The 57671-nt window shown below is 71.4% G+C and carries 46 protein-coding genes (2 of these 46 running past the window's edge); 22 read left to right on the forward strand and 24 right to left on the reverse strand.

The annotated features are described in order from the left end of the window. Window positions 1–774, reverse strand: the 5' portion of a protein-coding gene (locus ACZ4WQ_RS31420) for a glycosyltransferase (RefSeq protein ID WP_311725479.1). Its footprint begins 201 nt before the window's first position; only the first 774 of its 975 coding nucleotides appear in the window; the start codon lies at window positions 772–774; its stop codon lies off the left edge, out of view. A 184-nt stretch (window positions 775–958) separates the two neighbouring features. Next, window positions 959–1420: a DUF2267 domain-containing protein gene (locus ACZ4WQ_RS31425; RefSeq protein WP_468022614.1), complete on the reverse strand. Its 462-nt coding sequence runs from the start codon at window positions 1418–1420 to the stop codon at window positions 959–961. 156 nt (window positions 1421–1576) lie between these two features. Here ACZ4WQ_RS31425 and ACZ4WQ_RS31430 point away from each other — a divergent pair, with 156 nt between their 5' ends. Continuing rightward, window positions 1577–2362: a class I SAM-dependent methyltransferase gene (locus tag ACZ4WQ_RS31430; RefSeq protein ID WP_311725481.1), complete on the forward strand. Its 786-nt coding sequence runs from the start codon at window positions 1577–1579 to the stop codon at window positions 2360–2362. A 46-nt stretch (window positions 2363–2408) separates the two neighbouring features. Next, window positions 2409–2906 (forward strand): NUDIX hydrolase, encoded by a 498-nt coding sequence (locus ACZ4WQ_RS31435; protein ID WP_311725482.1) that lies wholly within the window; start codon window positions 2409–2411, stop codon window positions 2904–2906. A gap of 273 nt (window positions 2907–3179) precedes the next feature. On the opposite strand, the gene ACZ4WQ_RS31440 is transcribed toward ACZ4WQ_RS31435, so the two are convergent. Beyond that, entirely contained in the window at window positions 3180–4037 is an 858-nt protein-coding gene (locus ACZ4WQ_RS31440) for a tetratricopeptide repeat protein (RefSeq protein WP_385336913.1), read from the reverse strand. Window positions 4038–4495: 458 nt separating this feature from the next. Next, entirely contained in the window at window positions 4496–9103 is a 4608-nt protein-coding gene (locus ACZ4WQ_RS31445; protein ID WP_468022615.1) for a glycoside hydrolase family 2 TIM barrel-domain containing protein, read from the reverse strand. A 165-nt stretch (window positions 9104–9268) separates the two neighbouring features. Here ACZ4WQ_RS31445 and ACZ4WQ_RS31450 point away from each other — a divergent pair, with 165 nt between their 5' ends. Then, window positions 9269–10984 (forward strand): sensor histidine kinase, encoded by a 1716-nt coding sequence (locus tag ACZ4WQ_RS31450; protein ID WP_385336919.1) that lies wholly within the window; start codon window positions 9269–9271, stop codon window positions 10982–10984. Window positions 10985–11119: 135 nt separating this feature from the next. Here the strand turns inward: ACZ4WQ_RS31450 and ACZ4WQ_RS31455 are convergent, their stop codons facing one another. Then, entirely contained in the window at window positions 11120–11962 is an 843-nt protein-coding gene (locus tag ACZ4WQ_RS31455; protein ID WP_385336921.1) for a nitroreductase family protein, read from the reverse strand. Window positions 11963–12073: 111 nt separating this feature from the next. Next, a complete protein-coding gene (locus ACZ4WQ_RS31460; protein WP_385336924.1) occupies window positions 12074–12808 on the reverse strand; it encodes a response regulator in 735 nt (244 codons plus the stop codon). A gap of 273 nt (window positions 12809–13081) precedes the next feature. Here ACZ4WQ_RS31460 and ACZ4WQ_RS31465 point away from each other — a divergent pair, with 273 nt between their 5' ends. Beyond that, a complete protein-coding gene (locus ACZ4WQ_RS31465; RefSeq protein WP_468022616.1) occupies window positions 13082–13663 on the forward strand; it encodes an Rv1733c family protein in 582 nt (193 codons plus the stop codon). 68 nt (window positions 13664–13731) lie between these two features. Here the strand turns inward: ACZ4WQ_RS31465 and ACZ4WQ_RS31470 are convergent, their stop codons facing one another. The 7 genes from ACZ4WQ_RS31470 to ACZ4WQ_RS31500 form a co-directional block, all read right to left on the reverse strand. Further along, window positions 13732–14400, reverse strand: a complete 669-nt coding sequence (locus tag ACZ4WQ_RS31470; RefSeq protein WP_311725490.1) for a CBS domain-containing protein — start codon at window positions 14398–14400, stop codon at window positions 13732–13734. Window positions 14401–14557: 157 nt separating this feature from the next. Then, window positions 14558–15241, reverse strand: coding sequence for a helix-turn-helix domain-containing protein (locus ACZ4WQ_RS31475; protein WP_468022617.1), 684 nt, complete (start codon window positions 15239–15241; stop codon window positions 14558–14560). Between the two features lie 47 nt (window positions 15242–15288). Next, a complete protein-coding gene (locus tag ACZ4WQ_RS31480; protein WP_311725492.1) occupies window positions 15289–16368 on the reverse strand; it encodes a zinc-binding dehydrogenase in 1080 nt (359 codons plus the stop codon). 87 nt (window positions 16369–16455) lie between these two features. Further along, window positions 16456–17367, reverse strand: a complete 912-nt coding sequence (locus ACZ4WQ_RS31485) for a universal stress protein (protein WP_468022618.1) — start codon at window positions 17365–17367, stop codon at window positions 16456–16458. Between the two features lie 18 nt (window positions 17368–17385). Next, window positions 17386–17721 carry an SHOCT domain-containing protein gene (locus ACZ4WQ_RS31490; RefSeq protein WP_311725494.1) on the reverse strand — a complete coding sequence of 112 codons (336 nt, stop codon included), beginning with the start codon at window positions 17719–17721 and terminating at the stop codon, window positions 17386–17388. Window positions 17722–17757: 36 nt separating this feature from the next. Beyond that, window positions 17758–18378, reverse strand: a complete 621-nt coding sequence (locus ACZ4WQ_RS31495) for a CBS domain-containing protein (protein ID WP_311725496.1) — start codon at window positions 18376–18378, stop codon at window positions 17758–17760. A gap of 96 nt (window positions 18379–18474) precedes the next feature. After that, entirely contained in the window at window positions 18475–19746 is a 1272-nt protein-coding gene (locus tag ACZ4WQ_RS31500) for an FAD-binding protein (RefSeq protein WP_398897987.1), read from the reverse strand. 218 nt (window positions 19747–19964) lie between these two features. Here ACZ4WQ_RS31500 and ACZ4WQ_RS31505 point away from each other — a divergent pair, with 218 nt between their 5' ends. From ACZ4WQ_RS31505 to ACZ4WQ_RS31520, 4 genes are all read left to right on the forward strand, one after another. Continuing rightward, complete coding sequence (locus tag ACZ4WQ_RS31505) at window positions 19965–20795, forward strand: MIP/aquaporin family protein (protein ID WP_398897989.1); 831 nt, start codon at window positions 19965–19967, stop codon at window positions 20793–20795. Between the two features lie 30 nt (window positions 20796–20825). Then, entirely contained in the window at window positions 20826–22343 is a 1518-nt protein-coding gene (gene glpK / locus ACZ4WQ_RS31510) for a glycerol kinase GlpK (protein WP_311725499.1), read from the forward strand. Window positions 22344–22559: 216 nt separating this feature from the next. Continuing rightward, the gene (locus ACZ4WQ_RS31515) at window positions 22560–24134 is read left to right on the forward strand and encodes an alkaline phosphatase D family protein (protein ID WP_468022619.1); all 1575 of its coding nucleotides are present in this window, start codon (window positions 22560–22562) and stop codon (window positions 24132–24134) included. An 88-nt stretch (window positions 24135–24222) separates the two neighbouring features. Beyond that, window positions 24223–25314, forward strand: coding sequence for a helix-turn-helix domain-containing protein (locus ACZ4WQ_RS31520; protein ID WP_311725501.1), 1092 nt, complete (start codon window positions 24223–24225; stop codon window positions 25312–25314). Window positions 25315–25330: 16 nt separating this feature from the next. Here the strand turns inward: ACZ4WQ_RS31520 and ACZ4WQ_RS31525 are convergent, their stop codons facing one another. The 6 genes from ACZ4WQ_RS31525 to ACZ4WQ_RS31550 form a co-directional block, all read right to left on the reverse strand. Then, complete coding sequence (locus tag ACZ4WQ_RS31525; protein WP_468022620.1) at window positions 25331–27247, reverse strand: CocE/NonD family hydrolase; 1917 nt, start codon at window positions 27245–27247, stop codon at window positions 25331–25333. A gap of 8 nt (window positions 27248–27255) precedes the next feature. Further along, window positions 27256–28203 (reverse strand): transporter substrate-binding domain-containing protein, encoded by a 948-nt coding sequence (locus ACZ4WQ_RS31530; protein ID WP_311725503.1) that lies wholly within the window; start codon window positions 28201–28203, stop codon window positions 27256–27258. Window positions 28204–28319: 116 nt separating this feature from the next. Beyond that, window positions 28320–29576, reverse strand: a complete 1257-nt coding sequence (locus ACZ4WQ_RS31535) for a dipeptidase (protein ID WP_361191903.1) — start codon at window positions 29574–29576, stop codon at window positions 28320–28322. Then, entirely contained in the window at window positions 29573–30361 is a 789-nt protein-coding gene (locus ACZ4WQ_RS31540; RefSeq protein WP_311725505.1) for an amino acid ABC transporter ATP-binding protein, read from the reverse strand. Before ACZ4WQ_RS31540 ends, ACZ4WQ_RS31535 begins: the two co-directional genes overlap by 4 nt. After that, complete coding sequence (locus ACZ4WQ_RS31545; RefSeq protein WP_468022621.1) at window positions 30358–31293, reverse strand: amino acid ABC transporter permease; 936 nt, start codon at window positions 31291–31293, stop codon at window positions 30358–30360. The genes ACZ4WQ_RS31540 and ACZ4WQ_RS31545 overlap by 4 nt, the downstream gene beginning before the upstream one ends. Window positions 31294–31364: 71 nt before the next feature. Then, the gene (locus tag ACZ4WQ_RS31550; RefSeq protein WP_398373457.1) at window positions 31365–32840 is read right to left on the reverse strand and encodes an MFS transporter; all 1476 of its coding nucleotides are present in this window, start codon (window positions 32838–32840) and stop codon (window positions 31365–31367) included. Between the two features lie 323 nt (window positions 32841–33163). Between ACZ4WQ_RS31550 and ACZ4WQ_RS31555 the strand changes: the two genes are divergently transcribed. Further along, on the forward strand, window positions 33164–33754 hold the full coding sequence (locus ACZ4WQ_RS31555; RefSeq protein WP_311725508.1) for a TetR/AcrR family transcriptional regulator: 591 nt from the start codon (window positions 33164–33166) through the stop codon (window positions 33752–33754). A gap of 10 nt (window positions 33755–33764) precedes the next feature. Here ACZ4WQ_RS31555 and ACZ4WQ_RS31560 read toward each other — a convergent pair whose 3' ends face one another. Beyond that, on the reverse strand, window positions 33765–34145 hold the full coding sequence (locus ACZ4WQ_RS31560) for an ArsR family transcriptional regulator (RefSeq protein WP_311725509.1): 381 nt from the start codon (window positions 34143–34145) through the stop codon (window positions 33765–33767). A 131-nt stretch (window positions 34146–34276) separates the two neighbouring features. On the opposite strand from ACZ4WQ_RS31560, the gene ACZ4WQ_RS31565 reads away from it, so the two are divergent. Beyond that, complete coding sequence (locus ACZ4WQ_RS31565) at window positions 34277–35530, forward strand: MFS transporter (protein ID WP_398373460.1); 1254 nt, start codon at window positions 34277–34279, stop codon at window positions 35528–35530. 30 nt (window positions 35531–35560) lie between these two features. On the opposite strand, the gene ACZ4WQ_RS31570 is transcribed toward ACZ4WQ_RS31565, so the two are convergent. Continuing rightward, window positions 35561–36328, reverse strand: a complete 768-nt coding sequence (locus ACZ4WQ_RS31570; RefSeq protein ID WP_311725512.1) for a sulfite exporter TauE/SafE family protein — start codon at window positions 36326–36328, stop codon at window positions 35561–35563. Between the two features lie 36 nt (window positions 36329–36364). Continuing rightward, window positions 36365–36985, reverse strand: a complete 621-nt coding sequence (locus tag ACZ4WQ_RS31575; protein ID WP_358847287.1) for a TetR/AcrR family transcriptional regulator — start codon at window positions 36983–36985, stop codon at window positions 36365–36367. Between the two features lie 134 nt (window positions 36986–37119). Between ACZ4WQ_RS31575 and ACZ4WQ_RS31580 the strand changes: the two genes are divergently transcribed. Both ACZ4WQ_RS31580 and ACZ4WQ_RS31585 read left to right on the forward strand, forming a co-directional pair. Then, window positions 37120–38322: a cytochrome P450 gene (locus ACZ4WQ_RS31580; RefSeq protein ID WP_398373463.1), complete on the forward strand. Its 1203-nt coding sequence runs from the start codon at window positions 37120–37122 to the stop codon at window positions 38320–38322. Window positions 38323–38328: 6 nt separating this feature from the next. Further along, window positions 38329–38544 (forward strand): ferredoxin, encoded by a 216-nt coding sequence (locus ACZ4WQ_RS31585; RefSeq protein WP_311725516.1) that lies wholly within the window; start codon window positions 38329–38331, stop codon window positions 38542–38544. Between the two features lie 61 nt (window positions 38545–38605). Here ACZ4WQ_RS31585 and ACZ4WQ_RS31590 read toward each other — a convergent pair whose 3' ends face one another. Next, window positions 38606–41917, reverse strand: coding sequence for a right-handed parallel beta-helix repeat-containing protein (locus ACZ4WQ_RS31590; RefSeq protein ID WP_398373465.1), 3312 nt, complete (start codon window positions 41915–41917; stop codon window positions 38606–38608). Between the two features lie 85 nt (window positions 41918–42002). On the opposite strand from ACZ4WQ_RS31590, the gene ACZ4WQ_RS31595 reads away from it, so the two are divergent. Beyond that, window positions 42003–43184 carry a S8 family serine peptidase gene (locus ACZ4WQ_RS31595; RefSeq protein WP_358847290.1) on the forward strand — a complete coding sequence of 394 codons (1182 nt, stop codon included), beginning with the start codon at window positions 42003–42005 and terminating at the stop codon, window positions 43182–43184. Between the two features lie 89 nt (window positions 43185–43273). Here the strand turns inward: ACZ4WQ_RS31595 and eccCa are convergent, their stop codons facing one another. Next, window positions 43274–47251 carry a type VII secretion protein EccCa gene (gene eccCa, locus ACZ4WQ_RS31600; protein ID WP_398373467.1) on the reverse strand — a complete coding sequence of 1326 codons (3978 nt, stop codon included), beginning with the start codon at window positions 47249–47251 and terminating at the stop codon, window positions 43274–43276. A 348-nt stretch (window positions 47252–47599) separates the two neighbouring features. Here eccCa and eccD point away from each other — a divergent pair, with 348 nt between their 5' ends. The 9 genes from eccD to ACZ4WQ_RS31645 all read left to right on the forward strand — a co-directional run. After that, entirely contained in the window at window positions 47600–49000 is a 1401-nt protein-coding gene (gene eccD / locus ACZ4WQ_RS31605) for a type VII secretion integral membrane protein EccD (RefSeq protein WP_311725520.1), read from the forward strand. A gap of 30 nt (window positions 49001–49030) precedes the next feature. Next, complete coding sequence (eccB, locus tag ACZ4WQ_RS31610; RefSeq protein ID WP_398373470.1) at window positions 49031–50560, forward strand: type VII secretion protein EccB; 1530 nt, start codon at window positions 49031–49033, stop codon at window positions 50558–50560. Between the two features lie 38 nt (window positions 50561–50598). Beyond that, window positions 50599–50940 carry a hypothetical protein gene (locus ACZ4WQ_RS31615; RefSeq protein WP_311725522.1) on the forward strand — a complete coding sequence of 114 codons (342 nt, stop codon included), beginning with the start codon at window positions 50599–50601 and terminating at the stop codon, window positions 50938–50940. A gap of 56 nt (window positions 50941–50996) precedes the next feature. Then, window positions 50997–51317: a WXG100 family type VII secretion target gene (locus tag ACZ4WQ_RS31620; RefSeq protein WP_311725523.1), complete on the forward strand. Its 321-nt coding sequence runs from the start codon at window positions 50997–50999 to the stop codon at window positions 51315–51317. A gap of 67 nt (window positions 51318–51384) precedes the next feature. Beyond that, window positions 51385–51879 (forward strand): type VII secretion system-associated protein, encoded by a 495-nt coding sequence (locus ACZ4WQ_RS31625; protein ID WP_311725524.1) that lies wholly within the window; start codon window positions 51385–51387, stop codon window positions 51877–51879. Between the two features lie 74 nt (window positions 51880–51953). After that, window positions 51954–55196, forward strand: coding sequence for an AAWKG family protein (locus tag ACZ4WQ_RS31630; protein WP_398373473.1), 3243 nt, complete (start codon window positions 51954–51956; stop codon window positions 55194–55196). 22 nt (window positions 55197–55218) lie between these two features. Continuing rightward, window positions 55219–55677, forward strand: coding sequence for a YbaB/EbfC family nucleoid-associated protein (locus ACZ4WQ_RS31635; protein ID WP_311725527.1), 459 nt, complete (start codon window positions 55219–55221; stop codon window positions 55675–55677). Between the two features lie 6 nt (window positions 55678–55683). Then, window positions 55684–56070 carry a hypothetical protein gene (locus ACZ4WQ_RS31640; RefSeq protein WP_311725528.1) on the forward strand — a complete coding sequence of 129 codons (387 nt, stop codon included), beginning with the start codon at window positions 55684–55686 and terminating at the stop codon, window positions 56068–56070. Continuing rightward, a protein-coding gene (locus ACZ4WQ_RS31645; RefSeq protein ID WP_468022622.1) for a lonely Cys domain-containing protein crosses the window boundary here: on the forward strand, window positions 56067–57671 show its start. 24225 nt of this gene lie beyond the right edge of the window; only the first 1605 of its 25830 coding nucleotides appear in the window; its start codon is at window positions 56067–56069; the stop codon falls past the right edge of the window. The genes ACZ4WQ_RS31640 and ACZ4WQ_RS31645 overlap by 4 nt, the downstream gene beginning before the upstream one ends.

The following is a 57671-nucleotide window of genomic DNA, read 5'->3' on the forward strand; positions in this document are numbered from 1 at the left end:
CTCGGTGGTGGCCAGGGCCACCACGGGCATGCCCAGGTGCATGGCCTCCAGGAGGGACATCCCGAGCGAGGTCCAGCGCGGCGGGTGCAGATACAGCCGGCGGCGGGCCATCTCGGCGTGCAGCCGGGCCTGCGGCAGCTCCGCGCGGCGCAGCCGGTCCTCGGTCAGCCCCAGGTACGCGGCGAGCCCTTCCGTGCGGCGGCCGAAGACGTCCAGCGGCGCCGCCCGGCTCAGCTCGGGCAGCAGATCCGTGCCGGTGGTGCGGCCGCGCGGGATCGGGTCGTTGACGACGACGGCGGCGCGCTCCAGCTCCCCGGTGTACAGATGGCCCGGGTCGACGACGCCGTGCTCGATCACCGTGGTGGGGGCGGTGCCGCTGTCCCAGAAGAGCCGGTTGAAGTGGGTGATGTGCACCAGGGGCACGCCCCGCAGATCGTCCCGGTCGGCGCAGGGGTGGCGGGTGCCGGGGACGCCTCCGCCCGGGGTGCCGTGCTCCACGTAGACCGCGGGCACATCGCGCCCGGGGCGGCGCCCGCCCAGCCAGCACTCGGCGAGCGCGGCCTCGTGCGGCCGCTGGAGGACCACCAGGTCGACCGGGGCGTCCCGCAGTCGTACGGGGCTCAGCTCGGTGACCGAGGCGGGCCAGGTGAACGTGCGCCCGCGGCCGAGGCCGTCGGGCCCGCGGTCGGGCAGTGCCGGCAGCAGATAGCGGTGCGGTCCTTGGACGAACGCCGTGGTCCATGAGCCGTGCACAGGCCAGATCAGGATGTTCATGCGCTCACCTCGCTCAAGCGCTCAACGGGTCCGGGGCAACGAGCCGACGGGCCGACGTGATCAACGCGCTCTGGCGAGTAGCCCACTGATACGCGACAAAACGTGACGCTACGCGGCCGTGCAGTGACGCCCGAAGGGCGGACCCAAGCCCCGCCCGGCCTTCCCTGTCCCTCGCCCCTGTTCCCTATCTCTCCCGGCCCCGTCGCTCCTGTTGGCCTTCGAAGGCCCGCGCTTCGGGCAGCAGCTCCCGGATGTCGCTCGGCAGCGCCTTGTACAGCCTGTCCATCAGCTCCGGGCTCACCGCGGAGTCCAGCACCTCGAAGAACACGCTCGCCTCCCGGATCGCCTCGTCCTCCGATGTCCGGGCGCGCCAGGCGATTCGCCCCGCGAAGCCCGTGAGGTCGAACCGTTCGCCGTGGTTGCGCCGGTAGGCCCGCTGCGCGGGTGAGGCCTCGTGGGACGCGGCCACCCGTCGCATGGAGTAGGCCGCCTCGGGTGGCAGCTGCGCCGCCATGTGGTCGGCCAGACCGTCCGGGATCCGCTCGGCGAGGGTCTCGAGCGTGGCGCGCACCGCCCGCTCCGCCGACCGCCGGTCGGGCAGCTGCGCCAGTGCCTGGACCTGGCTCGTCAGCTCTTCGTAACGCATGAACAGCACCCCCAGCGTCGCGCTGTCGGCATCGTCGGTCGAGTGCCCACGGCCGCCCCCGCGAACCGCCGGTGGCGGGCCGCCGTACGCCCCTTGTTAACGTCGGACGAGCCGCACACGAGGGCAGAACCGAAGAGGCAGAAGAGGGAGCAGAGCATGGCCCGAGCGCCGCGCGTCGAACTGGACTCACCGTTACCCGAAACGGTGGACGGCCGTCAGATCAGAGCCGTCGCCTTCCAGGCCAGCCGCCTGGAGTACGTGGACAAAACCCTGCGGAGCGTCGGCCTGACCGCGGCCGGGAGCCGGGCCCTGGTGGTGGGGAGCGGCCGCGGACTGCTGGCCCGCGGCCTGGCCGGGGTGGGATTCGACGTTGTCGCCATCGACCCGTCCGCGTCCGCGACGGCGATCGCGCGCGAGGCGGGCGAGCGGGAGGCGGGCGAGCGGGAGCGCTTTGCCGTCCGGTACGAAACCGCGCCACCCGAGGAACTGGGCGTCGCCGCCGCCGCGTTCGACCTCGTCTACTACGCGGACACCTTCGAGGTCACCCCGGCCCTCGACCCGGTCCTGGCGGAGGGGGCCCGGGCGCTCGCGCCGGACGGTGTGCTGGTCTACGACACCGTGAACCGCACCCTGGTGTCCCGGCTGATCTACCTCATCGCCTTCCAGCGCCTGCCCATGACCCGGATCATGCCACCCGGCCGCTACGCCGCGGAGCGGCTGCGTACCCCCGCCGAAATGACGGAGGCGCTGCGCCGCCATGAGCTGCGCAACCAGGACATCTGCGACTTCAAGCCCCGTGATCCGCGCAGCTTGGTCAAGGCCACGATGGACCGTCGCCGCGGGCGGATCACCGACGAGGAGATCCCGCCCATCGTCGACTTCGTCCTGGCCCCCGACACCCGGCCCCAGGTCACCTACCTCGGCTACGCCCGCAAGGCCTGATGGGCCACGGCGGCGGGCCGGGCGGGCGCGGGGCACACTGGGCACCGTGACGGCAAAACGAAGCGCCGGCATCCTGCTGTTCCGCGGGGCGGTGGCGAAGGGGGCGGCAGGGGCCGACCCGGTCTCCGCCGCGCAGGTCCTTCTCGGCCACATGGGCGGACCCTTCTGGGCGCGCAAGGACGAGCGCGCGTGGTCCATCCCCAAGGGCGAGTACGAACCGGACGAGGCCCCGGAGGCCGCGGCACGCAGGGAGTTCCAGGAGGAGCTGGGCCTGCCGCCGCCCCCGGGCGACCTCCTTCCGCTCGGCTCCGTCCAGCAGACCGGGGGCAAGGTTGTCACGGTCTGGGCGCTGGCGGCAGACCTCGATCCGCGGCGCGTCACCCCGGGCACTTTCGAGATGGAGTGGCCGAGGGGGTCCGGGCGGCTTCAGACCTTCCCCGAGATCGACCGGGTGGTGTGGCTGGATCTCGCGCAGGCGCGCATGAAGATCGTGGCCAAGCAGGAGATCTTCCTGGACCGCCTTGAGGAGCGGCTGCGCGGCTGAGCCCGCGGATGTGCGCCGCTGCGCGGCATTCCCGGTCGCCGGGAGCGGGCTTCGTCTCGCGCCTTCGGCGCAAAGACGGCGGGCAGCGGGAAGGAGGGGCGGTGGCTCCGGTCGCTCGCCGGCCGCGGGTTGGTGGGTGGAGCTCCGGTTCGGGGTCTCCCTCCACCCCCTTGGAAAAAAGTGCTTGATGTAGAGCAAGCAATACCCTGACGAATGCAGTCTCTTCTGTGTGCTGTGACCTGCGCGTTCACCCTGGAACGGCCTGGGACTGCTCTACGTCCCGAGCGCGGTCTGTGCTCCGGCGGCGATGTGGGTCACCTGCTCGCGGAACTCCTGGGAAAGGGACTCGCGCGGGTATCGCTGCTCTAGTTCGTCGGTGAGTTCCCCGGCAACCATGAGAAGGGAGGGCAGAGACTTCCGCGAGGTTTGAAGCGCGCGTCCCGCGACGGAGACGGCCTCTTCAAGCTCGCCGAAGCGGGCGGCGGCGACACCGAGTGTGAGCCTGGCCTCCGCCACGCGCATGGGCGAGACCTCGGTACCGTCCGGGGCGGTCCCCAGCCGTACGACTTCCTGAGCGTGAACGGTCGCGCGCTCGTCATCGCCGAGCATGCGGTAGGCGTCCATCTCGTAGAAGTCCCACTTGTCGGGGTCGATGACGAAATGGTGCTCGCGGTGCTCTGGTCGGGGCAGCCGTTCAAGCCGGGCTCGTCCGGCGTCGAGGGTGGCGCGGACCTGGTTTGCGTCGCCCATGCGGGCGTATGCCTTGGCGCTCTGCGCGTAGAGCTGCACGCCAATGCTGTGCGCGGAGTCGGACTGGTGCCCCGCGTTGACGCAGTCGATCACGTCGGCATATCGCCCCTGGGTGAGGGCGAACCATGCGCCGAGTTCCCACGACCATGCCGTGATCTCGCCGTGTCCGGTCTCCTGTCCAATGCGCAGAGCTGCGGCGCGGCTCAGTTCTGCGGCCTGGCGTTGCCCCATGTCGTATTCGAGGCAGCCGCCGAGTAGGAACAACCAGCCTGCGGATACGAGGAGTTCGCGGTGTTGGGCCAGTGTGGTGCGGCCCTGCAACATGTCGGTGACATGGCGAACACCCGCACGCGTCTGGTGGTGGAGTTGATCAGCGGCCATGTCCCGGCCGTCAGGCCGCAGCTCGCCCGAGCGTCCCGGCCGACCGGCGCGCCGCAGGCGCGCCCTTGAAGGAAGTACAGAGGATTTAGACGCAACAGCGCCTGGGCGCCGTCGGAGTGATGCAGTAAGCCAACGCCGGTGTCCGCGTTCACCCGCAACTCCTCCGACAGGAGCGCGCGGCCGTCCGCGTCCGAGTGCCGTAGGCGCCACGTCCGGGTCGGCAGATCGTCCGATGCCTGAGTTGTGGTGAGTATCGGACAGAGACACGCCGACACCACGGCGTGTCGCTGTCCGATACTCACCACAAAATCACTGGGCTGGTGCTGGATACGGGCCGCTGACTACGGGAAAGAAACCGCATCCGTCACTGTGCTGGAAGTACTCCATCAAGCAGTTCTTTTACCGGGGGTGGGAGGAGGGGCCCTTCCGGCCCATGGGGTGGGCCGGAAGGGCCCGCGTCAGTCCGAGCCGCAGCGCACCGTCGCCGCCCCCCAATCCGCGTGGTCGTGGGCGTTTCCGTCGCCTCCGTCGGTGACCCGCAGCCGTAGCACCTGCGCGCCCTCGACCGTGGCCTCGACCGGGACCGCGGGGTCCGCGCCGTCGACGACGCCGCCGCGGTAGACCCGCTCGCCGTCGGCGTAGACCTCGAAAGTGACGCTGCCGTCGCCGGCCACCTCGTCGTCCAGCCCTACCTCGGCGGTGAAGGTCGAGCAGTTGCCGCCCAGGAAGACCTCCACCGTGGAGTCGGCGTGCACGCCGAGGCCGTGCGCGTAGGTCTTGCCGCCGATGGTGAGCGTCTTGCCGTCGCCGGGGGCGGACTCGCCGTTGCTGCGGTCCCGTTCGACCGGGCCCCAGCCGTTGTCGGAGGTGATGAAGTCCAGCGTGGACACGGACACCTCGCCGCGCGGCGGGGGAGGCGTGCCGTCGAGGTCGACCGCCGCCGAGCCGCTCACCCGCGCCCCGCCGGCCGAGGTCGCACGGAGGGTGGCGACGGCGGGCCGGAGCCCGTCGGGGGTGTTCTCGCCGCGGGTGACCTTGGCGCGTACGGTCGTGGTCCTGCCCGGGGCGAGGTCGCCGAGGTCGAGGGAGCCCGGCTCGGCGGTCCACCCTTCGGCGAGGTCGAGGGCCGCGGTGACATCGCGCAGCGGGGTGTCGCAGGGGTTGGTGACGGACAGCTCGGCCGAGGTGGAGTCGCCCGCCGGCACGGTGGTCTCGGCGGCGGTGAGCTCGGCCTCGGGGGCGCAGACGACCGGGCCGCGCGGGGTGCCGGTGCGGGCCTCGGCGCCGGTCAGTGGGCGTATCCGCAGCGTGTAGGCGTACTCCCGGGCGGGCCGCACCTGGTACTGGGGCAGCACGGTGTGGAAGGTCTCGCTCACGCCGCTCACCGCGTGGTCCAGGTGCAGGGTGTTGCCTCCCGGGTCCTTCCGGAGGGCGAACGGGTACGCGGCGCGGTCGATGCCGGTGTACGGGGTGACCCCGGCCGAAAAACCCCCGGACCCGGATCCCGACCCGGAGACCAGCAGACCGCTCTTGCCGTCGGACAGCGACGCCCAGCGGACGTCTTCATGGTTTCCGTAGTCCTGGGGCCTGGTGTATCCGGCGAACTGCTTGTCCACATCGGTGGAGTACACCCCCACGGGGGCGCCGTCCTCGCGGTCGTTGTAGTTCTCCTGCGGCCCGCGCCCGTACCAGGTGAACGTGTCGTACCGCTCGGGCAGCCGCAGGGAGAGCCCGATGCGGGGCAGGTAGGGCACCGTGCGCGCCTTGCCGCGTGCCTCGACGCGGTGGTCCAGGCGCAGTTCCCCGGTGCCACTGACCGTGTACCGGAGGGTCTGCGCGAAGGAGGAGTCCTTGACGCCGGGCGCGGCGGCCGTGGCGGGCACGGTGACGGTGACCTCGCCGCCCCGCTCGGAGACCGTGACCTTCCCCGGCTCGGTGCGCAGCCGGTCCAGGCCCGCCTCGCGCCACGGCCCTTCCTCGGAGCCGATCTCATTGCTGACCGGTGAGCGCCAGGCGTCGAGCTCGGGGCCGGAGCCGAGCAGCTCCCGGCCGTCGGCCCGCATCGAGACCAGCTCACCGCTCGTGCGGTCGAACCCGTACGAGAAGTCCTTCCCGGTGACGGTGATCCGGCCGTCGGCCGTGGCGGTGGTCAGTTTGCCGGGTGCCTTGGCCGGCGTGGTGCCCGCGAGCTGCGCGCCGCCGATGTCGAACTGCTCGACCGCGACGATGTGCCCGGCCTTCGCCCAGGTGGTGTCCTTGGCGAGCACCGCCTCCACGGTGAGCTGTCGGTCGGCGTCCTTCGGGTTGGCGGGTGGCTTCGGCAGCCGGACGCGCTGTCGCTCGCCGGGGTCGAGGTCGAAGGAGCGGGTCCCGTGGGCCAGGGTCCTGGTCCCCTCGGTGATCCGCCACCGCAGTCTGAGGTCGCCGGTGCGGGTGAAGGAGCGCTCGTTGAGCACATCGATCCGCCCCGACGCGGCCTCGGCGCCGGAGATCCGGACCGGGGCGTGCACCGCCGCCATGGCACGGGCCTCGGGCTGTACGGTGCGGTCGGCGGAGACCACCCCGTCGACCCCGCCGGTCCCCGCGCCATAGGACAGGAACTCCCCCTTCCGGTCGAGCCGGTCGAAGTCGAGCGCGAGCACCGCGTCCGCGCTGGGGTCGGCGGCGAGCTGATCGGGGCCCAGCGCCTTGTGGTAGACGCGGACCTGGTCGACCGTGCCGTGTGCCATGCGGCTGCGGATGTTCTCCTGGTCGGTCTCGGGGTTGCGGCCGATGTTCACCGGCTGGGCGGAGTAGCCGACGGTTCCGCGCCAGCCGGTGGAGGCGGCTTGCTCGCCGTCGATGTAGAGCTTCAGGGCCGAGCCGTCGAAGGTGCCGGACACGCGGTGCCAGGAGCCGTACCAGTCGCCGGGGACGTCGGCCGCGACGGTGTGCCACTCCCCGTCGCCGTAGACGAAGAACTCCAGGGTGTCCTTGTCGCGCATCTTCAGGGCGTAGCTGTGGTCGCCCTTCGCGATCACGGTGAAGCTGCCTGTCCAGTCGGCGGGTTTCACCCAGGCGTCCAGGGTGAGCGCGTCCGCCACCGTGTCGAGCTTCGGGTCGCGGTAGACCTCCACGAAGTCGTCGAGCCCGGACAGCTCCAGCGCCCTGCCCCGGTGTCCCGCCACCAGACCGGGCTTCCCCGAGACATAGGACAGGATGTCGTTGCCGGAGGAGTCGGGCGTGGTCAGCAGCGGCTGGGTGATGTTCTGCTCCGCCCAGTCCCAGATGTAGCCGCCCTGGACCTGGGGGTACTTGCGGACGACGTCCCAGAACTCCCGGAAGTTGCCGAGCGAGTTGCCCATGGCGTGGGCGTACTCGCCCATGATGATCGGCTTGGTGGTGGCCTTCGCCTTCTCCTCCAGGCCCGCGGGGGAGGGGTAACGCGGCCCCCAGACATCGGCGAACGGGGCGTCGCCGTCGGGGTTGTTGGGCTGGTGGTAGACGGGGCGGGCCGGGTCCTCACGGTCCAGGAACTCGGCCATCGCGTAGTGGGCGCTGCCCAGGCCGGCCTCGTTGCCGGTGTCCCACATCAGGACGCTGGGGTGGTTCTTGTCCCGCTCGTACATCGCGGTGAGCCGGTCCAGGAACGCCCTCTGCCACTCGGGCCGCTCGGCCAGACAGTCGTCCGGGCAGCCGTCGTGATGGTGGGTCTCGATGTCGACCTCGTCGTCGATCCACAGCCCGCGCGCGTCGGCCAGCTCGTACAGATAGGGATCGGACGGGTAGTGCGAGGTGCGGATCGAGTTGATGTTGAGCTGCTTCATCAGGGAGACGTCGGATGCGGTGCGCTCTCTGGTGGCGTGACGGCCGGTGTTCGGATCGGTCTCGGCGCGGTTGACGCCCTTGACGAGGATGCGGCGGCCGTTGACGAGGAGCTGTTTGTCCTTGATCTCGATCTCGCGGAAGCCGACCGGCTGGGCGGTGGTGTGGGTGACCCGGCCGTCGGGGCCGTGGAGCTGGACGACGAGGGTGTAGAGGTTCGGTGTCTCGTCGGTCCACTTGTCGGGGTCGGCGATCTGGGCGCTCAGGGTGGCTGAGCCGGTGCCGCCGCCGGGATCGACCGTATCCGACATCGTTGTCACCTTGCGTCCGCGCCGGTCGTACAGCGTCCCGGTGACCTCGCGCTCACCCGCGCCGGCCACGCTCTGCCCGTCCGGGCCCGCGGCGGCGACATCCACCCGGGCGGTCAGCCGGGCGTCGCGGTAGGCGGCGTCCAGATCGGTTTTCACGGTCACATCGCGCAGCCGGGTCGCCGGGGTGGAGTAGAGGCCGACCGAGCGGAAGATGCCCGCGAAGCGCCACTGGTCGTAGTCCTCCAGATGGGCCCCGGAGCCCCAGCGGTGCACCTGCACGGCGACCGTGTTCCGGCCCGGGTGGAGCCGCTCGCTGATGTCGAACTCCGCGGGCGTGTAGCCGCCCTGGTCGTACCCGGCGTACGAGCCGTTGACCCAGACCAGATAGCCGCTGGTGACGCCCTCGAAGCGCAGGAACGTCCGCCGTTTCTCCCAACTCCCGGGCAGTTGGAAGGTCTTGACGTAGGCGCCGGTCGGGTTGACGTCGTGCGGCACCTTCGGAGGGTCGTCCGGATACATCTCGGTGGGGATGTTGCGGAAGACCGGGTGGTCCAGACCGTCCGTCTGCCAGGTGTGCGGCACGCTCACGCCGTGCCAGCCCGCCCCCGAGGTGTCATAGCCCTCGGCGAAGAAGTCCTTGGGGACATTCTCGGGGCGATCGGACATATGGATCTTCCAGGAGCCGTCGAGCGACTTGGTCCAGGGGGTGTCCTGGCCGCCCTTGAGCGCGCCGGCGGCATTGTCGTACGGCGTCAGCGGCGCGTGGGCCGGCTCCTGCCCGACCGCGGTGACCTCGGGGTCCTCGAGGAGCTTGTACACGTCCGCGGGCGGGGCCGAGGGGCTCGCCGTCGCGGCGGGGACGGGGGCCACCAGCGTTCCGGCCAGGGCCAGGGGGATGAGCCGGGGCATCAGCCGGGGAAGGAGGCGGAAGGAGCGAAGGAGACGGGGCATCGGAGCCCACCCTTCTCTTCGATGTCGATGTACGGGCTTGCCAAAACAATCCGAAAATCAACAGCACCGAACATTAGCCAACGGACCCTTTCGCGCCAAGACTCCGGGCAGCATTCACCGCCCGGGGTGCGCGGCTACCGTAAGGAGTGGGAGGCGCCGGTCGGCATGGGTAGCGCGAGCAGCTCCAGGAATCTGCCTCGGCTGCGGCTCGACGAGCTGCTGGACGAGTTGCAGGTGCGCATCGACGCGGTGCGGGGGACCCAGGACCGGGTGCACAGCCTGCTGGAGGCCGTGCTCTCGGTCGGCCGGGAGCTGGATCTGCCGCAGGTGCTGCGGCGGATCGTCGAGGCGGCCGTGGTCCTGGTGGACGCCGAGTACGGCGCCCTGGGCGTGATCGGCGAGGACCGGCGGTGGCTGGCGGAGTTCCTGACCGTGGGCGTCAGCGAGGAGCAGATCGCGGCGATCGGCGCGCTGCCGTCCGGCCACGGCATCCTGGGCGAGCTGATCCGCCACCCCGAGCCGCTGCGGCTGGCCGAGCTGTCGGAGCACCCGGCCTCCTACGGCTTTCCGCCGGGCCACCCGCCCATGCACTCGTTCCTGGGGGTGCCCATCCGGGTGCGGGACGAGGTCTTCGGCAATATCTATCTGACGGAGAAGCGGGGCGGGAAGGAGTTCGACGGCGAGGACGAGACGGTGCTGTCCACGCTCGCGGTGGCTGCCGGGGTGGCCATCGAGAACGCCCGCCTGTACGAGGAGGCCCGGCACCGCCAGCGCTGGCTGGAGGCGAACGCCGAGGTCACCCAGGGCCTGCTGTCCGGTGTGGACGAGACCCGGGTGCTCGGGCTGATCGTCGGGCACGCCCGGCGGCTGCTCGCCGCCGACCTGGGGGTGCTCGCGCTGCCGGTCGAGGGGAGCACCGACCTCCAGATGGCGCTCGCGGACGGGATCGACGCCGAGGCGCACCGCGGTCTCGTGCTGCCCCGCCAGGGCTCGTTCGCCGGTGCAGCCTTCCTCGGGTCCGAGGCTGTCACCAGCGTCGATGTCGAGAACGACCCGCGGATCACCGAGGGCCCCACCCGGTGGACGGGCCTCGGCCCCGCGGTGGCGGTCCCGATGCGGACCAGCGAGGGCGTCCAGGGGGTGCTGTCGCTGGCCCGAGCGGCGGGCAGCCCGCCCTTCACCCCGGTGGAGACGGACATGCTGCTCGGCTTCGCCGGTCAGGCGGCGATCGCCATGAAGCTGGCCGAGCGGCGGCGCGACGCCGAGCAGCTGGCGCTGCTGGAGGACCGCGACCGGATCGCCCGCGATCTGCACGACCTGGCCATCCAGCGGCTGTTCGCCGCGGGGATGACGCTCCAGAGCACCATGCGCTTCGTCCAGCACCCGGAGGGCTCCGAGCGGCTGCTGCGGGTGGTGGACGACCTGGACGACACCATCAAGATCATCCGGTCGACGATCTTTGGTCTCCGGTCGCACGAGGCGGGCCCGGCCGCCCAGGGGCTGCGGGTGCGCACGGCCAGGACGGTCGAGGAGGCCGTGCCCGCGCTGGGCTTCACGCCCTCGCTGCGTACGGAGGGGCTGGTCGACACCGAGGTGCCGTACCCCGTCGCGGACGACCTGGTCGCGGTTCTGGCCGAGGCGCTGTCCAACGTCGCCCGCCATGCGCGGGCCCGCGGCGCGGAGATCTCCCTGGCCGTCGGGTCCGGCCGGCTGACCCTCACGGTCACCGACGACGGGGTGGGCATCCCGGAGGGCGGTCGGCGCAGCGGGCTGCGGAACCTCGCGGAGCGCGCCGGGAAGCGCGGTGGCGAGCTGCTGGTCAAGGGGGCGCCGGGTGGTGGCACCCGCCTGGTGTGGAGCGTTCCACTGCCGCGGGGCTGACGGGCCGGGACTGAGGACCAACGGCCCGGCCGCGGGCGGCGTGGAGCTCGCGGAGATCCCGCACAGCGGACACCGCCGATGGGTCGGAACGGATTGCCGCCTTCAGACGACAGGGGTGACCGGGTCGGCCGGGCCCTAGCCGAGCCGGATCAGCATCTGCGCGTGGTCGGTGACGCGGCGGTCGTCGCTGAGCGCCCAGCGCAGATCGGGCCACTCCAGCGCCTGGTGCAGCAGCGCGGCCCGCGCCGTGCGCGCGGCGGCCACCAGCAGGACGTGCTGGAGCGCCTGGCCGGCCCGCAGCCAGTCGGCGTGGTGGTCGTGCCGGGTGCTCAGCACGGCCACGGTCGGCCGCTGCGCGAAGGCGTCGGCCCGCTCCTGCCCGTGCGGGCCCGACCCGTTCCCGGTGGCCCGGCCGCGGTCGCGGGCGTTGCGCCGCTCGGCCTCCTCGTTGATCCGCAGCAGCTGCGTGGTCTCCTCGTGGCGGGGGAAGTACAGGGTCGCGCCGTGCGTGTGCGCGGCCTCGGTCAGCTCGGTGAGCACCCGCTGCGGCAGTCGTCGGCCGGAGACTCGGCCGGAAAAGGCGAGGCGATCGCCGTGCCGCCGCCAGATCACCTCGTACAGATCGTCCAGGTGGCCGTCGCCCCCGCTCGGCGCGGGCTCCGGGCGGACGGTGGCCAGCAGCTCCGGCTCCGAGGGCCGCGGCAGCAGCTGGACCACCGGCCGCCACCCGAAGTGGGCCATGGCGACCCGAAGGTTGAACACGGCCGCCCCGACGGTGAGGTTCAGGGTCCGCGCCATGCCGTCGGGCCTCTCGGCGTGGCGCGGGACGCGCCCGGGGGCGGCCCGCACTTCGAGCGTGACGGTGTCGGGGTCGAGCCGGCAGTGCCAGGGCGGCTGGGTGTGGTGCATCGAGGGGGCGGCCACAGCGGCTGAGATCAGCTTCTCCAAGGTCGCCGCGTCGAGTGCTGAGGGCTGCATGTGATCTCCTCGGCGGACGCGCGGGGGTTACGGTCACTCAGCCTGCGGGGCGGTGGGCGGGCGTGGGCAGGGGCCAATGGTCCCTGGGCGGGGCCCGGACGTCCCCGGGGGTCAGTGGGCGGAGTCCGGCCGCGCGGAGGGGGTGCCGGAGTGCCGGGGCTCCGCGTGGGTGGCGATCACGGCCGCCTGGACGCGGCGCTCGACGCCGAGCTTGGCCAGCAGGCGGGAGATGTGGTTCTTCACCGTCTTCTCGGACAGATAGAGCCGCTTGCCGATCTCCCGGTTGGTCATTCCCTCGCCGATCAGGGCCAGGATCTCCCGTTCCCGGGTGGACAGCCCGGCCAGCGTCTCGTCCTGCGGCTGCTCTTCCGCGCCGCCCCCGCGCAGGGTGCTCATCAGCCGGGCGGTGGTGGCCGGGTCGAGCATCGACTGGCCGGACGCCACCGTGCGGACCGCGGACACCAGGTCGGAACCCCTGATCTGCTTGAGGACATATCCCGCGGCCCCGGCCATGATCGCGTCCAGCAGCGCATCGTCGTCGTCGAACGAGGTGAGCATCAGACAGGCCAGCCGCGGCATGGTGGAGCGCAGCTCACGGCAGACGGTGACCCCGTCCCCGTCCGGCAGCCGCACATCCAGGATCGCGACATCGGGCCGCAGCGCGGGCCCCCGGGCGAGGGCCTGGGCGACGGTCGCCGCGTCGCCGACCACCTCGATGTCCGGCTCGGCGTCGAGCAGGTCGTGCAGCCCGCGCCGGACGACCTCGTGGTCGTCCAGCAAAAAAACCCTGACCGGACTGGTCGGACTGGTCGGCGCCGGCGGGGAGTGGTGCGCAGAGTCGGTCATGGCGGCCTTCCGCACGGTTGTCGTGGCCCGGCCCCCCTGGGACTGGGACCGGCGATCGGCCCCCTTCAATCGATCATGACTCGCCCCCGGCGGCCGCGCCAGGGCCGAACGGTCCCCGGCGCTCGGGCGGCGGGGCCGATGGTCCCACCGCCGGGTCCGCCCGGCCCTCGCACCCGCGGCCCGCGCGTGCGAGGGTCGTTTGTAGGGAGCCCCCGCGCTGCCGCGCGGGTTTCGCCCCGCAGCACGCGACAGCACACGACAGGGGGTGCGGCGATGAGTGCGAAGGCGCGGGGGCGGCTCTTGTGGCGGTGGCGGCGCAACCCGCTCAAGCGCCGCTCGGACGTCGTGGAGGCCTGGGTCGCGCTGGTCGCGGGCCTGGTGATGGCGGTCGGCGGCACGATGGCCGGCATGGTCACATCCGCCGCCGTGGAACGGCCCCTGCTTGCGGAGCGCGCCCAGCACCACCCCGTCCCGGCGCGGCTGCTGGAGAACGCGCCCGCGGTGGCCCAGGCCGCGGACGGCGGCAAGTTCGGCCGCGTCCCCGCCACCGTGCGCTGGACGGCACCCGACGGCTCGGTGCACACCGGCGTGGCGCGGGTGCACGAGGGGCGGCCGGCCGGTAGCCGGACGGTGGTGTGGACCGACGCGCGCGGCCGGCTGGTCTCAGAACCGCTCACCCAGCGCGAGGCCGAGACCCGGGCGGACCTGACCGGCGCCACCGCGGCCACCGGTGTCTGCCTGGTGACCCTGGCCGGCTGGCGCACCGTGCGCTGGCGGCTGGACCGCCAGCGCGCCGCGGAGTGGGAGCGCGCGTGGGCCGAGGTCGAGCCCCGCTGGAGCAGCCGCGGCGGCTGAGCCGGCCGTCGCTCCGAGGCCGGTCAGTCCGGTCAGTCCGGTCAGTCCGGTCAGTCCGGACGGGCCGGTCAGGACGGCCTGGTGACGTGGTGCGCGGCGGTCAGCCGGTTGTCGAAGTCCACCACGCCCTCGACCGAGCGGATCAGCCGCGCCGCCGCCGGGATCAGACCGGTGTCCCTGATCTGGCCGGTGAGGGTGACCACGCCCTCGTTCACGCTCACCCGCACCGGCTGCCCCGCCGACGCGGGGAAGAGATACGACACGACCTCGCGCCGCACCTCCTCCTCGATGTCCTCGTCCGGGCGCAGAAACACCTTCAGGAGATCGGCGCGGCTGACGATGCCCTCCAGACGGCCCTCGTCGTCGACCACGGGCAGCCGCTTGACGTGCCTGTGGGTCATGATCCGCGCGGTCTCGGCCAAGCTCGCGTTCGCGTGCACGGTGATGGCCGGAGAGGTCATCAGCTCCTCGGCGGTCACCGCGGTCGCCTTGACGATGTCGGGCAGGTCGCGCAGCTGTCCGAGCCGGGCCGGATCGCTGTCCCGGAACTCCTCCTTGGGCAGCAGATCGGCCTCCGAGACCACGCCGATCACCCGCCCCTCGCCCTCCAGCACCGGCAGGGCGCTCACCCTCCACTGCTCCAGCGTCTTCACGATCTCCTTGAACGGGGCCTCGCGGCCGACGGCGACGACGGTATGGGTCATCACATCACTCACGATGTGCGAGGTCCGGTGCACGGGGACCTCCTTCCTTGCCTCAGCGGTACGGGACCACCCCCACCGGGCACGGCGCGTGGTGCGGGACGGCGGTGACCTGCGGTGGCATGGCCGCTACCTCCGCGATCGTGGGCCCGGCCGGGGGCCGGGTGGGGCCGGCGCCGGCGGACCCGGTGGGTCAGTGGACGCGGATCCGGCGCCCGGTGACGCGCGTGGGGTCGATCCGCAGACACAGCTCGCGGCTGCCGCCCGGCCAGGGTTTGCTGTACGCGCCCGCGGCCACGCGCCGTATCGCCTCCGGGTCGGTGACCCGCTGGGCCCGCCCCACCACGAGCACGCTCCAGCCCTCGCTGAGCGCCTCGTCGATGTGGTCCACCTCGAAGGCGACCTCGGCCCCCGCGGCGGCCGCCGGGGAGGCGTCCGGGGCGGTGCGGAAGACCACCGCGTCATCCATGACGCTGTAGTTGACCGGGAGGATGCTCGGGCCCTTGGAAGTGGACACCGAGATCCTGCCCACCCCATGGGTCGAGAGCAGGTCGTAGCACTCCCGGGGAGTGAGCTCCACCAGGTCCGGGCGGGAGCCCGCCTGGGCCAGGCCCGGTGGCAGGCCGACGCCTCCGCCCCGCAGCTCGGCCGCGCTGGTGTCCAGCGCCGCGGCCAGCCTCAGCAGAAAGCCCGTGCCGGGGTCGGCGGGGCTCTCCTCCAGGTACCGCAGATAGCTCGGCGACGTGCCCGCGCGCCCGGCCACGTCCTCCCGGCTCAGCCCCAGCCGCTCGCGCCGCAGGGCCACGCGCCGTCCGATGTCACCTCCGCCGCCGGGCCGCCGGGTGGCGGCCGGGTCCGGCCGTGCTGCTTCGGACATGGCCGATCACTTCTCTCCGATCTCTTCGATTTCTTCGATTTCTCCGATCACTTCGCTCCGCTCGTCTCCCTGGCGACCAGTGGCCTGGTGGGCACCCCGAGCGCGACCTTGAGCGCCCCGGTGTCGGCCGCCCGCGAGAAGACGTCGTACGCCTCTTCCATCTGGTCGAGCTCGAAGGTGTGGGTGATGAGCGACGCCGCGGGCAGCCGCCCGGCGGCCAGCATGGACAGCAGCGTGGGGGTGGTGCGGGTGTCGACGAGACCGGTGGTGATCGTCAGATTCCGCATCCACAGGTCCTCCAGATGCAGCGTCACGGGCCGGCCGTGCACGCCGATGTTGGCGATCCGCCCGCCGGGCCGCGCCATGCGGGTGCAGGCCTCGAAGCTCGCGGGGGTGCCCACCGCCTCGATGACCACATCGGCGCCGAGCCCTCCGGTGAGGTCGTCGACCAGGGGCTCGGGCCCCTCCGTGGTCTGCACCACCGCGTCGGCGCCGAGCCGCTTGGCCGCGTCCAGCCGTTCGGGCAGCAGGTCGACGGCGATGATCCGGCCGGGGGAGAAGAGCTCCGCGGTGGCGATCGCGGCGAGCCCCACGGGCCCCGTGCCGACGACCGCGACGGTGTCGCCGGGCCGCACCCCCGCGCTGAGCACCCCCACCTCGTAGGCGGTGGGGAAGACATCGGCCAGCAGCACGGCTTCGAGGGTGTCGGCCGCGCCGGTCAGCGGATGCAGGGACAGATCGGCGAACGGCACCCGGACGTACTCGGCCTGGGCGCCGTCGATCAGCCGCCCCAGGACCCAGCCCCCGCCGCCGTGGCACTGTCCGTACGCCCGCTCCCGGCAGAACCGGCAGCGGCCGCACGGCGAGACACAGGAGACCAGCACCCGGTCCCCGGGGCGTACGGTGCGCACGTCGCCGCCGGTCTCGACGACCTCGCCGACGGCCTCGTGGCCGAGGACCGTCCCGGGCCGCACATCCGGCACATCGCCCTTCAGGATGTGCAGATCGGTGCCGCAGATGGTGGCGGTGTCGACGCGGACGATCGCGTCGGACGCCTCCTGGAGACCGGGGTCGGGGACCTCGTCCCAGGAGGGCCTTCCGGGTCCGTGGAAGACGAGTGCTTTCATGACCGCTTCCTCGCTTTTCTGTGGATATACCCATTGTCCTCGCTGGGCACGTACCGTGCACGGGCTCTGTAGGTGCTCTGTATGCGCTCACTCGCCCCCGTCGATCGGGACGAGCACCACCGGACAGTGGGAGTGGTGCAGCACCGCGTGGGTGACGGGGCCGAGCTGCATCCCCAGCCGGGCCGTATGACGGTGCACCGGGAGCACCACGACGTCCGCCGCGCGCGAGGCCTCCACCAGGGCCTGCGCCGGGGCGCCGCGGGTCAGGTGCTCGCGCACCCACACCTGCGGAAACCTCTCGCCCAGCGCCGCGACCACCCGGCGCGCACCCTCCTGCTCCCGCTCCGCCCGCGCCGCCGGGCCCTCCCGCGAGGGCAGTGTGTGATCACCCCGGAACAGCTGCGAGTGCGTCCCCGCGTACAGCACGCGCAGCCGCGCGGTGCGCCGCACCGCCTCCTCGAACGCGTACCGCGCCGCGGCCCGGTCGGCGCTCGTCTCCAGTCCGGCCAGCACCTTGCCGTGGCCTTCGGGGCCCAGTACGGGCGTGATGTCGCCGCGCACCACCAGTAGCGGGCGCGTGGTGTGCGCGGCCAGCCGCAGCCCCACCGAGCCCAGCAGCAGCCCCGTGAAGCCCCCAAGGCCGCGCGTGCCGATGACGGTCAGCGCCGCGTCCGCGCCGATGCGCAGCAGTTCGGGCACCGCGTCCTGCGCCGTCAGGGTCGGCACCACCCGCAGCTCCGGAGCCTTCTCGGCCACCTGGGCCACCGCGAGCCGCAGCACGGTCCGGGCGATCTCCACCGGGGTCCGCTGCGGCTCGGCGCCCACGTCGAGCGCGGCCGGGTCGGTCTGCGCCCACGGCCAGGCGTGCACGATCTCCAGCGTCGACCCGCGCCGCTGGGCCTCGCCGACCGCCCGGTCCAGCGCGAGCCAAGCGCTGTCCGAGCCGTCCAGGCCCACCACGACCCGGCCGTCCTGCGGCGGGGTGCCCGAACGCGTCATGGCGGCGGCCTCCCGTCCTCACCCTGGGCCGGGACCGGACCCTGGGCCGGGACCGGACTTCGCGTCGCCCCCGGCACCGGACCCGGGCCAGGCCCTCGGCCCGGCCTGCGGCGGCGCGGTCCGCCCCCGCAGGACGGCCAGCCGCGTCCGGTACTCGTCCTCGTCGATCTCGCCGCGCGCGAACCGCTCGGAGAGCACCCGCTCGGCCGACGACCAGGGCGCGCGGACGCCGTGCTCCACGTGCCGGAACAGCGCCACCGCCACCAGGGCCACCAGGACCCACAGCGCGATCGCGATGAAGGTCAGCAGGGAGTAGCCCCAGCCGCCCATCATGTGGCCGTACCACCAGTACATGCCGGATCTCCTTGTCCCATCACCCGCGCCGGGCCCTCACCCGCCTCCGACCGGCCGGCCGACGGGCCCCGGGCGCGCGTCCTCGACGCGGTAGGTGAGCCGGTCGACGACGGCCACCACCCCGTCCACCTGGCCGGCCATCCGTACCGCGATGGGCACCTCGCTGTGCCGCTCCAACTGCCCCTCCAGCCGCACCACCCCGTCGGTCACCGTGACGTCGACCGCGTGGGGCAGCAGCCACAAGGCGCGCACCAGCACCTCGTCGATCACCTCGGCGCGGATCTCGTGGTCCGGGCGGAGGAAGACCCGCAGCAGATCGCGCCGGGTGACGATGCCGATCAGCCGGTCCTCCTCGTCGATCACCGGCAGCCGCTCAACGCCGTACCGCGCCATGGTCCGCGCGGCGTCGACCACGCTGTCCTGCGGGCGCACCGTGACCGCGGGCCGCGACATCAGCTGCCCGGCGGTGCGGGCCCCGGACGCGGCGTGCAGATCGGCCGCCGAGACCACCCCGATGACCTTCTCGTCCTCGTCCACCACGGGCAGCCCGCCGATGCGATGCCGCGCGAGCAGCTCCGTGACCTCCTCGGGCGAGGCACCGGAGCCGATCCGGACGACGTCGTCGGTCATCACATTGCCGATCTTGCGGTGCTTCATCGCGGGCCCCTTCTCCGCCCCTCGCGGCCACCCTCCCGCGACAGGACCCCGGGCGGCATGGGCTGCCCGGGGTCCGATCAGGGACCTTCGGCCCCCTCAGCCCGTGGGGAAGAGACGGTCCAGGTACGGATTGCGGAACTTCCCCGCCGGGTCGAACTCGCCCAGCAGCCGCCCGAAATCCGCGGCGCGCTCGTAGCGCGCGACCACGTCCGCCGGCGCGGCCGCGGTCAGCTTGCCCCAGTGCGGCCGCGCTCCCAGCGGCAGCAGCTCCTCCTCGATCGCGGCGACGACCTCGAGTACCGCGGCGCGGTCCGGCACCCAGGTGAAGTGGAGGGCGACGGAGTCGCGGCCGTACGCCGGGCTCAGCCACAGGCCGTCGGCGGCGATCGTACGGACCTCGGACACCAGCAGCACCGGCGCGATCCGGTCGCCCAGCCGGCGCAGCGCCGCGAAGGCCTCGGGCGCGGCGCCGCGCGGCAGGATGAGCTCCGACTGGAGCTCCTCGCCGCTGCTGGGCGTGAAGTCGGGCCGGAAGTGCGGCAGCCGCTCGTGCCAGGGCCCCGGCACGCCCGCCTGCGCGGTGCAGTGCGAGGGCGGCATGCCGGGCACGGGGTGGCGGGGGCCGTCGGCCGGGCGGGCGCCCAGCCACGGCTGCCCCGGCCGGGGCGGACCGGGCCGGTCGGTGCGGCACTTGAGCCACACCACCCCGTCCCCGGCGTGCCAGTCGGTGAACACGCTCACGCTGTACGCGGCGCCGAACACCTCGTCGAAGCTGTCGGCCAGCCGGTCCAGGGGCAGCCCGTCGTAGACCCACTGGGCCACCTCGAAGGACGGCTCGATGTCCAGGGTGACGGCGGTGACGACGCCGAGCCCGCCCAGCGAGACCGCCGCCCCGGCCAGCCGGTCCGCGTCCGCCTCCCGGCTCAGCCGCGTCAGGTCCCCTTCCGGGCCGACGATCTCAAGACCCGCCACCGACGCCGCCAGGCCGCGCTGTGCGATGCCGGAGCCGTGGGTGCCGGTCGCACAGGCCCCCGCGACCGTGATGTGCGGCAGCGAGGCGAGGTTGGCCAGCGCGTGGCCCGCCGGCTGAAGGGCCTCGGCGACCTGGGCGTACCGCATGCCCGCGGCGACGGTCACCCGTGAGCCGTCGGGGTCGATCTCGACCCGCTGCGGCAGCCGGTCGAGGCGGATCAGATCGCCGCTGGTGTCGGCTATGCGGTTGAAGGAGTGGCCGGTGCCGAGCGCGCGGACGCGCTCGGCGGAGCCGACGATCCGCCGCAGCTCGTCGACCGAGGTCGGTCGGTGCACCCGGGCCGCACCGAAGGTGATGTTTCCGGCCCAGTTCGTCGGGGCTCCGGTTGTCAGCATCCGCGTTCCTGATCCTGTCCTGGAAGTGCTCGGTCTCGGCCAGGGGTTCTGGCCGAAGTGGTCGCCCGGCGAGGCGGCCAGGAACCGTAGTACAGGGCCGCCCACCACCTCGTACAGTCCCACGCGCCCCTCAGTTGCCCCGATCGGCCCAGCTGCGGAAGCCGCCGGGACCCGGCCCGGTCACGATGGTCGTCACAGCGCCGGAGACAGGTGGCCCGATGAGCGAGCAGAAACCAGCCGCCCACAGGACGGGGCTGATCGGCGAGCTGTCCGCCGAGTTCGTCGGCACCATGGTCCTCATCCTCTTCGGCTGCGGCGTGGTGGCCCAGGTGGTGGCCGGGGGGCTGGGCGACCACGACAGCATCGCCTGGGCCTGGGGGTTCGGCGTCACCTTCGGCGTGTATGTCGCGGGCCGGCTCAGCGGCGGCCACCTCAACCCCGCCGTCACCCTCTCCCTGGCGGCGTTCAAGGGCTTCCCGTGGAGCAAGGTCCTGCCGTACGCGATCGCGCAGACCGCCGGGGCGTTCGTGGCGGCCCTGCTGGTGCGCTGGAACTACACCGAGGTGCTGGCCAAGGCCGATCCGGGGCACACCCTCAAGACCCAGTTCGTCTTCTCCACCCTGCCCGGCAACGGTGTGCTTCCGGTCAGTGAGTGGGGTGCGCTGCGCGACCAGGTCATCGGCACCGCGATCCTGATGCTGCTGGTCTTCGCGGTCACCGACCTGCTGAACACGCCCCCGGGCGCCAACCTCGCTGCCGTCGTCATCGGGCTCATCGTGGTCGCCATCGGCATGGCCTGGGGCACCGACGCGGGGTACGCCATCAACCCGGCCCGTGACTTCGGCCCCCGCCTCGCCAGCTTCATCACCGGCTATGACACCGCCTGGCGGGATCAGTACGGAAACCTCTACTTCTGGGTGCCCATCGTCGGCCCCCTGGTCGGCGGCCTGGTCGGCGGGGCCCTCTACCGAATCCTGGTCAGCCCCTTCCTCCCGGTGCTCGGGCCCGGGCCGCAGGAGGTGGGGCAGACCCCGTCCCCCGAGACCTGAGCCGAACCCCGAGCCACGAGAGGCGGCAGGATGCCGGAATTCGTCGGTGCGGTGGACCAGGGAACCACCAGCACCCGCTTCATGATCTTCGACCACGACGGCGCCGAGGTGGCGAAGTACCAGCTCGAACACCGCCAGCTGCTGCCGCGCTCCGGATGGGTCGAGCACGACCCGGTGGAGATCTGGGAGCGCACCAACTCGGTCATGCAGAACGCGGTCCGGGCCAGTGGACTGGCGCCCGCCGACCTGGCGGCGATCGGCATCACCAACCAGCGGGAGACCACCGTCGTCTGGGATCCGCGCAACGGAATGCCGTACTACAACGCCATCGTCTGGCAGGACACCCGCACCGACACCATCGCCGCCGGCCTGGAGCGCGACGGCCGCGGCGAGGTCATCCGCCGCAAGGCCGGCCTGCCCCCGGCCACCTACTTCTCCGGCGCGAAGATCCAGTGGATCCTGGAGAACGTCGACGGCGTACGCGAGGCGGCCGAGCGCGGCCACGCCCTGTTCGGGACCACCGACAGCTGGGTGCTGTGGAACCTCACCGGCGGCCCCGGCGGTGGTGTCCACGCCACCGATGTCACCAACGCCAGCCGCACCATGCTGATGAACCTGGAGACCCTGGACTGGGACGACGAGCTGCTGGAGATCTTCGGCGTGCCGCGGGCGATGCTGCCCACCATCAACCCCTCCGCCCACCCGGAGGCGTTCGGCCGCACCCGCACCACCCGCCCGCTGCGCACCGCAACCCCCATCACCGGGGTGCTCGGCGACCAGCAGGCGGCCACCGTCGGCCAGGTGTGCTTCGCGCCGGGCGAGGCGAAGAACACCTACGGCACCGGCAACTTCCTGCTGCTCAACACGGGCACCGAGCTCGTCCGCTCGCGCAGCGGGCTGCTCACCACCGTGGCGTACCGGTTCGGCGACGGCCCCACCGTCTACGCCCTGGAGGGCTCCATCGCGGTGACCGGCTCGGCCGTGCAGTGGTTGCGCGACCAACTGAAGATCATCGACGACGCGGCCGCGAGCGAGCGGCTGGCCCGCTCCGTCGAGGACAGCGGCGGGATGTACTTCGTCCCGGCGTTCTCCGGGCTGTTCGCCCCGTACTGGCGCTCCGACGCGCGCGGCGCGATCGTCGGCCTCTCCCGCTACCACAACGGCGGCCACTTGGCGCGGGCCACGCTGGAGGCCATCTGCTACCAGACCCGGGACGTGGTGGGGGCCATGGACCAGGACTCCGGGGTCCACCTCGATGTGCTCAAGGTGGACGGCGGGGTCACCGGGAACGACCTGTGCATGCAGACCCAGGCCGATGTCCTCGGCGTCCCGGTCAGCCGCCCACAGATCGCCGAGACCACGGCGCTCGGCGCCGCCTACGCCGCGGGTCTGGCCGTCGGCTTCTGGCGCGACACCGATGAACTGCGCTCGCACTGGCGGGAGTCCAGGCGGTGGGAGCCGCAGTGGAGCCGGGAGCGCCGGGAAGAGGGCTACGCGGGCTGGAAACGGGCCGTCGAGCGCACGCTCGACTGGGTGAAGATCCACTAGCGGGCCCCCATGAGCCGCCCTCGCCGGCGCTCCCGGGCCGGGCCGAGATGACACGACGACGCGCGCCATCACGGGGCCTGACACTCCGTCGGCGCTCACTGAACATGGACGCGTCATCTTCTGGACAGATCCTGTTCAAGGGCCGTCCCCGGTCTGCCTGAAAACGTCTCGTCCGGTCACAATGACCCATCGCTCGATGTGACGAGAGGGACCGCCATGCCTGGACAGGCCACCGGATCACAGCCATCCGACAGATCCCCTTCCGACAGACGCCAATTCCTCGCCGCCGGTGCCGCGGCCGTCGGCGCGGTAGCCGTGGGCCAGTTGGCCCTCGCGGGCACCGCGCGCGCCGCGGACCCCGCCCTGCCCAGTGGCGTCTTCACGCTCGGCGTGTCCTCGGGTGACCCGCTGCCCGACGGGGTGGTGCTGTGGACCCGGCTCGCCCCCGACCCGCTGAAGGGCGGCGGCATGCCCGACCGGCCCGTCGACGTCGCCTGGCAGGTGGCCGAGGACTCGCGCTTCCGGCGCATCGTCAGGCAGGGGACCGCGCAGGCCCTGCCCGCCCTCGGCCACAGCGTCCATGTGGATGTGCGCGGCCTGAGGCCGCACCGCGAGTACTGGTACCGCTTCCGCGCCGCGGACCAGATATCCCCGGTCGGCCGCACCCGCACCGCCCCCGCGCCGAACGCCGCCGGCCCGCTGCGCCTGGCCCTGGCCTCCTGCCAGAACTGGCAGCACGGCTACTTCACGCCGTATGCCGACATGGCCGAACAGGACCCGGACGCCGTGCTGTTCGTCGGCGACTACATCTACGAGAGCTCCCCCTCCGCCACCGCCGTACGCCGCCACGAGGGCAACGGCGAGCCGTACTCGCTCGTCCAGTACCGCAACCGCTACGCGCAGTACCGCACCGACCCCGACCTGCTCCGGATGCACGCCCAGGCACCCTGGATCGTCACCTTCGACGACCACGAGGTGGACAACGACTGGGCGGGCGAGATCCCGCAGGACCCGGACAAGCAGTCGCACGACGCGTTCGTCGCCCGGCTCACCGCCGCCTACCAGGCGTTCTACGAGCACATGCCGGTGCGCGCCACCGCCGTGCCAGGCGGCCCGCACATCAAGATGTACCGCAGCCTCGACTTCGGCCGCCTGGCCCGGCTCCAGGTGCTGGACACCCGGCAGTACCGCAGCGACCAGGTCACCACGCAGGAGGGCGCGCAGAGCCCGCTGCTGACGATGCTCGGCGCCGAGCAGAAGCGGTGGCTGCTGGACGGGCTGCACCGCTCGCCCGCCCGCTGGAACCTGATCGGCTCACAGATCATGATGGCCGAGACCGACCGGCTCGCGGGCCCGGGCAAGCTCTGGTTCTACGACGCCTGGGACGGCTACCAGGTGGAGCGCAACGAGCTGATGGCCGAGTTCGCCCAGGTCCGCAACCCGGTGGTGCTCTCAGGGGACCGCCATCTGACGATGATCAGCGACCTCAAGCGGGACTTCGCCGACCCCGCCTCGCCGGTGGTGGGCGCCGAGTTCGTGGGCACCTCCATCACCTCCAACGGAGACCAGGACCAGGACGCCTTCCACGCCGAGTTCGACCCCCTGGTCCCCGACAACCCGCACTGGAAGCTCCTCGACGCCCACCGCGGCTACCACCTCTTCGACATCGACCGCGGCGGCATCGACGCCCAGGTGCGGATCGTGGACACCGTCACCCAGCCCCGGTCGGCGGCGCGGACCCTGGCGCGGCTGCGGGTGGAGAACGGGCGGCCCGGAGTCGACCTGGTGTGACCCCGGCCCGGGCCCCGGCCCGTCGCCGCGGCGGGCCCCGCCGTGGCCGCCCGCGATGCCGCTGCCAGCGGGTATGTAGGCTGCCCCCGTGGGGATCACGCTCGACCTGAGAAACGCGCGATCGGCCGATGTGCACGTCGGCCGATCCGCGCTGGCCGAGCTGATGTCCGTGCTGCACATCCTGGCCGAACCGGACCACCATCCGGAGGCCCAGCGCTGGACCCGTCAGCTCGGAACGACCTTCGACGACTCCCTGGCCAACGAGATGAGCGCGCTGTCGCCGCTGTGGGCGCGTCTTCGGTGCCGGCTGCTGTTCCCTCTGGCGTTGCCGCTGGACCAGACCTTGGAAGGGGAGCTGCGGCACCTGGAGAAGCTGCCCCTGGATGAGTTCGTCGATCTGTGTGCCCAGGGGGTTCTCGGCTTCCGCGAGGCCGTCCCCCCGGCACGCCTCCTGCTGAACGACAAAGAGGCCGCCCGCTGCTATGTCACGCAGTGTGAGCGCCGATCCTTCCGGCGCGGGGCACTGGCGCACGACCTGATGGCCTCGCCGGAGGACGTGCGGGCCCGACTGATCAACTTCCTGGACCGCTGCGGGGGAGCGTTCTTCGCGGCCGAGTGGCGCGCGGTGCACGACCGGCTGGAGGCGGCCGCCATGCGGTTCCGTACCGAGGTGACCCGCAAGGGTCTGGCCGAGGTGCTGGCAGGGCTCAGCCCGACCGCGGTGGTCGCGGGGGACGGCTCACACGTCCGCTACGACAAGCTGGCGATCGCGGAGATCGGGATCGGGCCCAGGCAGTTGTTCCTGGTGCCCTCGGTGCATGTGTGGCCGCATCTGACCATCAAGGACGAGCGGTCCTATCCGGTGGTGCTCCAGTTCGCGGCACCGGAGGTCCGGGCGCCCGAGCAACTCACGCTGCGGCAGCTGCACGCCCGGCTCTCCGTGCTGGCCTCTCCGGGCCGGATGGAGCTGTGCCGCCATCTGCTGGGGGAGCCGATCACCACCTCCGAGCTGGCCAAGCGGCTCGGCCTCGATGACACACAGGTCTCCCGCACCCTGAGGCAGCTCAGGGAGGCCGGCCTGATCGAATCGGAACGGGAGGGCAGGTACGTCTACCACCGGCTGGCCACCAGCACCCTGCTCCGGCTGGGGCAGGATGTGCTGGCGACCATCATGCGGTGACCGCTCGCCGGGGCCCTCAGGCGCTGTCGTCGGCCTGGCCGGGCTGGCCGGGCTGGCCGGGCTGGGTCCACAGCAGCACGGCGGAGGGGTGCTCGGCGTCCATGTGGACCCGGTTGGTGGCGATCACCTTGCGGCGGGTCACCGCCTCGGGATCGCCGGTGCCCGAGTTGACGTCGAAGCGGGGGAAGTCGCTGGAGGAGATGTCGACCCGCAGCCGGTGCCCGGCCTCGAAGCGGTTCGCCGTGTCCGGTGCCGCGATCTCGATCTCGTAGATCTCGCCCGGCATCAGCGGCTCGGGGTGCTCGAACGACTTATGGAAGCGGCACCGGAAGATGCCCTCGGTCAGGTTCATCGCGAAACCGTGCGGATAGTCGTCGTTGGGCGGGTGCACATCGACCAGCTTCACGGTGAAGTCGGTGTCCACAGCGGTCGAGGAGATGAACAGCCGGGCCGTGACCGGGCCCGCCACCACCAGCGGCTCTGCCAGCGGCGGGGTGACCAGCGAGATCACATCGGGCCGGGCGTTCAGCGGCAGATACGGCTCCCGCGCCCCGTAGAACCGGGCGTCCGGCACCTGGTCGAAGGCGCCCCCGACCATGACCGGCTCGCCCGAGGTCACCTGCCCGCCCAGGGTGGGCACCGGATCCGCCGGGTCGAAGTCGTACTCCACCCATGCCCGCCGCCCGGTCGGCGGCCGCTCGCTCAGCTCGCCCGAGGCGTGGCAGTAGAACGCCGTCTCGCGCGCCCCCGAGGGCGGCCACCGCGTGTCGGTCCGCCACTGGCCGCCGTGGCGCATCCGGCCGGCCTCGTCCCGGCGGCCGTCCCCGCCGCCCATGAGGAAGTACCGGACCCGGGGAATGGACTCCGGATCGCCGTCATGCCGGAGCACCGCGTCGAACCAGTGCCGTCGGAAGGACAGATACGAGGCGTCGAGGTTGTCGCTGAGCGTGGCCGCGGGGCCGAAGTCCACATCGCCGGCGTATGTGACGCAACGGTGGCCGTGCGTCCAGGGCCCCATCACCAGATACGCGGGGGAGTCCTTCAGACGGCCCATCGCCGTGAAGTTCTCGATGGTCGAGCGCACGTACGGGTCGTACCAGCTGGACATGTGCAGCGTGGGGACATCGGGGAAGCGGTCGTAGTGGCCGCGCCCGTAGATCGCCGGCTGCCGCCAGTACGCCCCGAAGGAGTCGTTGCGCCACTGGTCGAGCAGATAGTCCTCGTACGGGCCGACCTGGCGCAGCGGTGAGACGCCCGGCCGCCACGGCAGGACGGTGAACCAGTCCCGCAGGTCGGTGCCCTCGAACGCCTTGCGCACCAGCGGGTCGCGGGCGGCCTCGGGGCTCTCCTCGCCGTGCCGGAACGCCCACGTGACCTGCTTGAGCTCAAACGCCCCGCCCATCCGCATGCCTGCCTCGTACGCGCTCGCGAAGCCGCCGGAGTCCATGAACATCGCGGCCAGGGGACCGGGGGACTCGGCCGCGGCCGCCGTCTGGGCGTGTGCCGAGTAGGAGACCCCCATCATCGCCACCCGGCCGTCGCACCAGGGCTGGGCCGCGATCCACTCGATGGTGTCCGCTCCGTCGGGCCCCTCGCCCAGGTACTTGACAAAGGTGCCCTGCGAGTCGCCCCGGCCGCGGCAGTCCTGCCGCACGACGTGATACCCGGCGCGCACGAAGTACGCGGAGGTCTCCTCCGGCGTCGGCAGCGGCTCGTCGTGGCGGTTCTGGTCCGAGCCGCGGATCTGGCGGCGGCCGTACGGGGTGCGCTCCAGGATCACCGGGCGGGGCTCCGGCCGTGCGGCATGGGAGTACAGGTCCGCGGCCAGCACCACGCCGTCGCGCAGGGGGACGCCGAGGGTGCGCCGCCACATCCCGCGCTCGGCCAGGTGCTCCAGGGGGGCGGTGTCGGTGGTGTCGGTGGTTTGTGTCATGAAACCTGTCACTTGGTCTGGGACTGCTTCGAGCCGTTCACGGCGAGCTGGGACTTCGACACCGTGGACAGCGGGAGACGCCACAGGCCGAACAGCTTGGCGTAGGTGCCCGATTCGTACATTTCCCGCAGCGCCTTGGTGATCACGGGGGCGAGCCCGGAGCCCTTCTTGGCCTCGATGCCGTAGATCGCCGTCGCGGCGGGCAGATCGAGGATGTCCTTGAGCTCCAGCGTCTGGAAGCGGCCGTTCGAGCCGCTGCTGGCGGAGGTGTTGGCCGCACTCGGCGCGGCTACCGCCTCGATGCGCTTGCTCTGGAGCGCGAGGGCGGCGCCGGACAGGTCGGGGAAGACCTGCTCGTCGACGGCCGGCTTGCCCTTCGCGGCGCACCGCTCGGTGAGCGCGGCGACGACGTTCTGGGTGCCCGCGCCCTTCTCGACGCCGACCTTGCGCCCGCAGACCTCCAGCCCGGTCTTGGGCTGGAAGGAGGCCGACTTGTTCACCATCAGCGTCACGCTGCTCTTCGCGAAGTCGGCGAAGTCCACCTGCTCCTGACGCTCGACGAAGTCGCCGGCAGGCGCGCTGAGATGGATGCGGCCGGACTTCAGACCGGGAATGATCGCGTCGAAGGTGGTCTTCTCCACCTTGATCTTCACCCCCAGCATGGCGGAGAGCTGCGCGGCCAGGTCGGGCACCAGACCCGTCACGCGCCCGTCCGAGCCGAAGGTGTTGTACGGCGCGTACTCGCTGACGCCCATGATCAGGGTCTTGTTCCTGTACTGCGCGGGCACCTCGGCGGCCAGCTCGCGGTCCAGCGGTTCGAGGCGGACGGCGGCCGACGACTTGGCCTTGGGCTTGTCGGTGCCGGCGGAGTCGTCGACCGAGCAGCCGGCCAGGGTCAGGGACAGGGCGAGGGGCAGGGACAGGGCACCCAGGGCGGCGCGGGGACGGTTGCGCATGGAAGAGGTCCGTTCGGGAGGAGCGTGCAGGGGGGACCGGGGAGGCTGAGGGCGAGGGGAAGAGGAGAACAGCGGAGGAACAGGGGGGGACGGGGAGGGGCGGGTGTGGGGGGCGCTCACGAGCCCCATACCGCGGCGGCCACGCGCCGCACATTGCCGCCGGCGAGCTTGGCGATGTCTTCCTCGGAGTAGCCGTGGTCGAACAGCCAGCGGATCATGTTGCCGACCGCCTCCGCCGGGTTCTCGCAGCCGTGCACGTATTCGACGCTCTCGTGCGCCGGCAGCCCGGAGGATGCGGAGGCGTCCTTGTCGTCCTTGCCGAAGAGCGGGGCGAAGGTCCGGTGCCAGGCCGTGTGATCGCCGAAGTTGGTGTCGGGCCCGAAGGCCACGTGGTCGATGCCCACCAGCTCCACGCAGCGCTCCACGTGCTCCATCACCGAGTCCAGGCAGTGTCGGGGATGCCGGGCCGTGATGGTGGTGTGCGGCGCCGCCTCGACGCCGATGAACCCTCCGGTGTCGGCGCAGGCCCGGATCACCTCGTCCGGCTTCATCCGCGCCGTCGGCCACAGCGCCCGGGACCCGGCGTGGGTGATGACCACGGGCGCGGACGAGCGGCGCGCCGCGTCCAGGGCCGTCGCGTCCCCGGTGTGCGACACGTCGACGATGATGCCGAGGTCGTTCATCCTGCGCAGGGCGCGCCGGCCGAGCGCGGTCAGCCCCGCGTCGCCGGTGTCGGCGAGGCCGGAGCCGAGCTGGTTGCTCTCGCTGTACACCAGGCCCAGCAGCCTGACACCGAGGCCGTGGAGGAGGTCGAGCCGGTCGATGTCGTTGCCGATGGGGCTGGCGGACTCCAGGGTCAGCACCACGCCGACCCGGTCCTCGGCCCGTGCCCGCCGTGCCTCCTCCAGGGTCGTCACGACGGCGACGAGCTGCTGGTGGGCGATGTCGGCCCGGCGCATGGCCAGGTCGCTCACCGCGTCGTCCCAGTCCCAGGAGGTGTGGGAGCGGATCATGCTGACGGCGGCGGGCCCGCCGTCGAAGAACAGGTCCACGCCCGAGTGCGCGATCCCTTCGTACGGGATCGACTCCCGGCCCTGGCGGCGGTACGCGGCGAAGTCGGAGGGGTCCGCGGGGCGCAGCGACAGATGGTCGTGGGCGGAGATCACCAGGTGTTCTTCCTCGAAGGCCCGGGCGCGCGTCTCCACGCTCTCGCTCCAGACGGGCCCGCTGTCCGCGACGCGTCCGAGGGCGGGCACGAGGTCGAAGGCCCGGAAGTCCCGGCCGGCCTCCAGGTACTGGTAGGACCGGTAGGAGCGCCACAGGTCGAGGCGGGCGCGGGTCTTGCGGGGGAGGGGGCGGGGGCTGTTGCTCATGCGCTGACTTTCGACAGGAACGTACGGGTGCGGTCGTGGGCCGGGGCCTTCAGGAGCCGCTCGGGCGGGCCTTCCTCGACGACGCGACCGTCGTCCATGAAGACGACGCGGTCGGCGACGTCGGCGGCGAAGCGCATCTCATGGGTGACGACGACCAGCGTCATGCCCTCGCGGGCGAGGTCTTTGATGACACTCAGCACCTCCTGGACCATCTCCGGGTCCAGCGCGGAGGTCGGCTCGTCGAAGAGCATCACCTTGGGCCGCATCGCCAGGGCACGGGCGATGGCCACGCGCTGCTGCTGGCCGCCGGAGAGCTTGTCCGGGTAGGCGTCGAGCTTGTGCGCGAGACCCACCCGGGTCATGAGCTGCTCGGCCCGGGCGTCGGCCTCGGCCGGGGAGAGCCCGAGGACATGGCGCGGGGCGTGGACGATGTTCTCGCGGGCGGTCAGGTGGGGGAAGAGGTTGAAGTTCTGGAACACCATGCCCATGCTCGCCCGCTGTGCTGCCAGCTCGCGTTTGCCCAGCTCGAACAGGGTGTCGCCGCTGAGCCGGTAGCCGATGACACTGCCGTCGACCGTCACCAGGCCGTCGTCGGGGACCTCGAGGTGGTTGATGCAGCGCAGCAGGGTGCTCTTGCCCGACCCGGACGGGCCGATGAGGCATACCGTCTCGCCCCGGTGTATCTCCAGGGAAATCCCGTGAAGCACCTCGGTGCCCCGGAACGACTTGCGGATTCCGTGCAGGGAGACAATCGCCTGCGTGCTTTCTTCCGATGTCACGCTCATAGCGAGTGCTCGCTCCCCTTGACCTTTCCGGCCGGCTCGGCCGGTATCAGAGTGTGCCGCGAGAGGCGACGCTCCAGCCGCTGCTGGAGGAGGGTGATGAGACCGGTGATGATCATGTACCAGATGGCCGCCACGATCAGCAGGGGAACCGTCTGGAAGTTCTTCGCGTAAATGAGCTGGACCGAATAGAGGAGATCGGCGAGCGATATCACGCTGACCAGTGAGGTGGCCTTGAGGAGCGATATCAGTTCATTTCCCAGCGGCGGCACGATGACGCGCAGCGCTTGCGGAAGCGTGATGCGGAAGAAGGTTTGACCCGGCGTCAGTCCGAGGGTGGCGGCCGCCTGTCGCTGCCCATCGGGGACCGCCAGCAGCCCCGAGCGGATCAACTCCGCGATGTACGCGGTCTCGTGCAGCGTCAGCCCGATGACCGCGGCGGTCAGTGGCCCCAGAAGCGAGTTCGAGTCGAAGGTGACGAACCGCGGGCCCCACGGGATCCCGAGTGACAGGGTGGGAAAGAGCGCCGCCAAGTTGTACCAGAAAAGCAGCTGCACCAGCATGGGAATGGAACGGAATACCCAGATGAAGGCGGCCGCGACTGTGGCCATCAATCGCGAGGAACCCATTCTCATCAACGCGACCACGGTACCCAGGACCAGCGAGAGCAGCATGGTCACGGCCGTCATGCCGAGACTGACGCCGATTCCTTTGATGATGCGGATCTCAAAGAAGTACTTGCCGACTGTTCCCCATTCGAAGCGGGGATTGGTGAGAATCGTCGACACCGCCATGGCGGCCAGCAGTAGAATCACCGCATTGGCCACCAACAGTCCTGGGCGCCTTCTCTTGGCACGTTTGAGCGCGGTGATCCCGGGTGGAGCGTCGAGATTCAGGACTTTGGTCATGGGCGGCCCTCGGGCGGTCTCGGTCACGGCAGTGAATGCTGCATCCTAAAACCGCCCTCCGGGGCCCGCTCGAACAGTTGACAGAGAAGCGTCAACCGTTAACGGGATGCTACGTCCCGGCTACCGGAGTGCGTCGCGCCCACGACGGCGGGCCGGCCCGCGCCCTTCCCCGGCACCATCGTGGCGATCGCCAGCGCCAGCAGCGCACCGCCGGCGCCCATGGCGAAGGCGGTGCGGAAGCCGTTCTCGGAGGGCACCGCCAACGGGCCCACGCGGGTGGTCATATGGGCGAGGACGACGCCGACCACCGCGCTGGAGGTCGAGGTGCCGATGGCCCGCATCAGGGTGTTGAGGCCGTTGGCCGCGCCCGTCTCGGACACCGGCACCGCCGACATGATCAGCGCCGGCATGGAGGCGTACGCGAAGCCGATCCCGGCGCCGATGACACAGGACACCAGGACGATCTGCCAGACCTCGGACATGAGCGCGATGGCCAGCAGATATCCGACGGCGATCACCGCCGAGCCGATCAGCAGCGAGAACTTCGGCCCCCACGTGGCGGTGATCCGCGCCGAGACCGGCGACACGGCCATCATCACCAGCCCGGAGGGGCCCAGGCACAGCCCCGCCGTCATCATCGACTGGCCCAGGCCATAGCCGGTGGCCTCGGGCAGCTGGAGCAGCTGCGGCAGCGCCAGCGACATCCCGTACATCGCGAAGCCGATGACGATCGAGGCGAGGTTGGTCAGCAGCACCTGGCGGCGCGCCGTGGTGCGCAGATCCACCAGCGGCTGCCCGACCCGCAGCTCCCACCGCCCCCACAGCAGCAGGATCACCGCCGCCGCGCTGAACAGCCCGTCGGTGACGGCGCTGGTCCAGCCCCAGTCGGCCCCCTTGGAGATCGCCAGCAGCAGACACAGCAGACCGGCCGACAGCCCGACGGCCCCCACCAGGTCGAATCTGCCGCCGCCGCGGACCGGGGACTCGGGCACCACCGCCAGCACCAGCGCGATCACCAGCACACCCGCGGCCGCCGACACCCAGAACAGCACATGCCAGTCGGCGTGTTCGGCCAGGGCCGCGGCGCCGGGCAGCCCGAGCGCGCCGCCGACCCCCAGCGACGAACTCATCAGCGCCATGGCCGAGCCGAGCCGCTCGGCCGGCAGCTCGTCCCGCATGATGCTGATGCCGAGCGGGATGACGCCCGAGGAGAAGCCCTGGAGCGTACGGCCGACGATCATGGGCGCCAGCGAGTCGCTGAGCCCGCACACCACCGACCCGGCCACCAGCAGCCCCAGGCTGATCAGCAGCATCCGCCGCTTGCCGTACATGTCCCCGAGCCGCCCGAGCACGGGGGTGGCCACCGCGCCCGCGAGCAGGGTGGCGGTGATCGCCCACGAGGCGTCCGAGGCCGAGGAGTGCAGCAGCTCCGGGAGGTCCGGGATGAGCGGGACCACCAGCGTCTGCATCAGGGCGACCACGATCCCGCCGAAGGCGAGCACCGCGACCACCGGTCCGGAGCGGGGTGCGTGGGTGTCCGCCGTCGTCTCGGCCGTATGGGGCGCTTGGGCCACGGGTGTCCTCCGGGATGCCGGCGCCACGGGAAACACCGTGTCGCCGCTGCTGTATGACGGCCCCTCAGCAGGGGCGGCGGCAAGTGTCGCACAGTTTTGTGTAACGCGTACGTCAAATCTTCCCGGGGCTCCGGTGCCGTGCGGCGGGGTGCCGCGCGGGCGCTGTACGAGGGGCTCCGGTCACCTGCGTAGCCTTGACCTCCGGTGCCCGCGTCGGCGGGCGGGGGCGGACGGGAGAGGGGAACCACCGGATGGCGCAGCAGGCGGACGGGACGGCCCGCAGGGGAAGGGGGCGTCCGCCGCGTCTGTCGCGCGATCAGATCGTGCGCGCCGCAGCGGAACTGGCGGCGCGTGAGCCGGGGGTCGTGCTGACGATCAAGCGGGTCGCCGAGGCCGTGGACTCCGCCCCCATGGCCCTCTACCGCTACTTCCCCGACCGCGACGACCTGCTCCAGGCCGTCGCCGACCGGATCATCGCGGACGCGGAGCACACCGACCCGCCAGGCGACACCTGGCAGGACCAGCTGCGCGCCTGGATGCACACCAGCCGCGACCGCCTGCTGCCCTACCGGCAGCTGCTGTCCTACATGGCCGCGACCCAACAGCCCGCGTGGGTACCCGCGCTGGTCACCCTCACCGGGGTGCTGCGCCCGCTCCGGCTGAGCGAGGAAGACCTCGCCCTGGCCGTCACCCTCGTCTGCTCCACCGTTCTCGGCCACGCCGTGTACGAGAGCCACCGGCGCCCCGCCGAGCAGAAGCTGACCGCCCTGCGGGAGGCCGCGGCGCAGCGGCCCCGGGAGGAGCGGGAGGCCGTGGAGCCGCTGCTGTCCCATCTGCCGGAGGCTCAACGCCGCCTCTACGACACGGTCGTCGACCGCACCGTGGCCACGGTGGAGGCCCTTGCCGCGCGCTGAGCCGCGGCGCTCAGCTGCCGGGCGGCGTCCAGTCCGCGATCAGGGCGAGCAGCCCGGGGAAGCGCGCCTCCAGGTCGTCGACGCGCACATGGCTGCGGCGCTCTAGGCCGTACTGGCGCTGCCGGATCAGCCCCGCGTCGCGCAGGGCGCGGAAGTGGTGGGTGAGCGACGACTTCGGGCGGTCGATGCCGAACCAGCCACACGGGTGGTCGAACGCCTCCGACTCCAGCAGCAGGGTGCGGACCACGCCCATGCGCAGCGGGTCGCTCAGCGCCGCCATCACCACCTCGAGACGCAGCTCCTCGCGGGCGGGCTCGGGCAGGGGCTCCGGCAGGCCGGCGGGGGCGGGGTAGGGGCCGGCGAACCTGTCGGCCGTGGCGCTCTGCGACATCCGCGTCACCTCGGGGAAGACAACACAACCATCAGTACGAGTTGCATCGTACAGGAGTTTATGTTCGACTCTGGCCGTACTAGTGGTTCGAGTTTTCTCGTACAGCATGCTGTGCGGCTTGGAGGGGACCCATGGGGAGCGCCCGGCACGCCGAGACCCCGGCGACGACACCCGCGACACCTACGAAGCCCACGACGCCCCCGCCGCGCCGCGAGGTCTGGCTCGCGGCATGGCCGGTGACCGCCGTGTTCATCCTGTCCAACACGGCCACCCCGCTGTACGTCCTGTGGCGCGACGAGCTCGGCTTCTCCTCCGGGATGCTGACCGTCGTCTTCGCCTGCTACATCGTGGGGCTGCTGGCGGCCCTGCTGGTGGCCGGGGTGGTGTCGGACCGGGTCGGCCGCAAGCCGGTGCTGCTGCCGGCCCTCGCCCTGGCGGTCGTGGCCAGTGTGCTGTTCGCGACCGCCGGCTCGATCGCCGCGCTGGCCATCGCCCGGCTGCTGAGCGGCGTCGCGGTCGGCTCCATCGTCTCGGCGGGCATGGCCGCCGTCGCCGACGTGGCGGGGCCTGACCGCAAGCGGCTCGCCGCGCTGCTCGCCTCCACCGCGATGGTCCTGGGGGCGGGGCTCGGCCCGCTGCTGGCCGGCATCCTCTCGGAGACCCTGCCCGGCCCCACGGTCACCGTGTTCCTGGTGGAGATCGTGCTCCTGGCCCTGGCGGTGGTGGTCGTGCTGCGCATGCCGCTGCGCCGCGCCGCGGGTCCCGCCCGGGGCTCGCGCCGACCGGGTGCCTGGGTCCGGGTGCCGTCCGTGCCCCGCCCCAACCGCGGCCACCTCCTGCTGGGCGTGGTGGTGTTCGCCCCCGGCATCACCTCCACCTCCTTCGTCCTGTCGCTCGGCCCCTCGCTCCTGGCGGATCTGCTCGGCACCTCCAGCCGCGTCGTCGCCGGAGCCACCGCCTTTGTGATGTTCACGGCCGCGACGGCCGTCCAGTTCGCCGTGCGGCGGCTGAAGGTGGGCGCCATCCTGGCGGCCGGGGCCGCGTCGACCGCCCTGGCCATGGGCGCGCTGGCGCTGGCCGTCCAGCTGTCGGCCACCCCGCTGCTGGCCCTCGCGGCCGTCCTGGCCGGTGCGGGCCAGGGGATGGGGCAGCTGGGCGGCCTCACGCTGATCGGCGCCCATGTCCCGGCCGCCCGGCTGGCCGAGGCCAACGCGGCGCTGAACGTCGGCGGCTACCTCCCCGCCGGGCTGCTGCCGGTCGCGGCCGGCTACCTCAGCGACGCGGTCGGGCTGTCGGCCGGGACCACCGTCTTCAGCGCCGTCGTCGCGGTTGCCGCGCTCGCCGGGGGCGGCGTGGTGCTCGCCCGCCGCCGTACCGCACTGTGAACCGCACCGGCGGTGGCGGCCGCCACCGGGTCAGTTGAGCAGCATCTGGACGATGGAGACGGTGCCTATCGTGACGATGAGGCTCCGCAGGACGACGGGGCGCAGCCGGCGGCCCGCCTTGGCGCCGATCTGGCCGCCGAGCGCCGAGCCGACCGCGATCAGCCCCACGGCCGTCCAGTCGAAATCCGCGACGAAGAGAAAGAAGAGCGCGGCGACCGTGTTGACGATGGCGGCGAGGACGTTCTTGACGGCGTTGAGGCGCTGGAGGGGCTCATCGAGCAGCATGCCCATCAGGGACATGTAGATGATGCCTTGCGCGGCGGCGAAGTAGCCGCCGTAGACGCTGGCGAGCGTCAGCCCGGTGAACAGCAGCGGGCCGCCGTCGCGGTGGGCGGGGCGGCCGGTCCGCTCGCGGCGGCGGCGCACCCGCTCGCCGATCACGGGCTGGAGCGCGACCAGGACGAGCGCGAGGCCGACGAGGACGGGCACGACCGTCTCGAACGCCGTCGCGGGCAGGGCCAGCAGGAGCGTGGCGCCGGCGAAGCTGCCCAGCACGGCGCCGACGCCGAGCTTCAGCACCCGCCGGGCCTGGCCGCTCAGCTCGCTCCGGTAACCGATGGCGCCGCTGACTGAGCCGGGGATCAGGCCGAGCGCGTTGGACACCGTGGCGGTCACGGGCGGCAGGCCCGTCGCCAGCAGGACCGGGAAGGTGATCAGGGTCCCCGAGCCGACGACGGTGTTGATGGCGCCCGCACTGATGCCGGCCGCGAAGACGGCGACCATGTCCCCCGGCGTCATGCGGTGTCCTCTCGCGTGATTCGCATGGCACCGACGCTAAAGGGCCGATGATTCGGTGTTCGCCGAACCCTGAGACGATATCCCGGGCAGACCGTCGAGCAGCGCGCCGAGTGCGACCATGACCAGCGCGCACACCTCGTCCGGGTCGGCGTCGGCCAGCGGCTCCTTGCCGACGACCACCCGCATCATGCCGATCCCGAGCATCCAGGACAGCGCCAGGTCCGCCCGCAGCGCACGGTTCTCGGCGCTGCTCAGGGACGCCAGCACCCGCGCGTAGTCGTCGCTGGTGGCACGCACGGCCGTACCGATCTCGTCACCGCTGCCCACCGACCGCAGCAGGGTCGCCAGCGCGCGGTTGGCCGGCTCCTTGCCGCGGTGGCCCAGCAGCCCGCGCAGGGCGGCCTCGAGCAGCTCGCCGGGTGGGGTGTTGCGCACCTGAGCCTCCCCGTTGCGCGCCACCACCTCGCCGAACAGCGCTCGTTTCGAGCCGAAATACCGGAACAGCAGTGCCTGGTTGACCCCGGCGCGATCCGCGATCTCACGGACCGTGGCCCGCTCGTAGCCCCGCTCGGCGAACAGCGCGGACGCGGCCTCGAGCAACCGCCGCCGGGTGTCCTGTGCGTCCCGCCGCCGCCCCGCTGACGTGGTCGTTCCCATCGCGACACTCCTCTCGTCGCACCTTCCGCGGTCCCCCCGCCGGACCGTCGGATCAACGGCGCAATCGGGCCGTTGACCGTACCAAGGAGGGGCTCCTACGTTTGTAAGCACGTGCTTACGCGAGGGAGGTCACCATGACCACAGCGGAGACGACCGTAGATCCGACGGAGATCACCTATCCCTTCAACACCTCCGAGAGTCTGGGGCTCAGCCAGGCGTACCAAGAGGCCAGGGGACGCGCGGGATTACTGCGCGTGCGCATGGCGTACGGCGAGCCCGCCTGGCTCGTCACCCGGTACGCCGACGCCCGGCTGGTGCTCGGGGACCGGCGCTTCAGCCGCGCGGCGGCGCTCCACCACGACGAGCCCCGGCAGTCCGAGGGCCGGCGCAACAGCGGCATCCTGACCATGGACCCGCCCGACCACACCCGGCTGCGCACCCTGGTCGCCAAGGCCTTCACCGTCCACCAGGTGGAGAAGCTCCGGCCGTCGGTGCGGCGGCTGACCCAGGAACTCCTCGACGAACTGGAGGCCGCCGGGCCACCCGCCGACCTGGTCGACCGCTACGCCCTGCCGATCCCGGTCGGGGTCATCTGCCGGCTGCTCGGAGTGCCGGAGGAGGACCGGCCCAAGTTCCGGGTCTGGAGCGACGCCGCGCTGTCCACCAGCTCGCTGAGCGCCGAGGAGTTCGAGCGCAACCGCGACGAACTGCGCGCCTACATGGCCGGACTGATCGAACACCACCGCGCCGCGCCGCAGGACGACCTCATGACCTCGCTGATCGAGGCCCGGGACGCCGGCGACCGGCTGTCCGAGCTCGAACTCGTCGACCTGTGCGTCGGCATCCTGGTGGCCGGACACGAGACCACCGCCTCGCAGATCCCCAACTTCGTGCTGACGCTCCTCGACCACCCCGACGAGCTGCGCCGCCTGCGTGAGGAACCCGCCCTGCTGAACGGCGCGATCGAGGAGCTGCTGCGCTTCGTACCCCTGGGCGTGGGCGCCTCCCAGCCCCGCTACGCGACCGAGGACATCGAGGTCGGCGGCACCCTCGTGCGCTCCGGAGAGCCCGTCCTCGTCGCCGTCGGCTCCGCCAACCGCGACGCGCTGCGCTTCGACGAGCCCGGCACGCTGAACGTGGCCCGCCCCGCCACCCAGCACCTCGGCTTCGGCCACGGTGTGCACCACTGCCTCGGTGCGCCCCTGGCCCGGCTGGAGCTCCAGGAGGCGCTCGGCGCCCTGGTCACCCGCTTCCCGGGGCTGCGCCTGGCCGGGGACGTGGAGTGGAAGAACCAGATGCTGGTGCGTGGGCCGCGCGTCATGCCGGTCGGGTGGTGAGCCGGCATGACCTGGAAGGCGGAGATCGACGGGGGCCGGTGCATGGCCTCCGGCATGTGTGCCGGAATCGCTCCCGATCTGTTCGCCCTCGGCGCGGAGCACGCCGAGCCGCTGAGCGACGAGGTCCCGGAGGAGGAGCGGGTGCTGGACGCGGCGGACTCCTGCCCCGCGCAGGCGATCACCGTCCGCGACGGCGCCACGACCGTGGGACCGCGCCCCTGACCTCCGGGATCTGGCACCAGGCCACTCGACCTGGCACCAGGTCACCCGACCTGGCACTACGTCACCTGGACACGCCCAGCCCGGCGGCCGGCAGATCCTCCGGCAGCAGCGCCCGCAGGTCGTCCACGCTCGGTGTGCGGATGGCGGTGAGCCGCCGGGCCTGGTGCGTGATCATTGTCTCGAGCAGTTGCCGGGCCAGGCGGGCGTTGCCGAAGGAGCGGTCCCGGGGGATCGCCTCGATATGGGTGCGGAGCGCGTCCAGCGTCGTCGCCGGGCAGGCGTAGCCGGATTCCTCGGCGGTCCGTTCCAGGATGGTGAGCAGCTCGTCGGTGGAGTAGTTCTCGAATTCGACGAAGCGGGAGAAGCGCGAGGCCAGACCGGGGTTGGAGTCGAGGAAGCGCCGCATTTCGCCGGTGTAGCCGGCGACGATGACGACGACCTGGTCCCGGTGGTCCTCCATCAGTTTCAGGAGGGTGTCCACGGCCTCGCGGCCGAAGTCGCTGGAGTTGCCCTCGGGGGTGAGGGTGTAGGCCTCGTCGATGAACAGCACACCGCCCATCGCGCTCTCGAACACCTCCTTGGTGAGCTGCGCGGTGTGGCCGACATAGCGTCCGACGAGGTCGGCGCGCGCGACCTCGACGAGCTGGCCGCGGGGCAGGACGCCGAGAGAGTGCAGCAGCTGGGCGTAGAGGCGGGCGATGGTGGTCTTGCCGGTGCCGGGCGGCCCGGAGAACACCAGGTGCTGGCTGATCTTCGGGGCGGGGAGCCCGGCGGCCTCGCGCTGTTTGGCCGTGGTGAGCAGCGAGACGAGATCGGTGACCTCGCGCTTGACGGCGGTGAGGCCGACCATGGCCTCCAGCCGGGCGAGCATCGCCTCCCGGTCCTCGCCGGTGTTCTGCTCGACGTCGCTCTCGTCGCTGATGTCCTCGGGGAGCAGCAGGGTGAGGTCCCGCTCGGCGGGTTCGGCCATGGTGGCGAGGCGGAAGGCCTGGCGGTCCACCATCTCCTCGAACACCCGGCGGGCGGCCCGGCCGTTGCCGAAGGTGGCGTCGCGCGGCATCCGTTCGTAGTGCACGGCCAGCGCCTCGGTGGTGCCGGGGCCCAGTTCGTACTGGTGGGAGGCGCACATGCTCGCGGTGATGGTCACCAGGTCCGTGACGGAGTAGTTGGTGAACTCGATGGTGCGGGTGAAGCGCGAGGCCAGGCCCGGGTTCGACTCCAGGAAGGAGGACATCTCCGCCGAGTAGCCGGCGGCGATGACCACGACGTCCTCCCGGTGGTCCTCCATCAGCTTCAGCAGGGTGTCCACGGCCTCGCGCCCGAAGTCGTTGGAGCTGGCGCCCTCGGGGGTGAGGGTGTAGGCCTCGTCGATGAACAGCACACCGCCGAGGGCCTCGTTGAACGCCTCCGTGGTCTTGATGGCCGTGCCGCCGATGACCTGGGCGACCAGATCCGCGCGGGACACCTCGACCAGATGGCCGGACGGCAACACGCCCAGCTGGGCGAGGATGGAGCCGTAGAGCCGGGCCACGGTGGTCTTGCCGGTGCCGGGCGGGCCCGCGAACACCAGGTGGCGGCTCATGGACGGCACCGGCATGCCCAGCCGCTGGCGCCGCTGGGAGAGCTGGTTGAGATTGACCAGCGTGCGCACCTGGTGTTTGACGCCCTCCAGGCCGATCAGGGCCTCAAGCTCGTCCAGCGGCTCCCTGGGCTCGCCGCCGCCGGAGTCCTTCCCCGCGGCGCGCGCGGTGGTGTTCGCGGCCACCTCGGCGCCCCAGACATCCGGAGTGGAGTTGTCGGCGCTGGTCAGCTCCAGCACCTCCAGGCGCTCGCTCACCCGGGTCTGGGTCAGCCCGGCGCCCCGGTTGTCGCGCACGGTGCAGTTGGTGACGCTGACCGGCTCGGAGCTGTCGATCCGGATGCCGTCGCCCACGCTGCCGTTGATCTCGCAGCTGTGCAGCTCGGCGCGGGAGCCCGCGGCGAGGAGCACACCGTGTGCCCCGGCCCCGGTGATCCGCGCCCGGGTCAGGGTCAGCTCCCCGCCCTCCTCGACGGCCACGCCCGAGGCGCCGCAGGTGTCGATCTGGCAGTCGAGCACGGCCGCGACGGCGTCGCGGCCCACCGAGACACCGGTCTCCGAGGACGAGCGCAGCACACAGTCGTCGATCCGGGTGTTGCCGCCGTCGGCGACGCGTATCCCGCCGCCGCCCGCCCGCTCCACGGTGCAGGACTCCAGGCGTCCGCGCCCGTCGTCGCCCACCTCGAAGCCGTACTTGCCGGGTGCGGTGATCCGGGCGCCGCGCAGCAGCGGGTTGGCGTGCGAGCGGATGGCGACCGCGCTGCCGACCGCGTCCATCACCTCCAGCCGGTCGAACTCGGCGGTCGACTCCTCGGTGAGCAGCACGGCCGCCTCGGCGTCGGCACAGTCCCGCACGGTGGTGCGCGTGAACGACGGCGAGCTGGAACCCGTCACCCGGATCGCCGGGCCGGTGACCGAGGTGAACTCGCAGTCCTCGAAGGTGCCTCGGGACCGCTCGGAGACGACCACCCCGGCGCCCTTGGTGCGCAGTGTCCGGCACCGGCGCAGCAGCGGGTCGGCGCCCGCGGACAGGGCGATGGCGGGGCCGGTGGTGCCGGAGACCGTGACGTCCTCGACGATGGGGCGGGACCCGCTGGTGAGATAGACGCCCACCGCCGTGTCACGGACGGTGCAGCGGGACACGTACGTGGTGCTGTTGCCCTCCAGCGCGATGGCGGGCTTGTCGGTGGCGGTGATGTCGCAGGACTCGATGGAGCCCTGCGACTCGCCGTTGGCGAGGATGCCGTTGCCGCGGGCGTCGCGGATACGGCAGCCGCGCACCGTCGAGCGGGCGCTCTCGCTGAACACGACGCCGGAGGTGCCGAGGTTCTCCAGCACACAGTCCTCGATGACGCTCGCCACCTCGGAGGTGTCCACGATCGCGGCGCCCTCGCGGTTGGTGACCCGGCAGCCCCGCATGGCGAGCGAGCCGCTCTGCCGGGCCAGCACCGCCGTCCAGCCGGAACCGATCACCGTGCAGCCGTCCATGGCCACCTGCCCGCGCGGCGCGTCCACCACCGCCACGTCCTCACTGCCGCCGCGCAGCGTCAGATCGGTGAGCATCACCGCGTCCGCGACCAGCGTCAGCGCGGTGCCGCGGCGCGGGCAGATCTCCACGCTGCCGGGCTCGCCCTCGGCGACGAGCGTGACCCGGGTCTTGACGGTGAGGTTCTCGGCGTAACGGCCGGGCCGGACATGGATCACCGCACCGGTGCGTGCCGTGGCCAGCGCCTCACCGATCGTCCGGAAACTCTCCGGTTGTTCCGGGCAGACCGTCAGTACCTGCCGTGACACGCTCGGACCTCCTGAATTCATGGTGCAGTGAACTGTGCCCGGACCGAACCGTGTTGGCGGCCGGGCTTCCCCTATCATGCGTGGCATGCGAAGCGATCGTTACCGCCGCGCCTCTGTGACACTCGCGGCGGCAGCCGCTCTCCCCGCGCTGATGATGTCCACGCCCGCACAGGCCGACCAGGACGACCCGGTCAGCCTGCCCGCGCTCCGCTCCCGCGTCGCCCCCGACGAGAGCTGTGCCACCGCGTCGCTCAAGGCCGCCGAGCAGCAGCCCTGGACATGGCAGGCGTTGCAGCTCTCCCGGGCGTGGCAGCTGTCCAAGGGCGCCGATGTGACCGTGGCCGTCGTGGACACGGGCGTGGGCGACGACCTTCCCGCGCTCTCCGGCCGGGTGACCCAGGCGGGCGACGCGGGCGTCGACTGCGTGGGGCACGGAAGTTTCGCCGCGGGCCTCATCGCCGGGGCCCCCAGCGGCAAGGGCGCGGTCGTCGGCGTCGCGCCACGGGCCCGCATCCTGGCCGTCAGGGCCACCGACGCGCGTGGCAACACCACCGCCCAGCAGGTCGCGGACGGCATCAGGACCGCCGTGGACGAGGGCGCGGACATCATCTACACCGGGCAGGCCCTGGCCGTGGGCAGAAGCCAGTTGACCCAGGCGGTCGCCTACGCCACCACCAAGGACGTGCTGGTCATCGCCCCGGCCGCGCCGGACATCGCCCCCGAGGGCGCCGACGGGCGCCCCGATCCGCGAGCCCGCGCCTACTGGCCCGCCCAGGTCCCGCAGGTGCTGTCGGTGGTGGACTACGGGCCGAGCGGCGGCCGCCCGGAGAAGGCGGCGGCCCCCCTCGCCCCGGACCTGGCCGCCCCCGGCGACGCGGTGGTCGGCATCGGGCCCAAGGGAAATGGCCACTACATCGGTTCGGGGTCGTCGCTGGCGGCCGCGCATGTCGCGGGGGCGGCGGCGCTCATCCGCTCCTACCACCCCGACCTGTCCGCCGCCGAGGTCTCCCGGCGGCTGACCGAGGCCGCCTACCCCGGCGAGGCCCCGCGCCTGGACACCTACGCCGGGCTGACCGCGGTCCTCGGCGACGGCACCCGGGCCGAGCCGAAGGCCGCCGCCGCCCATGTCCCGCCCGCCGCCCCCAAGTCGCCGCGGGTACGGGCCCTGCTGATCGCGGGCGGAGCCGCGGCCGTCGTCCTGCTGGTGGCCGCCGCCGCGTTCATCGTCCCCCGCGGCAAGGCCCGCGGCTGGCGCCCGGCCGGGTAGGACCGGACTCCACGCGAGCGGGTCACGGCACGGCGGTGCCGGCGTACGGAGCGCGCTCCGTACGCCGGCACCACGATCGCCGCCCGGTGTCATGAATCCTCCGGGCCCATCAGGGCCGTCTGGATCTGCACACTCTTGCGCCGGGCGATCCGCAGCCCCCGTCCGGGCGGCAGGATGCGCCCCTTGACGTTGCCGAAGAGATAGCCCTCGGTCGGCGGGCAGGACAGCAGGATTCCGGGGGTGTTGACCTCCTGGAGCCTTCGCATCAGCGGGTCGTTGAGGCCCCGGCCGGCGCCCGCCGCCGCGCGGGCCACGATCATGTGCAGACCGACCTCGTAGCCCAGCGCGAGGAAGTTCGTCAGCCCCTCGAAGGGCTGGTTCAGCGGTCCGCCGCCGCCCACCATGTCGTAGTCGTCGACCAGGACGAACAGCCGCGGCCCGGTCCACCAGTCGCACTGCCGCATCCGGGACGGGGCGATGTCCGGGCCCGGCATCCGGGTCTTCACGGCCCGCGCCGCGCCACCGACCAGCTCCTTGAGGGCGTCCAGCGAGACGGCGTGACCCAGCCGGTACTCGTCGGGCACCGCCTCCACCAGCTCGCGGCGGTAGTCCACGACCATGATCCGGGCCTCGGCGGGGGAGTACCGGGCCATGATCGCCTGCGCCGTGAGCCGCAGCAGGTTGGTCTTGCCGCTCTCCGTGTCGCCGACCACGATCATGTGCGGATTGGCGCTGAAGTCATGCCAGACGGTGCCCATCCGGTCCTCCTCCAGACCGAGCGGCACCCGCAGATCACCCTCGGCGGGCGGCAGTTCGGCCGCCGGGAGCTTCGTCGGCAGCATCCGCACCGGGGGAGCGGGCGGGCCCGACCAGTGCTCGCGCACCGCCGCCACCAGCCCGGCCACGCCGTCCGCGAGGTCATCGGCCCCGGCCACGCCGTCGATGCGCGGCAGCGCCGCCAGATAGTGCAGCTTGGACTCGCGGGTGAGGCCACGCCCCGGGATCCGGGGCACGCCCGCCGCCTTGCGCACATCGATCCCCGAGTCCATCGGGTCGCCCATGCGCAGCTCCAGACGGGTCGCGGCCTGGTCCCGGACCGCCGAGGACAGCTCGACCCAGCGGGCGGTGGTGACGATCAGGTGGACGCCGTAGTTGAGGCCCCGGCCGGCGATGGCGTTGAACGTGGGGATGTGCTGGTCGTACTCCTGGCGGACCGTCGACCAGCCGTCGATGACCAGGAAGACATCACCGTGCTTCTCCCCTGGGAACTCCCCGGCCGCCCGGCGGCGCCGCAGCGTCGCCATCGAGTCGATGCCGTTGTCCAGGAAGAACCGCTCCCGGTGCGCCAGCACCGCGGAGACCTCGGCGATCACCCGGCCGACCCGCTCCTGGTCCAGCCGGGCCGCGACCCCGCCGACATGCGGCAGGCCCACCAGACCCGCGAGCGTGCCGCCGCCGAAGTCCAGGCAGTAGAACTGGACTTCGCGCGGGGTGTGGGTGAGCGCGAGAGACGTGATCAGCGTACGGACGAGGGTCGACTTTCCGCTCTGCGGGCCGCCCGCGACGGCGACATGGCCACCGGCCCCGGACAGGTCCACCCGCAGCTCGTCCCGGAGCTGGTCGAAGGGCCGGTCCACGACGCCGACCGGCACCGACAGCCGCCCCCGCCTGGTGAGATCCGTGGTGGTCAGCCCGTACTCGGCGTGCGGTGCGAGCAGCGGCAGCAACTCGTCGAGCGGCGATGGGTCGGTCAGCGGCGGCAGCCACACCTGGTGCGCGGGCGGCCCGGCGTCCCGCAGCCGGTCCACGGCCACCGACAGCAGGGCGTCGCCGTCCCCGGCCTCGCTCTCGTCCGGCTTCTCCGGCTCGTCCGGAAGGTCGGGCAGCTGCCGCGGCACCACCCAGCCCGCCGTCCACGGCACCACCTGGCTGGCCACCCGCGCCTGGTGAGCCGAGCCGCTGCGCCGCCGGTACGGGCCCGAGACATAGGCCGCGCGGAAGCGGGTCAGCGCCTCGACGCCCGTCTTGATGAAGCCGCTGCCGGGAGTCGGCGGCAGCTCGTACGCGTCCGGCACGCCCAGCACGCCCCGGCTCTCCATCGCCGAGAACGTGCGCAGGCCGATGCGGTAGGACAGATGGCTCTCCAGCTGGTGCATCCGGCCCTCGTCCAGGCGCTGCGAGGCGAGCAGCAGATGCACCCCGAGGCTGCGGCCGAGGCGGCCGATCATCACGAACAGCTCCATGAAATCGCGGTGCGCGGAGAGCAGTTCGCTGAACTCGTCGACCACCACGAACAGGCTCGGCAGCGGCGTCAGCGGCGTGCCGTCCGCCCGCGCCTTCTCGTACTCCAGGGCCGAGGTGTAGTTGCCCGCCGCCCGCAGCAACTCCTGACGGCGCATCAACTCGCCGTGCAGCGCGTCCTGCATCCGGGAGACCAGCGCCACCTCGTCCGCGAGGTTCGTGATCACGGCGGAGGTGTGCGGCAGCTCGTCAAGACCCAGGAAGGTCGCGCCACCCTTGAAGTCGACCAGCACGAAGTTGAGCGTCTCGGAGGAGTTGGTCAGCGCCAGCCCCAGCACCAGGGTGCGCAGCAGCTCGCTCTTGCCCGAGCCGGTCGCGCCGATCAGCATGCCGTGCGGCCCGGTGCCGCCCTGCGCCGACTCCTTGATGTCCAGCTCCACCGGCACCCCGTCCGAGCCCACCGCGATCGGCACCCGCAGCCGGGCGGATCCGGTACGGCGCTCCCACAGCGTGGGCGGCTCATGGCGGTACAGGTCCGGGATGCCGAGCAGCGAGGTCAGCTCCACATCGGCGGCCAGCGGCTCGGCCGACTCCGTGGCCAGGCCCATCCGGTACGGGGCCAGATGCTTCGCCAGCGACGCGGCGACGGTCGTGCTCAGCCGGTCGGGCCGGCCGAGCGGGGTGGACTGCTCCTTGCGGTCGCGGTCCGTGCGCACCAGATTCATGGTCTCGTCGGACACCTGGAACCGCAGCGTGGCGCGCCCCGGCCGCCAGGGCAGCTCGCCGGTGATGTCGAGCACCACCGCGTTGCGGTGGCCGGGCCCCTCCATGCGGTGTCCGCCGGGCGGCGCGACACCGTCCAGCACGATCACCGTGTACGGCTCCTCGCGCCCCGCCATCGCGTCCGGGTCGAACGGCGGCCGCTCCTGGAACTCCCCGCCGAGCAGGTCGTCCAGCTCGTTCACCGAGGCCACGACCATCCGTACGGAGCCGGCGCCGTCGCTCTCCTGCGCGTGCCGATTGTGCGGCAGCCACTTCACCCAGTCCCACTCGGCGCGCTGCTCGTCCGCCGTGACCACCGTGATCCACAGGTCCTCGGGGGAGTGCAGCGTGGCCAGTTGGGCGAGCATCGCCCGGGTCAGCTCCCGGATCCGGGCCGGATCGCCCCGGAACAGCACCCGCGCCCACGTCCGCAGATACACCGCGATGGGCTGGCCGGGGACGGTGGAGTACGCGCGGATGAAGCTGCGCAGCGCGTGCGCGGTGAGCGGTTCCAGGTCCTCCACCGGCTTGGTGGACAGCGGCGAGAGCCGCAGCCCCAGCTTCTGGTCGCCCACCGCGACCCGTATCTCCCCGAAGTCCGGGTCGCCCGGGCGCCGTTCCCACAGCCGGGTGGTGCCCACCAGCGACCACAGCGCGGTCGGCTCCGGATGACGCCACAGGAGGGCGCGCTGCTGCTCCACCACGGCGGCCCGGACCTTCTTCCGGGTCTGCCGCAGATAGCGCAGATAGTCCCGCCGCTCGCCCTTGAGCCGCTGCTTGCGCTCGCTGTTGCGGCGCACGACCTGGCCCAGGATCATGGCGACCGCGGAGACCACCATCATCCCGAGGGCCAGATAGATGAACGCGCCGCTCTTGGAGCCGCCCGGCCGCATGTACATCAGCATCATGGACACCGACATCAGCGCCATCGGCAGGTAGTTCCACACCGCCGAGCTGTCGGGCGTCACTTCCGGGAGCGAGGGCGGCTCCTGGAGGCTCAGTTCCCCTTCGGGCATGTCCGGGCCGCGCCGACGCGCGGGCCTGCGGAACAGGACGGTACTCAAGCGGGTGGTCTCCTTCGGGGCCGGGGGTGCTGCCGGGATGCTGCCAATGGGCTGAAAACAACCGTTGAACGGACGGTGACACGCGCGGCCGGGGCAGGCAGGGCCCGGCCATCAGGGCAGCCGCGGCGGACGGCAGGAGCGGTGAACCCGAGCCGGGGGCAGGAATCCCGGGCCGGTGAAGAAGAGTCTACGATCCGATTCCACGGTTCACTTCGACGGCCGTGACCGAAGCAGGCGGTTCAGCAAGTAGTGTGCAGCCTCCCTGCGCACACGTCCAACGCCCCACACCCCCCACGGAGACTTACCCCGTGTCCCGAACACGTCTCCCGAAGAAGCGTGAGTACTCTCATGACTGACAGCGCAACGGCAGGGCTCTGCCGCGTCACCGTGCGCGCCCCCGCCACCTCCATCGACCTCGCGGTCCCGGCCGATGTCCCCGTCGTCGATCTGCTGCCCACGCTGGTGCGGTACGCGGGTGACGACCTCGCCGAACAGGGTCTGGAACACGGGGGCTGGGTGCTCCAGCGGCTCGGTGGCGAACCGCTCGCCGAGGACAGCAGCCTCGAATCCCTCGGTGTGCTCGACGGCGAGACGCTCTACCTCAGCCCGCGCACCGACGTCCTGCCCGAGGTCCGGCTGGACGACCTGGTCGACGGCATCGCCACCACCATGGCCGACCGCCCCTTCGGCTGGACGGCGACCATCAGCCGCCGGCTGCTCCTCGGCACGCTGATCCTCACCCTCGCCGCCGGGCTCGCCGTCCTCGCGATACCCGGCCCGCCCGCCGAACTGCGCGCCCTGGCCGCGGCCGCCGCCGCGGCGCTGCTGCTCGGCGGCGCCGCCTCGGCCAGCCGCGCGGTCGGCGACGCCGAGGCGGGCGCGGCGCTCGGCTTCGCCGCCGTGCCGTACTGCGCCCTCGCCGGATGGCTGCTGCCCGGCGGCGACCTCGGCGGACCGCACCCGTACGAGGTGCTCGGCTCCCGGCTGCTCGCCGCGAGCGCCGCGGCGGCGGGCGGCGCCATGCTGGCCGTCGCCCTGGTCGTCGCCTTCGCCGCGCTCTTCGTGGCCGCCGTGGCGGTCGCCGCCGCGGGCGTCCTCGCGGCCGTCCTGATGATGACCGCCGATCTGTCGGCCGCCCACGCCGCCGGTCTTGTCTCCCTGGCCGCCGTGCTCTTCGGGGCGTTCGTGCCCTCGATGTCGTTCCGGCTCTCCGGGCTGCGCATGCCCCCGCTGCCCACCAACGCCCAGCAGCTCCAGGAGGGCATCGAACCCCACTCGCCGTCCGCCGTGGCCGCCCGCACCGTCATCGCCGACGGCTGGATGACCGGCCTGTACGCCGCGGCCGGGGCGATCTGCGCCGGCTGCATGCTGGGCCTCGCGCGCGCCGAGGATCTCCCCGAAATCCTCACCATGGCCGCCCTGTCGGTGCTGCTCCTGCTGCACAGCCGCGGCCTCGGCAACACCCTTCAGCGCCTGTCGCTGGTCGTCCCCGCGCTGTGGGGCGGCGCCCTGCTGATCTACGAGGCGGCCACCTCGTACAGCTCGTCCGGCAAGCTCCTGCTGGTCGGCGGGTTGCTCGCGGTCGCCGCCGCCATCGCCATCGCCTCCTGGACGGTGCCGGGGCGGCGGCTGGTCCCGTACTGGGGGCGGGCGGCCGAACTGCTGCACTCCGCCATGGCGATCGCCATGTTGCCCCTGTCGCTGTGGGTGCTCGGCGTCTACGGCGCCCTCCGCTCCCTCAACGGATAACGCCCAAGACCGCCCAAGGACGAGTTCTCCATGCAGACCAAACGCGACCAGGTCCAGGCCCATATGTTCCTCATGGGCCGGCTGACCTCCAGCATGCTGCGCTCCGACCCGGACGCGCCCGAGAGCCCCCAGGGCCGCACCAACCGCGGCGTCGCCATCGGCGTGATCATCACCGTGCTGCTGTGCGCCGGGGCCTTCGTCCTCGGCCTCATCTCGCCCGGCCAGAAGGACTCCTGGCGCTCGGCCGGAAATCTGATCGTCGACAAGCAGACCGGCGCCCGCTACCTGTACCTCGACGGACGGCTGCGCCCGGTGCGCAACTACGCCTCGGCGCTGCTGCTCGCCGGCTCCGACCTGGAGACCACCACGGTGGGCTCCAAGTCCCTCAAGGGGACCCCGCTCGGCACGCCCATCGGTATCGAGGGCGCCCCGGACTCGCTGCCCAAGGCGGGTGACCTGTCCGACGACCCGTGGCAGGTGTGTTCGGCACCGTCGGCGGAGAACGACGGCAAGGTCGGCACCACGCTCGCGGTCGGCGCCGAGACGCCGGGCGACGCGCTCGGCAAGGGCGAGGGGGTGCTTGTACTGGGCCCGGACCGCAACCGCTACCTGCTGTGGCAGGGCAGCAGGCTGCGGCTGGACCGCGACTCGGGCGCGGCCGAGGCGCTCGGCTACGCCACCACCAAGCCGGTGCCGGTGTCGGCCGGGTTTCTGAGCGCGCTGCCCGCGGGCCCCGACCTCGCACCGCCGGAGACCCCCGGGCTCGGCGACCTCGGGCCGCGGCTGGGCGGCCGCTCCACCCGGGTCGGGCAGGCGTTCGCGCTGGACGTCCCGGGCTCCGACAGCCGCTACTACCTGCTGCGGAAGGAGGGCCTCGCGCCGCTCACCGCGACCGAGCTGGCGCTGGTGCTTGGCGATCCGCAGACCCGCGCCAAGGCATACGGGGGCCAGGCTCCGGTCGCCTCGCCGGTGACCTCCCAGGCGCTTCAGGGCAATCTCGCGCCGGAGGGCTCGCTGAACAAGGGCCCCGGCCAGGCCCCGAGTTCGCCGCCGAAGGCGGTCACCGTGTCTGATGAGCAGACCCCGTGCGTCCGGGTAGCGCCGCAGGGCAAGGGCACCCGGGTCGGGGTCACGCTGGTCGAGGAGCCGGACCTCGGCCCGGTGGCCCAGCACTCCGCGGGCGCGGCCGCGGCCCCCGCGTGTCTGCCCGTGGACCGGATCACCGTGCCGCCGGGCCGCGGCGTTCTCGTACGGGCGCTGGGCGCCGGCGGGGGCCGGGTCGGCAGCACGGTCTACCTGGTCACCGACTCGGGCGTGAAGCACCGGCTGGCGAACCAGGACGCGGTCAAGGCGCTCGGCTACGAGGGCGAGGGCCCGCAGGAGATGCCCTCGCTGATGCTGTCGATGCTCCCCTCCGGCCCCGACCTGTATCCGCAGGCGGCGCAGAACGGCCAGGTCAACGTGACGGCGCCGCGCTGCCGTTTCCCCGGCAAGGGCGAACAAGCGAAAAACAATCTGACGACAAGTCAGACGAACGAGAAGACAAACGGAGCCTCGTAGCATCGCCCTCCTGAAGCCGATCGAGGAGAGGGGCGCGTATGTCTGCCAACGGCATGCAGCAGTCAGAGGAATCCGCGACACGGAACGGCATCCAGGCCCTGGAGATGGCCTTCAGCGGAGTCATGAAGTGCCGCCAGGACGTCGAGTCCACCAAGAACAACCTCATGACCCACTACAAGGGCAGTGACGGTGGCGCCTTCCGGGACCTCGTCACGTCATGGGAGGAGAAGGCCGATGTCATCCTCACCAACGTCCAGGACATGATCGAGACGCTCAACCAGACCCTCGTCGAGCAGGGCAAGCAGCAGGGGTCCTCGAACGAGGCCATCAACCAGGCCTACTCGCAGTCGGACGCGGTCTTCGACACCCTGACCGGCTGATCCGACCGCCGGTTTCCCCACCAACCTTCGGACCCTAGGCGAGACGAGGACAGGCAATGAGCGACTTCACCGACGGCTACATCTACGTCGACTACTCGCACATGAGCAACGCGGCCGACGACATGATCACGCAGACGAAGGCCATCGCGACCACGCTCGAGAACCTGGAGATGGAGCTCAACGAGCTCAAGAACACCTGGATCGGTGACGACAAGGACGTCTACACCCAGAAGCAGCAGGCCTGGGACAACGCGGTCAAGGGGATGGAGGACCTGCTGACGAAGCACTCCGCCCTGCTGACCTCGGTCTCCGAGAACTACCAGTACAGCGAGCAGTCGCTGACGCAGATGTGGGACTCGGTGAAGATCGGCCGCTGACGCCCGCCGGCGGGGCCGGCCCCCGCGGCCGGCTCGCCCATCACACCCCCAGCGGGAAGGACCCGGAGTGGACACCAAGGATCCGAACGAGAAGACGACCAAGCTGACCTTGGACAAGGCCGGTCTCCAGAGTTTCCTCGACAATCGCGTGCTGCCCTTCAAGGACGAGATCCGCAAGATCACCGAGGACGACCCCACGTTCGGTCCCTCGATGGGCTCGCTGATCGGCAAAGAAGACATCAGCATCGAGGACTTCGACTCCTACCAGGCCGGGAAGCCGCTGTCGCTCGGCTGGATGCTCCAGGAGGGCGAAGTCGACGGGCAGGTGGCGAAGCTCAACAAGAGCCTCGCCACGATGGCGGAGAACCTCGTCGAGATCTACAAGGAGCAGGCCAAGCTCTTCGGGGACATCGAGGACAACCTGGAGACCACCATCTCCACGCTGTTCTCCACCCAGAGCGGCAATCTGACCACCATCGACGGCCAGGAGTTCCTGGACATCTTCGAGGACGTGGACGACGACCTGGCCGGTGGCAAGGGTGGCGGCGACGATGACGACTAGCCGCTGAGCGTCCCGCCGCCCCCGTTCCCGCCCGCCCCCCACCCCGCTGACCGGCCCGCCGGAGGTCCCGCGCCATGTCCAAGAAAGTCCCCGTCGCCCACTCCGACAACGACTGGTGGGCCAGGGCTGTTCGGGTGCTGACGGGCGTCGTCCTGCCCGCCAGGGCGGACCTCTTCGACAGCCTCCTCGGGAACAACGACATCCCGCTGATGCGGCTGGAGTTCTCCGACTACAACGGCGAGCCCTCCAACGCGATCGTCGAAGCGGTCAACGACATGTCGTGGCGTACCGAGAACTCCGGCTGGCGCATCAACAACACCGACTTCGTGATCCCGTTCTACTCCGGGAAACACGGCCCCATCAGCGGGGCGGCCCCGGGCACCAAGGTCGTGATGAAACAGGCCCGCATCACCCTGCTCGGCACCAACGGCACGGACGACCCCCCGGCCGGCGGAGTGGTCGTGGGCGGCGAGTTCAAGAGCGGGCTGGGCAAGGACTTCGAGGGCCAGTCGAAGGACACGACCTGGAGCAACGTCGGCCTGTCGCACTACAGCTACGGCGGCGGCATGGCGCTGGTGTCGCTGATCAACAACGGCAAGACCACCGGATTCGACTGGTATGGCCTCAGGGTCAACGAGAAGGACGCGGTGGACCTGGATTCCTTGAACAGGTCGGCCGAAGCCCTCGACCGGGCCGCGCGCTTCTTCAAGAATCGGTACGACGACCTCCGGGACTGGGAGTTCGACCTCGGCAAGGAGGAGGCGTCATGGAAGGGAATGGCCGCCGGGGTCTTCCGGGACATGGTCCACGGGATGGCGCGCAACTACAAGTCGTACAACGAGCAGATTCCCCTCCAGGGCAACGGATCCAAGTACGGCAATGAGCTCCGCAAATACCGGCAGGACATCCACAACGCCTCCTATTCGCTGTACAACAAATGGAACACCTGGCAGCTGCTCACCGGAAATCCGCTGCGCTGGCTGCACGACATCCTGCTGGATGTCTCCGAGTGGATCTGGAAGAACAACATCACCAAGGTCCGTTACTACGAGGACTACGGATACGATTCCTACGACTCGTACCACGCGGTGAAGCTGGACGGCTTCCACGGCGACCACCCGACCTACGGCCAGCTCGAGGACAAGGAGACCTGGAAGAAGATCGGCGAAGAGGCCATCAAGAAGTGGCAGCAGTCCGTCGTGGACGTGCTCGGGGAGGCGGGCAAGGCAGCCATCCTCGCCATTCAGAACTCCGTGAACGACCAGGACCTGCCCAAGAAGATCGACACGGAGACCACCAGCCTGAGCCAGGAGTTCGCCAAGGACCAGGCGGCGAAGGAGAAGGCGGACGCCGAGAGGGAGAGGAAGCGGATCGAGGAGGAGAACAAGAGGAAAGAGGAGGAGAACAAGAGGAAAGAAGAGGAGTGGAAGAAGAAGCAGGAGGAGGCCGAGCGCAAGGCCGAGGAGAAGGAGAAGGAGTGGGAGAGGAAGCAGGCCGAGGCTGAGCGCAAGGCGGAAGAGAAGGAGAAGGAGCAGGAGAGGAAGCAGGAGCAGAAGGAGAAGGAGCAGGAGGAGAAGCAGCGGGAGCAGGAGAGGAAGCAGGAGCAGAAGGAGAAGGAAGCCGAGGCCAAGCAGGCCGAACAGGAGGCCAAGCAGGCCGAGAAGGAAAAGGAGCAGGAGGAGAAGCAGGCCGAGCAGGAGCGCAAGGCCGAGGAGAAGCAGGCGGAGCAGGAGGCCAAGCAGGAACAGAAGGAGAAGGAGGCCGAGGCCAAGCAGGCCGAGCAGGAACGGAAGCAGGAGGAGCGGTACAAGGAGCAAGAGGCACAACAGCAAGCTGCTACGACATTGGCACGCACGGAACGCGAGCAGCAGAAGAAGGAGCAGGAGAAGAAGCAGGCGGAACAGGAGGCCAAGCAGGCCGAGAAGGAAAAGGAGCAGGAGGAGAAGCAGGCCGAGCAGGAGCGCAAGGCGGAAGAGAAGCAGGCCGAGCAGGAAGCGAAACAGGAGCAGAAGGAGAAGGAGGCCGAGGCCAAGCAGGCCGAGCAGGAGGCCAAGCAGGCCGAAAAGGAGAAGGAGGCGGAAGCCAGACAGGAGGAGCAGGAACAGAAGCGCATTCAGACCGAGAGCGAATACGAAGCCAAGCAGAAGGAGCAGGAGGCCAAGCAGGAGCAGAAGGAGAAGGAAGCCGAAGCCAAGCAGGCCGAGCAGGAGGCCAAGGCCGAGGCCAAACAGGCGGAGCAGGAAGCCAAGCAGGCGGAGCAGGAGGCGAAGCAGGAGCAGAAACAGAAGGAGGCCGAGGCCAAACAGGAGAAGCTGGAGCGCGAACAGGAACAGCGCCAGGCCGATGCGGAGAAGCGCTACGAGCGCCAGACCCGGGAGCTCGGCGGCGGGAGCCCCGGGCGGTACGAAAGCCCGGACCTGCCCTCCGACCTGCCCGACGACTACGGCGGCCAGAGCCCCTCGCTCGACCGCACCAGCGGCACCACGACCCTCAACCCCGACCGCACGGTCACCCTGGAGTACCCGGACGGCACCTCACGGACGATCGATGTGCCGGGCGGCGACATCTCCACGGTCCTGCCGGACGGTTCGACGGACTTCGACACGCTGCGCCCCGGTGACTCGATCACCAACAGCGACGGCAGCATCACGACCCTGGAGCGGGACGGGACCCTCAACACCGAGTTCCCCGACGGCAGCAGCACCCGGATCGACCCGGAGCAGGGGCTGATCACCAACCGCCAGCCCGACGGGACCACGACCACCACCCCGATCGAGTCGGGCGAGACCCTGCCGAGCAACCTCGGCAGCTCCTCCAACCTCCACTCGCCGTCGAGCTCTTCCTCGTACGACGGCCTGTACGGCGGCGGCTATGAGGACGACCTGTACGACTCCACCCCGTACAACAGCACGCCGTCCGGCAACGGATATGGTGCGGACGGCAGCTCGTCCGGTGGCGGCATGCCGATGCTGCCCCCCGGCACCCGGATGAACGGGTCCATGAGCGGCGGCGCCGGTTCCGGCGACACCGAGCGGGTCCGCGGGGTGTACGACGACCCCACCCAGCCGATCGTGCGGCGCCTCGGCGGCTCCCGGCCGTCCGGTTCGAGCTACCAGGAAGAGGAGATCGTCGCCGCGCGCGGCGGCGGGATGTCCACCGCCGGTGGCATGCCCTTCGCCCCGCCGATGGGCGGCGGCATGGGCGGCGGCCAGCCGCAGACCCAGAGCTCCGACCGCGAACGGGCGGCGTGGCTGGAGGAGGACGAGGACGTCTGGGGCACGGACGAGGGCGGCGCTCCAGCCGTCATCGGGCGTTGAGAGCGGCGAGGAAGGCGTAGCGATGGACAGGGAATCGATCAAGGATCAGCTGGCCCGGGCCATGGCTGACATGGAGCGGACCCAGCAGGCCGTGGCGCAGGCCAAGGCGCAGCTCAGGACGGCCTCCGTCACCGTGCGCTCGCGGGACCGCGCGGTCGAGGCGACCGTCGGCGCGCAGGGACAGCTCGCCGATGTGAAGTTCCTCGACGGCAGGTACCGCACCATGGCTGCCGCGCAGCTCGCGGCCTCGGTGCTGGAGGCGGTGACCCAGGCCCAGGCGCAGATGGCCCAGACGGTCATGGACACCTTCCGGCCGCTGTCCGACAGTGTGAGCGGCGCCCCGCGCCTCGACGGTGTCGGCATCGAATGGGACGAGATCTTCGCACCGCTCGCGGACACCGCCTCGAAGGGCCGGGCCGCGCATACCCGTTCCAGCGACCGGCTGAGAGACGAGATCCACGAGGACGGGGACCGGAGGTAGGCCACGGTGAGTTACGGTTACGGCGGCGAGCGGTACGAGGCCGACCCGGCCCGGCTGATCGCCATGATGGATGAGATCCGAGCCATCGCCAAGCAGGCGAGGGAGCTCCCGAGCGGATTCACCTCGGCCCTGCAACCCACGCGGCGGTGGTACGGGATCGACGACGAAGTCGCCGAGGGGTACGGCCCCCAGTACGAGAAGACCGTCGAGGGCGTCAGCGACACCTTCTTCGCCATCTCCGACGCCGTCATCGGCGTGGTCGAGGGCCGCCTCCAGGAACTCCAGGAGGTCCGGGGGGCGGAGTCCTTCGCCTTGGACAGCGTGGACGAACTGCGGCAGGCCGTGAACTCCGTGGGCGGGGACGGCACCCAAGGCGGCGGCGGAAAACATTGAGCGGTGCCGACCGGGGAGGCTCCGTCCCCGAGGACTCCATCGAATTTCCCGATGACGTCCGCAAGATGCTGTTCGCCCTGGGCCTCGAGCCGCCGCAGGCGTCCTCGGACATGGCCTATGGCAGCAGCATGCCGTTCGACGAGTACGCGCAGGCGCTGCTTGACCTGCGCGATCGCATCATGGACTCGGTCAACCGGGTCGACGGCGCGCTGCCGACGCAGGTGGCCGACGTCTACAAGCAGGCGATGGCGATGCTCACCGGCGCCGGTGGCCAGGACGCCATGGGGGAGTTCGCCGACAACCTGAGGGAGATCAGCAAGGGGCAGGTCGGGCACTCCAGAAACATCATGGAGAGCAAGTGGGAGGTCATTGCCGAGATCATCCAACTGATCATCGAGCTGGCCTTCATCGCCGCCATGGCGTTCTTCACCGGCGGGCTGTCCTTCGGCGACGCCGTCCTGGCGAGGACCAGAAGCCGTCTGGCGGTGCTGATCATCCTGGACCGGCTGCTGCGGATGACCCATCTGGCGCCCACGTTCAGCGAGGCACTTCAGGAGGCTTTCACGACCTTCGCGGTACGGATGGCGATGCTGGGCCTGAACAAGGGAGATCGCCGCCCCGACGGGATCGACTGGGGCAACATCGGCAAGTCCGCCGCCTTCGGTGCCCTGGCCGGGTTCTTCATCAGCGGCCTCTCTTCGGTACTCGGGCCCCTCTTCAAGAACATCTTCAACAACTTCGGCGACAACAAGTGGGGGAACTTCGGCGCGGAGCTCTTCAACAGCTTCGGAAGCGAGGGCGTCGGAGAGGCGTTCGCCGAGTTCCTGATCAACGGCCTCTTCGAAGGCAACTGGAAGTTCGACCCCATGACCATCGTGAGCGGTGGTCTCGGCGGCGCCTCCGAGCACATCATCGGCAGCGGACTCGGCTACCTCGGCAAGGGCCTGAACACCAAGTTCATCGGCGGCAATCTCTTCAGCATCATGCTGTTCAACGACCGACCGGGGCCCAACTCCGTCCTGGGCGGGGGCGGTGGTGGCACCGGCTCCGGCGGGCCGGCCACCGTCGACACGGTCACCAACGACACCCCGACCTCCCACACCCCGACGCCGCCCCCGATCACGACGCCACCCCCCACACCCGTGCACACGACGGTCACCCCTCCGATCGTCCACAACAACGACGTCGACATCCCGGCGGGCGACGTCCCGGATCTCTACCCGGACTTCGACCCGGAGAACGCCCCGTACTCCGACAGCGACACGGACTCGATTCTGAGTTCGACCTCGAACTCGACCTCGAACTCGGACGCGTACTCGGACATCACCGACTGGGACGCATACGAGGGCACCGACCCAGGCACCGCCCCGGGCGCCGTGCCGCTGACCATTCCCAAGGCCGGGGCCCCCGACCCGCTGCCGCTGTCGTCGAACACCCCGCGGCGGGACACCACAGCCGACAGCAACCCGCTCCCGGATCCCGCGTCGGCCGGCCCCACCGCGCTCGTGCCCCCGGGCACACCGTCCGCCACGCCCACCCCGACCCCCTCGACGACGCCGTACGCCTCGCCACGCGGCCGCGACACGGACCTGTACGGAGAC

This window comes from Streptomyces sp. NPDC028305 (assembly GCF_055569495.1).

What these genes read in the sequence shown, in the direction of transcription:
- ACZ4WQ_RS31425 (WP_468022614.1), bottom strand. Translation starts at nt 1,420, where the DNA reads ATGCGTTACGAAGAGCTGACGAGCCAGGTCCAGGCACTGGCGCAGCTG.
- ACZ4WQ_RS31430 (WP_311725481.1), top strand. Translation starts at nt 1,577, where the DNA reads ATGGCCCGAGCGCCGCGCGTCGAACTGGACTCACCGTTACCCGAAACG.
- ACZ4WQ_RS31440 (WP_385336913.1), bottom strand. Translation starts at nt 4,037, where the DNA reads ATGGCCGCTGATCAACTCCACCACCAGACGCGTGCGGGTGTTCGCCAT.
- ACZ4WQ_RS31445 (WP_468022615.1), bottom strand. Translation starts at nt 9,103, where the DNA reads ATGCCCCGTCTCCTTCGCTCCTTCCGCCTCCTTCCCCGGCTGATGCCC.
- ACZ4WQ_RS31450 (WP_385336919.1), top strand. Translation starts at nt 9,269, where the DNA reads ATGGGTAGCGCGAGCAGCTCCAGGAATCTGCCTCGGCTGCGGCTCGAC.
- ACZ4WQ_RS31455 (WP_385336921.1), bottom strand. Translation starts at nt 11,962, where the DNA reads ATGCAGCCCTCAGCACTCGACGCGGCGACCTTGGAGAAGCTGATCTCA.
- ACZ4WQ_RS31460 (WP_385336924.1), bottom strand. Translation starts at nt 12,808, where the DNA reads ATGACCGACTCTGCGCACCACTCCCCGCCGGCGCCGACCAGTCCGACC.
- ACZ4WQ_RS31465 (WP_468022616.1), top strand. Translation starts at nt 13,082, where the DNA reads ATGAGTGCGAAGGCGCGGGGGCGGCTCTTGTGGCGGTGGCGGCGCAAC.
- ACZ4WQ_RS31475 (WP_468022617.1), bottom strand. Translation starts at nt 15,241, where the DNA reads ATGTCCGAAGCAGCACGGCCGGACCCGGCCGCCACCCGGCGGCCCGGC.
- ACZ4WQ_RS31480 (WP_311725492.1), bottom strand. Translation starts at nt 16,368, where the DNA reads ATGAAAGCACTCGTCTTCCACGGACCCGGAAGGCCCTCCTGGGACGAG.
- ACZ4WQ_RS31485 (WP_468022618.1), bottom strand. Translation starts at nt 17,367, where the DNA reads ATGACGCGTTCGGGCACCCCGCCGCAGGACGGCCGGGTCGTGGTGGGC.
- ACZ4WQ_RS31490 (WP_311725494.1), bottom strand. Translation starts at nt 17,721, where the DNA reads ATGTACTGGTGGTACGGCCACATGATGGGCGGCTGGGGCTACTCCCTG.
- ACZ4WQ_RS31495 (WP_311725496.1), bottom strand. Translation starts at nt 18,378, where the DNA reads ATGAAGCACCGCAAGATCGGCAATGTGATGACCGACGACGTCGTCCGG.
- ACZ4WQ_RS31500 (WP_398897987.1), bottom strand. Translation starts at nt 19,746, where the DNA reads ATGCTGACAACCGGAGCCCCGACGAACTGGGCCGGAAACATCACCTTC.
- ACZ4WQ_RS31505 (WP_398897989.1), top strand. Translation starts at nt 19,965, where the DNA reads ATGAGCGAGCAGAAACCAGCCGCCCACAGGACGGGGCTGATCGGCGAG.
- glpK (WP_311725499.1), top strand. Translation starts at nt 20,826, where the DNA reads ATGCCGGAATTCGTCGGTGCGGTGGACCAGGGAACCACCAGCACCCGC.
- ACZ4WQ_RS31515 (WP_468022619.1), top strand. Translation starts at nt 22,560, where the DNA reads ATGCCTGGACAGGCCACCGGATCACAGCCATCCGACAGATCCCCTTCC.
- ACZ4WQ_RS31525 (WP_468022620.1), bottom strand. Translation starts at nt 27,247, where the DNA reads ATGACACAAACCACCGACACCACCGACACCGCCCCCCTGGAGCACCTG.
- ACZ4WQ_RS31530 (WP_311725503.1), bottom strand. Translation starts at nt 28,203, where the DNA reads ATGCGCAACCGTCCCCGCGCCGCCCTGGGTGCCCTGTCCCTGCCCCTC.
- ACZ4WQ_RS31535 (WP_361191903.1), bottom strand. Translation starts at nt 29,576, where the DNA reads ATGAGCAACAGCCCCCGCCCCCTCCCCCGCAAGACCCGCGCCCGCCTC.
- ACZ4WQ_RS31540 (WP_311725505.1), bottom strand. Translation starts at nt 30,361, where the DNA reads ATGAGCGTGACATCGGAAGAAAGCACGCAGGCGATTGTCTCCCTGCAC.
- ACZ4WQ_RS31560 (WP_311725509.1), bottom strand. Translation starts at nt 34,145, where the DNA reads ATGTCGCAGAGCGCCACGGCCGACAGGTTCGCCGGCCCCTACCCCGCC.
- ACZ4WQ_RS31565 (WP_398373460.1), top strand. Translation starts at nt 34,277, where the DNA reads ATGGGGAGCGCCCGGCACGCCGAGACCCCGGCGACGACACCCGCGACA.
- ACZ4WQ_RS31570 (WP_311725512.1), bottom strand. Translation starts at nt 36,328, where the DNA reads ATGACGCCGGGGGACATGGTCGCCGTCTTCGCGGCCGGCATCAGTGCG.
- ACZ4WQ_RS31575 (WP_358847287.1), bottom strand. Translation starts at nt 36,985, where the DNA reads ATGGGAACGACCACGTCAGCGGGGCGGCGGCGGGACGCACAGGACACC.
- ACZ4WQ_RS31580 (WP_398373463.1), top strand. Translation starts at nt 37,120, where the DNA reads ATGACCACAGCGGAGACGACCGTAGATCCGACGGAGATCACCTATCCC.
- ACZ4WQ_RS31585 (WP_311725516.1), top strand. Translation starts at nt 38,329, where the DNA reads ATGACCTGGAAGGCGGAGATCGACGGGGGCCGGTGCATGGCCTCCGGC.
- ACZ4WQ_RS31595 (WP_358847290.1), top strand. Translation starts at nt 42,003, where the DNA reads ATGCGAAGCGATCGTTACCGCCGCGCCTCTGTGACACTCGCGGCGGCA.
- eccD (WP_311725520.1), top strand. Translation starts at nt 47,600, where the DNA reads ATGACTGACAGCGCAACGGCAGGGCTCTGCCGCGTCACCGTGCGCGCC.
- eccB (WP_398373470.1), top strand. Translation starts at nt 49,031, where the DNA reads ATGCAGACCAAACGCGACCAGGTCCAGGCCCATATGTTCCTCATGGGC.
- ACZ4WQ_RS31615 (WP_311725522.1), top strand. Translation starts at nt 50,599, where the DNA reads ATGTCTGCCAACGGCATGCAGCAGTCAGAGGAATCCGCGACACGGAAC.
- ACZ4WQ_RS31620 (WP_311725523.1), top strand. Translation starts at nt 50,997, where the DNA reads ATGAGCGACTTCACCGACGGCTACATCTACGTCGACTACTCGCACATG.
- ACZ4WQ_RS31630 (WP_398373473.1), top strand. Translation starts at nt 51,954, where the DNA reads ATGTCCAAGAAAGTCCCCGTCGCCCACTCCGACAACGACTGGTGGGCC.
- ACZ4WQ_RS31635 (WP_311725527.1), top strand. Translation starts at nt 55,219, where the DNA reads ATGGACAGGGAATCGATCAAGGATCAGCTGGCCCGGGCCATGGCTGAC.